This window comes from Leptolyngbya sp. FACHB-261, assembly GCF_014696065.1.
In the GTDB taxonomy this organism is placed as follows: Bacteria; Cyanobacteriota; Cyanobacteriia; order FACHB-261; family FACHB-261; genus FACHB-261.
Window position 1 is genome coordinate 288,358 of the sequence record NZ_JACJPL010000024.1, and the last position, 50,950, is coordinate 339,307.

At 48.4% G+C, this 50,950-nt stretch carries 57 protein-coding genes, 2 tRNA genes and 1 pseudogene (1 of these 60 cut by a window edge); 37 read left to right on the forward strand and 23 right to left on the reverse strand.

Annotated elements, in window-relative coordinates:
- Window positions 1-191, forward strand: the end of a protein-coding gene (locus H6F94_RS15785) for a S8 family peptidase (RefSeq protein WP_190803188.1). The gene continues 1,732 nt to the left of window position 1, outside the view; only the last 191 of its 1,923 coding nucleotides appear in the window; the start codon falls outside the window, past its left edge; its stop codon occupies window positions 189-191.
- A gap of 69 nt (window positions 192-260) precedes the next feature.
- On the opposite strand, the gene H6F94_RS15790 is transcribed toward H6F94_RS15785, so the two are convergent.
- The 3 genes from H6F94_RS15790 to H6F94_RS15800 form a co-directional block, all read right to left on the reverse strand.
- Window positions 261-575 (reverse strand): hypothetical protein, encoded by a 315-nt coding sequence (locus H6F94_RS15790; RefSeq protein ID WP_190803189.1) that lies wholly within the window; start codon window positions 573-575, stop codon window positions 261-263.
- A 563-nt stretch (window positions 576-1,138) separates the two neighbouring features.
- Window positions 1,139-1,510 (reverse strand): hypothetical protein, encoded by a 372-nt coding sequence (locus H6F94_RS15795; protein ID WP_190803190.1) that lies wholly within the window; start codon window positions 1,508-1,510, stop codon window positions 1,139-1,141.
- A gap of 1,077 nt (window positions 1,511-2,587) precedes the next feature.
- Window positions 2,588-2,896, reverse strand: a complete 309-nt coding sequence (locus H6F94_RS15800) for a TRADD-N-associated membrane domain-containing protein (protein ID WP_190803191.1) — start codon at window positions 2,894-2,896, stop codon at window positions 2,588-2,590.
- Window positions 2,897-3,058: 162 nt separating this feature from the next.
- Between H6F94_RS15800 and H6F94_RS15805 the strand changes: the two genes are divergently transcribed.
- The 3 genes from H6F94_RS15805 to H6F94_RS15815 all read left to right on the forward strand — a co-directional run bounded on the left by H6F94_RS15805 (window position 3,059) and on the right by H6F94_RS15815 (window position 6,066).
- A complete protein-coding gene (locus H6F94_RS15805) occupies window positions 3,059-3,649 on the forward strand; it encodes a restriction endonuclease subunit S (protein WP_190803192.1) in 591 nt (196 codons plus the stop codon).
- A gap of 1 nt (window position 3,650) precedes the next feature.
- Entirely contained in the window at window positions 3,651-5,096 is a 1,446-nt protein-coding gene (locus H6F94_RS15810) for an N-6 DNA methylase (RefSeq protein ID WP_190803193.1), read from the forward strand.
- Window positions 5,097-5,499: 403 nt separating this feature from the next.
- Window positions 5,500-6,066, forward strand: coding sequence for a hypothetical protein (locus tag H6F94_RS15815; RefSeq protein ID WP_190803194.1), 567 nt, complete (start codon window positions 5,500-5,502; stop codon window positions 6,064-6,066).
- A gap of 204 nt (window positions 6,067-6,270) precedes the next feature.
- On the opposite strand, the gene H6F94_RS15820 is transcribed toward H6F94_RS15815, so the two are convergent.
- Window positions 6,271-6,528, reverse strand: a complete 258-nt coding sequence (locus tag H6F94_RS15820; protein ID WP_190803195.1) for a hypothetical protein — start codon at window positions 6,526-6,528, stop codon at window positions 6,271-6,273.
- Window positions 6,529-7,077: 549 nt separating this feature from the next.
- On the opposite strand from H6F94_RS15820, the gene H6F94_RS15825 reads away from it, so the two are divergent.
- From H6F94_RS15825 to H6F94_RS15845, 5 genes are all read left to right on the forward strand, one after another.
- On the forward strand, window positions 7,078-8,049 hold the full coding sequence (locus tag H6F94_RS15825; RefSeq protein ID WP_190803196.1) for a pentapeptide repeat-containing protein: 972 nt from the start codon (window positions 7,078-7,080) through the stop codon (window positions 8,047-8,049).
- Between the two features lie 135 nt (window positions 8,050-8,184).
- A complete protein-coding gene (locus H6F94_RS15830) occupies window positions 8,185-8,760 on the forward strand; it encodes a hypothetical protein (RefSeq protein WP_190803197.1) in 576 nt (191 codons plus the stop codon).
- A gap of 44 nt (window positions 8,761-8,804) precedes the next feature.
- Window positions 8,805-9,134 carry a hypothetical protein gene (locus H6F94_RS15835; RefSeq protein ID WP_190803198.1) on the forward strand — a complete coding sequence of 110 codons (330 nt, stop codon included), beginning with the start codon at window positions 8,805-8,807 and terminating at the stop codon, window positions 9,132-9,134.
- Between the two features lie 143 nt (window positions 9,135-9,277).
- Entirely contained in the window at window positions 9,278-9,529 is a 252-nt protein-coding gene (locus tag H6F94_RS15840; RefSeq protein WP_190803199.1) for a hypothetical protein, read from the forward strand.
- A 517-nt stretch (window positions 9,530-10,046) separates the two neighbouring features.
- Window positions 10,047-10,922: a phosphotransferase gene (locus H6F94_RS15845; RefSeq protein WP_190803200.1), complete on the forward strand. Its 876-nt coding sequence runs from the start codon at window positions 10,047-10,049 to the stop codon at window positions 10,920-10,922.
- A gap of 202 nt (window positions 10,923-11,124) precedes the next feature.
- Here the strand turns inward: H6F94_RS15845 and H6F94_RS15850 are convergent, their stop codons facing one another.
- Window positions 11,125-11,886 carry a DUF8692 domain-containing protein gene (locus H6F94_RS15850; protein ID WP_190803201.1) on the reverse strand — a complete coding sequence of 254 codons (762 nt, stop codon included), beginning with the start codon at window positions 11,884-11,886 and terminating at the stop codon, window positions 11,125-11,127.
- 716 nt (window positions 11,887-12,602) lie between these two features.
- Between H6F94_RS15850 and bla the strand changes: the two genes are divergently transcribed.
- The gene (gene bla, locus H6F94_RS15855) at window positions 12,603-13,415 is read left to right on the forward strand and encodes a class A beta-lactamase, subclass A2 (RefSeq protein WP_199320450.1); all 813 of its coding nucleotides are present in this window, start codon (window positions 12,603-12,605) and stop codon (window positions 13,413-13,415) included.
- Between the two features lie 423 nt (window positions 13,416-13,838).
- Window positions 13,839-14,471 (forward strand): glutathione S-transferase family protein, encoded by a 633-nt coding sequence (locus H6F94_RS15860; RefSeq protein ID WP_190803202.1) that lies wholly within the window; start codon window positions 13,839-13,841, stop codon window positions 14,469-14,471.
- Window positions 14,472-14,579: 108 nt separating this feature from the next.
- On the opposite strand, the gene H6F94_RS15865 is transcribed toward H6F94_RS15860, so the two are convergent.
- Window positions 14,580-15,395 (reverse strand): alpha/beta fold hydrolase, encoded by an 816-nt coding sequence (locus H6F94_RS15865; RefSeq protein ID WP_190803203.1) that lies wholly within the window; start codon window positions 15,393-15,395, stop codon window positions 14,580-14,582.
- A gap of 73 nt (window positions 15,396-15,468) precedes the next feature.
- Here H6F94_RS15865 and H6F94_RS15870 point away from each other — a divergent pair, with 73 nt between their 5' ends.
- The 4 genes from H6F94_RS15870 (at window position 15,469) to H6F94_RS15885 (ending at window position 18,222) form a co-directional block, all read left to right on the forward strand.
- Window positions 15,469-15,615 carry a hypothetical protein gene (locus H6F94_RS15870; protein WP_190803204.1) on the forward strand — a complete coding sequence of 49 codons (147 nt, stop codon included), beginning with the start codon at window positions 15,469-15,471 and terminating at the stop codon, window positions 15,613-15,615.
- 683 nt (window positions 15,616-16,298) lie between these two features.
- Window positions 16,299-17,273 carry an alpha/beta hydrolase gene (locus tag H6F94_RS15875; RefSeq protein WP_190803205.1) on the forward strand — a complete coding sequence of 325 codons (975 nt, stop codon included), beginning with the start codon at window positions 16,299-16,301 and terminating at the stop codon, window positions 17,271-17,273.
- 292 nt (window positions 17,274-17,565) lie between these two features.
- Window positions 17,566-17,766 carry a hypothetical protein gene (locus tag H6F94_RS15880; RefSeq protein ID WP_190803206.1) on the forward strand — a complete coding sequence of 67 codons (201 nt, stop codon included), beginning with the start codon at window positions 17,566-17,568 and terminating at the stop codon, window positions 17,764-17,766.
- Between the two features lie 18 nt (window positions 17,767-17,784).
- Complete coding sequence (locus H6F94_RS15885) at window positions 17,785-18,222, forward strand: GNAT family N-acetyltransferase (protein ID WP_190803207.1); 438 nt, start codon at window positions 17,785-17,787, stop codon at window positions 18,220-18,222.
- Between the two features lie 442 nt (window positions 18,223-18,664).
- Here the strand turns inward: H6F94_RS15885 and H6F94_RS15890 are convergent, their stop codons facing one another.
- Window positions 18,665-19,381: a hypothetical protein gene (locus tag H6F94_RS15890; RefSeq protein ID WP_190803208.1), complete on the reverse strand. Its 717-nt coding sequence runs from the start codon at window positions 19,379-19,381 to the stop codon at window positions 18,665-18,667.
- A 303-nt stretch (window positions 19,382-19,684) separates the two neighbouring features.
- Between H6F94_RS15890 and H6F94_RS15895 the strand changes: the two genes are divergently transcribed.
- From H6F94_RS15895 to H6F94_RS15920, 6 genes are all read left to right on the forward strand, one after another.
- Complete coding sequence (locus H6F94_RS15895; RefSeq protein WP_190803209.1) at window positions 19,685-20,008, forward strand: antibiotic biosynthesis monooxygenase; 324 nt, start codon at window positions 19,685-19,687, stop codon at window positions 20,006-20,008.
- A gap of 241 nt (window positions 20,009-20,249) precedes the next feature.
- Window positions 20,250-20,600, forward strand: coding sequence for an ArsR/SmtB family transcription factor (locus tag H6F94_RS15900; protein ID WP_190803210.1), 351 nt, complete (start codon window positions 20,250-20,252; stop codon window positions 20,598-20,600).
- On the forward strand, window positions 20,584-21,081 hold the full coding sequence (locus H6F94_RS15905; RefSeq protein ID WP_190803211.1) for an SRPBCC domain-containing protein: 498 nt from the start codon (window positions 20,584-20,586) through the stop codon (window positions 21,079-21,081). Before H6F94_RS15900 ends, H6F94_RS15905 begins: the two co-directional genes overlap by 17 nt.
- A gap of 116 nt (window positions 21,082-21,197) precedes the next feature.
- Window positions 21,198-21,605: a VOC family protein gene (locus tag H6F94_RS15910; RefSeq protein WP_190803212.1), complete on the forward strand. Its 408-nt coding sequence runs from the start codon at window positions 21,198-21,200 to the stop codon at window positions 21,603-21,605.
- Window positions 21,606-21,851: 246 nt separating this feature from the next.
- Window positions 21,852-22,811 (forward strand): bifunctional helix-turn-helix transcriptional regulator/GNAT family N-acetyltransferase, encoded by a 960-nt coding sequence (locus H6F94_RS15915; RefSeq protein WP_190803213.1) that lies wholly within the window; start codon window positions 21,852-21,854, stop codon window positions 22,809-22,811.
- Between the two features lie 42 nt (window positions 22,812-22,853).
- Window positions 22,854-23,351, forward strand: coding sequence for a DUF3465 domain-containing protein (locus H6F94_RS15920; protein WP_190803214.1), 498 nt, complete (start codon window positions 22,854-22,856; stop codon window positions 23,349-23,351).
- Window positions 23,352-23,518: 167 nt separating this feature from the next.
- On the opposite strand, the gene H6F94_RS15925 is transcribed toward H6F94_RS15920, so the two are convergent.
- Entirely contained in the window at window positions 23,519-23,920 is a 402-nt protein-coding gene (locus H6F94_RS15925) for a hypothetical protein (protein ID WP_190803215.1), read from the reverse strand.
- Between the two features lie 243 nt (window positions 23,921-24,163).
- Between H6F94_RS15925 and H6F94_RS15930 the strand changes: the two genes are divergently transcribed.
- The 4 genes from H6F94_RS15930 to H6F94_RS15945 all read left to right on the forward strand — a co-directional run bounded on the left by H6F94_RS15930 (window position 24,164) and on the right by H6F94_RS15945 (window position 26,630).
- Window positions 24,164-24,625: a GNAT family N-acetyltransferase gene (locus H6F94_RS15930; RefSeq protein ID WP_190803216.1), complete on the forward strand. Its 462-nt coding sequence runs from the start codon at window positions 24,164-24,166 to the stop codon at window positions 24,623-24,625.
- Between the two features lie 162 nt (window positions 24,626-24,787).
- The gene (locus tag H6F94_RS15935; protein WP_190803217.1) at window positions 24,788-25,294 is read left to right on the forward strand and encodes a GNAT family N-acetyltransferase; all 507 of its coding nucleotides are present in this window, start codon (window positions 24,788-24,790) and stop codon (window positions 25,292-25,294) included.
- Between the two features lie 40 nt (window positions 25,295-25,334).
- Window positions 25,335-26,159 (forward strand): class I SAM-dependent methyltransferase, encoded by an 825-nt coding sequence (locus H6F94_RS15940; RefSeq protein ID WP_190803218.1) that lies wholly within the window; start codon window positions 25,335-25,337, stop codon window positions 26,157-26,159.
- A 267-nt stretch (window positions 26,160-26,426) separates the two neighbouring features.
- The gene (locus H6F94_RS15945) at window positions 26,427-26,630 is read left to right on the forward strand and encodes a DUF4177 domain-containing protein (RefSeq protein ID WP_190803219.1); all 204 of its coding nucleotides are present in this window, start codon (window positions 26,427-26,429) and stop codon (window positions 26,628-26,630) included.
- A gap of 169 nt (window positions 26,631-26,799) precedes the next feature.
- Here H6F94_RS15945 and H6F94_RS15950 read toward each other — a convergent pair whose 3' ends face one another.
- The 3 genes from H6F94_RS15950 to H6F94_RS15960 all read right to left on the reverse strand — a co-directional run bounded on the left by H6F94_RS15950 (window position 26,800) and on the right by H6F94_RS15960 (window position 30,489).
- Window positions 26,800-28,083, reverse strand: a complete 1,284-nt coding sequence (locus H6F94_RS15950; protein WP_190803220.1) for an MSMEG_0569 family flavin-dependent oxidoreductase — start codon at window positions 28,081-28,083, stop codon at window positions 26,800-26,802.
- A gap of 397 nt (window positions 28,084-28,480) precedes the next feature.
- The gene (locus H6F94_RS33270; protein ID WP_190803221.1) at window positions 28,481-29,821 is read right to left on the reverse strand and encodes a beta-propeller fold lactonase family protein; all 1,341 of its coding nucleotides are present in this window, start codon (window positions 29,819-29,821) and stop codon (window positions 28,481-28,483) included.
- 53 nt (window positions 29,822-29,874) lie between these two features.
- The gene (locus H6F94_RS15960) at window positions 29,875-30,489 is read right to left on the reverse strand and encodes a cytochrome P460 family protein (protein WP_190803222.1); all 615 of its coding nucleotides are present in this window, start codon (window positions 30,487-30,489) and stop codon (window positions 29,875-29,877) included.
- A 112-nt stretch (window positions 30,490-30,601) separates the two neighbouring features.
- On the opposite strand from H6F94_RS15960, the gene H6F94_RS15965 reads away from it, so the two are divergent.
- Together H6F94_RS15965 and H6F94_RS15970 are read left to right on the forward strand one after the other, a co-directional pair.
- Window positions 30,602-31,504: a LysR family transcriptional regulator gene (locus H6F94_RS15965; protein WP_190803223.1), complete on the forward strand. Its 903-nt coding sequence runs from the start codon at window positions 30,602-30,604 to the stop codon at window positions 31,502-31,504.
- Between the two features lie 343 nt (window positions 31,505-31,847).
- Window positions 31,848-32,891 carry a trypsin-like serine protease gene (locus tag H6F94_RS15970; protein WP_190803224.1) on the forward strand — a complete coding sequence of 348 codons (1,044 nt, stop codon included), beginning with the start codon at window positions 31,848-31,850 and terminating at the stop codon, window positions 32,889-32,891.
- Window positions 32,892-32,944: 53 nt separating this feature from the next.
- Here H6F94_RS15970 and H6F94_RS15975 read toward each other — a convergent pair whose 3' ends face one another.
- The 4 genes from H6F94_RS15975 to trmB all read right to left on the reverse strand — a co-directional run bounded on the left by H6F94_RS15975 (window position 32,945) and on the right by trmB (window position 37,616).
- Window positions 32,945-34,360, reverse strand: coding sequence for a Sll1247 family protein (locus tag H6F94_RS15975; protein ID WP_190803225.1), 1,416 nt, complete (start codon window positions 34,358-34,360; stop codon window positions 32,945-32,947).
- 465 nt (window positions 34,361-34,825) lie between these two features.
- On the reverse strand, window positions 34,826-36,478 hold the full coding sequence (gene groL, locus H6F94_RS15980; protein WP_190803226.1) for a chaperonin GroEL: 1,653 nt from the start codon (window positions 36,476-36,478) through the stop codon (window positions 34,826-34,828).
- Window positions 36,479-36,539: 61 nt separating this feature from the next.
- Window positions 36,540-36,851, reverse strand: coding sequence for a co-chaperone GroES (groES, locus tag H6F94_RS15985; RefSeq protein ID WP_190803227.1), 312 nt, complete (start codon window positions 36,849-36,851; stop codon window positions 36,540-36,542).
- Window positions 36,852-36,986: 135 nt separating this feature from the next.
- The gene (gene trmB, locus H6F94_RS15990; protein ID WP_190803228.1) at window positions 36,987-37,616 is read right to left on the reverse strand and encodes a tRNA (guanosine(46)-N7)-methyltransferase TrmB; all 630 of its coding nucleotides are present in this window, start codon (window positions 37,614-37,616) and stop codon (window positions 36,987-36,989) included.
- 149 nt (window positions 37,617-37,765) lie between these two features.
- Between trmB and psb34 the strand changes: the two genes are divergently transcribed.
- On the forward strand, window positions 37,766-37,945 hold the full coding sequence (psb34, locus tag H6F94_RS15995; RefSeq protein ID WP_190803229.1) for a photosystem II assembly protein Psb34: 180 nt from the start codon (window positions 37,766-37,768) through the stop codon (window positions 37,943-37,945).
- 350 nt (window positions 37,946-38,295) lie between these two features.
- On the opposite strand, the gene H6F94_RS16000 is transcribed toward psb34, so the two are convergent.
- Both H6F94_RS16000 and H6F94_RS16005 read right to left on the reverse strand, forming a co-directional pair.
- Window positions 38,296-38,664: a DUF1830 domain-containing protein gene (locus tag H6F94_RS16000; RefSeq protein WP_190803230.1), complete on the reverse strand. Its 369-nt coding sequence runs from the start codon at window positions 38,662-38,664 to the stop codon at window positions 38,296-38,298.
- A 9-nt stretch (window positions 38,665-38,673) separates the two neighbouring features.
- Complete coding sequence (locus H6F94_RS16005; protein WP_190803231.1) at window positions 38,674-38,853, reverse strand: hypothetical protein; 180 nt, start codon at window positions 38,851-38,853, stop codon at window positions 38,674-38,676.
- Between the two features lie 69 nt (window positions 38,854-38,922).
- On the opposite strand from H6F94_RS16005, the gene H6F94_RS16010 reads away from it, so the two are divergent.
- Window positions 38,923-40,509, forward strand: coding sequence for a photosystem II high light acclimation radical SAM protein (locus H6F94_RS16010; RefSeq protein ID WP_190803232.1), 1,587 nt, complete (start codon window positions 38,923-38,925; stop codon window positions 40,507-40,509).
- A gap of 144 nt (window positions 40,510-40,653) precedes the next feature.
- Here H6F94_RS16010 and H6F94_RS16015 read toward each other — a convergent pair whose 3' ends face one another.
- Entirely contained in the window at window positions 40,654-40,830 is a 177-nt protein-coding gene (locus H6F94_RS16015; protein WP_190803233.1) for a hypothetical protein, read from the reverse strand.
- A gap of 776 nt (window positions 40,831-41,606) precedes the next feature.
- Here H6F94_RS16015 and H6F94_RS16020 point away from each other — a divergent pair.
- The 5 genes from H6F94_RS16020 (at window position 41,607) to H6F94_RS16040 (ending at window position 45,723) form a co-directional block, all read left to right on the forward strand.
- Entirely contained in the window at window positions 41,607-41,774 is a 168-nt protein-coding gene (locus H6F94_RS16020; protein WP_190803234.1) for a hypothetical protein, read from the forward strand.
- Window positions 41,759-41,968, forward strand: a complete 210-nt coding sequence (locus tag H6F94_RS16025) for a hypothetical protein (protein WP_190803235.1) — start codon at window positions 41,759-41,761, stop codon at window positions 41,966-41,968. Before H6F94_RS16020 ends, H6F94_RS16025 begins: the two co-directional genes overlap by 16 nt.
- A gap of 9 nt (window positions 41,969-41,977) precedes the next feature.
- Window positions 41,978-43,213 (forward strand): glycoside hydrolase family 10-like protein, encoded by a 1,236-nt coding sequence (locus H6F94_RS16030; RefSeq protein ID WP_190803236.1) that lies wholly within the window; start codon window positions 41,978-41,980, stop codon window positions 43,211-43,213.
- A 479-nt stretch (window positions 43,214-43,692) separates the two neighbouring features.
- The gene (locus H6F94_RS16035) at window positions 43,693-44,499 is read left to right on the forward strand and encodes a phytanoyl-CoA dioxygenase family protein (protein WP_190803237.1); all 807 of its coding nucleotides are present in this window, start codon (window positions 43,693-43,695) and stop codon (window positions 44,497-44,499) included.
- Window positions 44,500-44,694: 195 nt separating this feature from the next.
- Window positions 44,695-45,723, forward strand: a complete 1,029-nt coding sequence (locus H6F94_RS16040) for a glycoside hydrolase family 43 protein (RefSeq protein ID WP_190803238.1) — start codon at window positions 44,695-44,697, stop codon at window positions 45,721-45,723.
- A gap of 78 nt (window positions 45,724-45,801) precedes the next feature.
- Here the strand turns inward: H6F94_RS16040 and H6F94_RS16045 are convergent.
- A tRNA-Asp gene (locus tag H6F94_RS16045) sits at window positions 45,802-45,875 on the reverse strand.
- 121 nt (window positions 45,876-45,996) lie between these two features.
- On the opposite strand from H6F94_RS16045, the gene H6F94_RS16050 reads away from it, so the two are divergent.
- Window positions 45,997-46,081: transfer RNA gene (locus H6F94_RS16050), tRNA-Ser, on the forward strand.
- A gap of 67 nt (window positions 46,082-46,148) precedes the next feature.
- Here the strand turns inward: H6F94_RS16050 and H6F94_RS16055 are convergent.
- The gene (locus H6F94_RS16055; RefSeq protein WP_190803239.1) at window positions 46,149-47,147 is read right to left on the reverse strand and encodes an RNA polymerase sigma factor, RpoD/SigA family; all 999 of its coding nucleotides are present in this window, start codon (window positions 47,145-47,147) and stop codon (window positions 46,149-46,151) included.
- Between the two features lie 504 nt (window positions 47,148-47,651).
- Window positions 47,652-48,191: a gamma carbonic anhydrase family protein gene (locus tag H6F94_RS16060; RefSeq protein ID WP_190803240.1), complete on the reverse strand. Its 540-nt coding sequence runs from the start codon at window positions 48,189-48,191 to the stop codon at window positions 47,652-47,654.
- Window positions 48,192-48,308: 117 nt separating this feature from the next.
- Between H6F94_RS16060 and H6F94_RS16065 the strand changes: the two genes are divergently transcribed.
- Together H6F94_RS16065 and H6F94_RS16070 are read left to right on the forward strand one after the other, a co-directional pair.
- Window positions 48,309-48,827, forward strand: a complete 519-nt coding sequence (locus H6F94_RS16065) for a TIGR02652 family protein (protein ID WP_190803241.1) — start codon at window positions 48,309-48,311, stop codon at window positions 48,825-48,827.
- On the forward strand, window positions 48,824-49,234 hold the full coding sequence (locus tag H6F94_RS16070; protein WP_396426440.1) for a VOC family protein: 411 nt from the start codon (window positions 48,824-48,826) through the stop codon (window positions 49,232-49,234). The genes H6F94_RS16065 and H6F94_RS16070 overlap by 4 nt, the downstream gene beginning before the upstream one ends.
- Before the next feature lie 82 nt (window positions 49,235-49,316).
- Here H6F94_RS16070 and psbC read toward each other — a convergent pair whose 3' ends face one another.
- Both psbC and H6F94_RS16080 read right to left on the reverse strand, forming a co-directional pair.
- Window positions 49,317-50,699 carry a photosystem II reaction center protein CP43 gene (gene psbC, locus H6F94_RS16075; protein WP_190803242.1) on the reverse strand — a complete coding sequence of 461 codons (1,383 nt, stop codon included), beginning with the start codon at window positions 50,697-50,699 and terminating at the stop codon, window positions 49,317-49,319.
- Window positions 50,700-50,815: 116 nt separating this feature from the next.
- Window positions 50,816-50,950: pseudogene (locus H6F94_RS16080) on the reverse strand (photosystem II D2 protein (photosystem q(a) protein)); the annotation flags it as partial.

A 50,950-nucleotide genomic window follows, 5' to 3' on the forward strand; every position in this document is an offset into this window, starting at 1 on the left:
ATGACCCCAGCACGCCAGGTTTCGACCGAGGCTTTGACTTTGCCAGTGGCTTTGGTTTGATTCAAGCGGATCGGGCGGTTGCGGCGGCAACTTCTGTGCCGGAACCCACGACAAGCTTTGGTCTGCTGGCATTGGCCTTGGGGGCGGGTTCAGCGCTGAAGCGTAAGGGCAAGGTCGCACCTAGCCGATAGGTTAGCCCAGTAGTCCAGTGATCAGCAGTCAAGTGATATGTGATAGCGGTGGCTCCTCTTTTCGGGTCTCTATTTCTGGGGGTTCTGGATTGCCCGCAATAGGCTAGGGGAAAGGCTATAGAGCGGAATGATGGAGCCACGGCCTTCGGGGTAAACCATCACTTTGCTCACCAGGTTGCGGGCTTCGAGGCTTAGGAGCAAGGGGCTCAGGGCATGGGGTTCTAGGTCGCTGTCGCGGCTGAGCAGGCCGAGGGTGACTCGCGATTGGGCACCGCTGGGTTCGATGTAGTTGGCGATCACCAGCAAAATCAGTTTGAGCTGAGCGGGCAGCTTGAGACGACGGACTATGTAATCCCACAGAGCAAGGCGGAGGCTAGGGCTCATGATTGGTAGGAAGGGTGAGAAAAATTACGTAGAGAAGTGAGATTAGATCTCGTTGAGAACGATCTAAAAGACTGGGGGATAGAAAAGATGATCTCGAAGACTATCTTTTCTATGTTTGAGAAGCAAAAATGCCTAGAGAAGTGAGATTAGATCTCGTTGAGAACGATCTAAAAGACTGGGGGATAGAAAAGATGGTCTCGAGGACTATCTTTTCTTGTTTGAGAAGCAAAAATGCCTAGAGAAGTGAGATTAGATCGTTTTTCGGAAGAAAAATTACGTAGAAAAGTGAGATTCAATCTCGTTGAGAACGATCTAATCTCACTTCGCACCGAAAATTTTCGTAGACGACTCCATCTTTTCTATGATCGAAACGATCTTTTCTATCCTGGGAAGAAAAATTACGTAGAGCGATTCATCTTTTGTAAGTCTGGAACGATCTAATCTCGGTTGGCCTCGAAAATTTTCGTAGACGGCTCTATCTTTTTCATGATTGGCAGCAGATTTTCCATCATTGGCACGAAAAATTACTGAGCCGAGTGAGAAAAATTTTAGGGTCAGCAAGATCATTGCGCTAACACTCCCTGCGTTGCTTCTTGCTGAGTGAGTTGGCGGTGTCGCTGTCGCCAGAGTTGTCGCCAGTAGTCGAGCACGTCTTCGCCGTACTGGAAGCGTTGCACTTCGGCTTTGATTACCCAACCGATCCATTCGAGCAGGCGCAGGTCGTTGCAACTCTGGATGGTGCGGGCGCAGGCTTCAACCCAAGCGGCGAATTTGCGATAGCTGATGAACTGGCCGCCCTGGTCGGCACGATGGACGAACAACACATGGGTCCAGTGTTCGATGCGGCAGATGCGGGATTTGGGGATGCCGAGAAAGCGGGCGACCTGGAGCAAAGAGATACAAAGCTGCGGCTGCAACACCTGGGTAAGGTGCATGGCAAGAACTCCAAAATTTGAGGGCATGGGAGCCTTTGACCCTATTCAGGGTCGAGAAAGGCAGGTGCTAAACTGCCCCCTAGCCGCCGGGTTGTAGATATCAACCCGACGGTTAGTTCCCCAGAGTTTGCATAAGACCCTGGGGGACGCCTAGGGAACCAGTTGCCTGTGAGGAAAGTAACAGGGACTGGATTCCGGAGTCAAGGGGTCAACCCAAAAAAGATTTGTTGTATCGTAACTAACCAGGCGGAGTAAGCACCGAAACCCAGGTTCAGCCTAGTTTCACTCAACTGAATTTTTTCCTACCCAGTCAGAAAAACGACAGCTATGCTGGATGGAAATCTCAGCTCAGGGTGAAACCTGGAGCGAGATTCAGTTTATCAAGTGATTAAGAGCAACGTTCCCCGGAGCCTTTCACTTGAGAGAACAGCAGGGAATTTCTGTGCCTATTGATGTCTACGCTGTTCATGTTTTTGGAGGATGGATAATCAGAGACGAGATGTAGTGGCAGAGCTGCTGAACACCAATATCCTTGGTACGGTATGAGTAGGAAGCGAATCGCATTTTAGGCTTGATCGAGCAGCTTTCCTGATCGTGGCACATCTTCAGAAAACATCAGTTTCTCGACATAGCAGAGATTTTGGTAATTAGCCCGTGAAGAGAGGTGCTTTCCCTAAAGAAAAGGCTGAACTTCCTAGTCACTACGGGCAAATGTTAAGATACAGATAGTTTGGTAAACCTAATCGCCAAAATCAGAGATTAGCTTAGAAAAGTCATACAAAATCGGGGAAAGGGTATTAGTTAGGCCGAAGATCACCCTAATAATGGGGTTGGGCAAATTCCCATCTCAGCATGGAGAGTTCCTTAAACTTATTTATTTAAGACTTTAGTGACAGTTGCGCAACGGGTAAAGTCATCAATAAATATTATCTTGCAGTTATTTATCCCCATCAATTATTTATTAATTTGGCCTTCTAGAAAGCAATTCAAGATAGCTCCTCAAGGAGATGATGGGTAACCGAACGATTTCTGGAATGTCTGCGTGCCAATCGCGTTACTCAATCTTGTCTTCATCGTCTAACTCCTGGGTAGGCGATCGAGGCGATCATTTGCCTCGCGATACAGCTGCGCACACCGACCTCCTGCTGCCGTCGAGGCCAATCCTCCAACAGCTGCATAAGCCCCTTGAGAGATGCGACCCGTAAGTAGGAAAGCAACACAAAGGAGTGCAAGAACAGAACTTGCTCCTGCAAAAGCGATAAACAAGTTGAACGCCAGCTTGGCTTGTCGGATACGTTCTTGGCAGATTCGATCTTCTTGAGGCCCCTGTTGGTGATTATTCGACAACTGCGAAAGCTCCAGATTTGTAAAGAATGTTACAGACATCAGACATACCCTTAATCAAGCAAGAGCTTCTGCCCTCAATCCTCCTTTTGGGTTTCGAGTTTTTTGCCGTATGCCACCCTACGGCATTTCAAGCATGGTATGGTTGTAGCATTCTGATTTGCAGTAGTCAAGATTACGGCATTTTTCCGGGGCGCACAATTTATGGTTCAAGCAGGATATCTTTTCAAAGATTTAGGGGAAAGTCTTACTCAAGGCTTATCAGTGAGCCGTTATCGAGATAATGGAGGAGAATCGGAGTTCATCGTCAATGTAAAAGATTTAGAGAAGCTGCACATTGAGCATGACCTAGAGCAAATCAAGCTAAACAACACCGCAAGTATTCAACGATATCGGCTGCGTAAGAACGACGTTGTCATTGCAATTAGAGGGTCATTGCTTAAATCTTCAGTCGTGACAGAAGCTTCAGAAGGAAGTATCGCAGGTCAAAATGTTGCGATTTTTCGACCAAAAGATTTGAAGCAGGTTAACCCGGGATATATTGCAGTGTTAATGCGTTCGAAGTGGATGGAGAAGTTATTATATACACCGCAAAAACGCTCTAGCACAACTTTGCCCTCGATTAGAGTCTCTGAATTGCGTGAGCTTAAGATTCCATTGCCTGAAATAAACACTCAGAATCAAATCGTTCAACTATTTTTACTATTTGAATCTTATAGGGAATTAACTCTAGACGCATTAGCAGCTCGCCAGGAGTTAACTGAGATGTCTCTTTTTCAATTATTGGATAAGTAGAATGCTAAACCGAGAAAAAATTGAGTCTGCACTTAAAAACGTCATTAATTTATTGCGTGAGGATACGTACTTGTCAGGCAACTATAGTAGTTATATTCTGCCGCTTTTATTTTTTAAGTGGTTGTCGACTTTGCACACCAAAGACAGTTTAAAGAATCAGAAGCTTAGTGAAAACCTTACTCTTCCCAGAGAAGCTAATTGGATATACATAAGGGATTCAGTTCAGAAGGTTGGCAAAGAACTGACCAGCATTTTTTCTTCCATTGAAAAATCGAACCCAACGCTTCAGGGAATTTTCATCAATCCTATTATTAATCAATGGGAACGAGCCAGTGACCATACGCTAAAAAGCGTGATCAGAGAACTTTCTATGTTTGATTTTGATCAGAATAGCCTGAACCAACCAGAGTTGCTAGGACAAATATACGAGGATTTGATTGTAAACTCCGGATTGTATGAGATGAAGTCGAATGTAAATTTCTTTACTCCATATGGCTTAAGAAAGCTAATAATTGACTTAATTGAACCTCAAGCGGAGATGCACATTTATGATCCAGCCTGTGGCTCTGGAGGGATGTTAATTGAAGCGGCCCGTTACTTTAAAAAGAAAGGCGAAGATCCTCAAGAAATTTCTCTTTGGGGACAGGAGGAAGATTATGAATTACGATCAATAGCATCTATGAACTTATTTATACACGGTTTTATTCATTCTAAAATTTTATCAGGAAGTCTTACCAGAAACTTTCCAATAAAGGAGAAAGGAGAACCACAAAAATTTGATGTAGTTATCACCAATCCTCCTTTTGGAGTTAAAAATTGGGATAACTATGAATCCAAGCATAATTCTTCCCCTCGTTTTCAATATGGTGATCCACCAAAAAGTTCAGCAGACTATGTGTTTATTCAGCATGCACTAGCTCTGCTTACTGACAGGGGGAGAGCCGCAATGATAGTGCCACATGGAGTACTATTCCGTGGAGGAATTGAAGGAGAAATTCGTGAAAGTATAATCAATGATGACTTGGTTGAAGCCGTTATTGGTCTTCCTCAGAAATTATTTTATACTACAAAAATCGCTACAGCCATTATTATTTTTAATAGACAAAAATCAGAGGACAGAAAAGGAAGGATTTTGTTTCTTGATGCCAGCCATGAGTACGAGTCAAATCGCAAGCAGAATTTTTTAACTGATGAAATTATTTCTAGGATCGTCTCTACCTATTCTGATTTCCGAGAAGAGGCTGGTTATTCCCGGATTGCATCACATGAGGGGATTTCTAAGTATGGCTATACCCTAGCCATTAACCGTTATGTAGAGCCCAAAGAAGTGAAAAGCGAATTAGATATTGATTCGCAGGTTAAAAAAATGCAGGAATTAGAAGCTGAGAGATGTGAGATCGAAGCCCAGATGAATACTTATTTAAAAGCACTTGGGATAAAAATCTGAGGAAAATCAAAGTTCAGTTTTTGCTACTTTTGAATTAGGAAATTTAATATCAGCTTTTGTCTAAACTACTATCGTTGAATAGTATTGTTTAACCAGCATACTACACAGGAATGCTCTACCTAATAGAGCCGCTTCAAAATAGAGGCAGGTCAGCAAAGTAGAGGCGCTGCAAATTAACCAGGGTATACCATAGGCAGTGTAGAAGCGAATGGGGTTTCGTTGCCTTTGGTCCTACGTCCTAAGTAGCCAGTTTATTTCGAAACAGCCCTAATATGTAGTAAGTTCTAAGAAGGGTACACTTCGGTAACGGATGTGTAGTTACCCTGACTTAAGCTTTGGTAGATGTGCCTCTACAAAAAGGCTAAAATGATGGTGATTCTGCAAAGCCTAGACTAAGTTGAGCATGGAAAACATTTTTCAATATCTAGCAGAAATTCTTGAAGCAGTAGGTGATAATCCAACAGCATTAGCAGCCCTGATGTTTGTTTTGCTCGCTGTTTTAGCATCTCTTCTATTTAAAGGTTCGCAAGGTTTAAGTGGGCTTTTGGCATTCATCGCACTCCTAGCTTTTGCATTTTTTTTAGTGATCACATTTAACAAAGCTTCAGCTCCAACTTCTCAAAATCAAATCGCGACTAATCCTTTACGAGTAGGATTATATAGAGCTAACAATAATTACCTGGAGATATTGCAGAGAGGGGAAAGAATCTGTATGAGAGTTACTTCTCGAAATGGTTCAACTGTTGCTTCTGTTCATGTAGATCCTCAAGATCCTGATTCATATGGAGCTACAAATTACGAAGACTCTACTTTAAAGCAAAAGAGCCCTACCACGATATCGTTTGTTGGTTTTATTTTTACTGAAGATAATGAACTGGGATTTTCTCAAGAGGTTGACGATGTCGAGCAAGAATGCCTTGATTCTACCAGACGGTTTTTTCTTTATACACCACCGGATGAAGGCAGGTAGAAGCAAAAATTTTTAGTTGGCACAGACTAACAACTCAAAGGCAACGAACTGCCGGAAGCCACTGGTGTGGTGGCAGTCAACCTCTGCCACCGTTGCCTTTTTTCATTAGATAGCATGGTTACCCGTAAGACAATAGCCTTAATACTATTTGCAGAGAATCGTCTACAGTAGAGTTATCAATCAAACAATCAAAGTACACGCGTCTCAACCAGGAAATCTCCTTGTTTTCTTAGGTCGTTCACGAGGTATCTCTTCAAAGGCTGAGAACCTAACATCAGGATCTGAGAACTCAACTACGTATACACCGATATCGTTTCTGAGGGCTACTTCAAGCCTCTCCACTTGCTCCTGAAGCCCCTTGAGCAGATCTGGATTCTTCAGCTCTTCGTCTGTCAGTTGTTTTAATTCAGCGACTAATCTTCTACGAAGACTGTATAGCTTACGACTTGCATAACTGCTCAAAAATATAGCGTTTCTAGAATCCCACTCTATCAACTGAGTACGTAATTCCTCCAAGTTTGAGTTATCAATAGAACCATATTGTATTTCTTTGAGAAAATACTCGTCAAATAGTATAAACTTGGATAAGTTTCTAGTCGTTTAGAAAGCAACTGATCAGCGTATGTCTTCTTAATTTCTGAACGCAGTTTTTCTAATTCAGTTCTTGTAAGCCTTAAGCTAGTTAGGAAGGAGATGATTACTGATAGTGCTACTCCACCAAGAGAAATCAGAGCAATAACAATTTCTTTAGACATAAATTTCTCAGCAAAGATATAAGTTAGTTTATTTCAGCATCTAGAACTCATCAAGTCTGAGATTCTGAAAAGACATAAGTGGAGCGGCATAAAACCGTATTGCAGCGAACAGTATCAAGTCTTTTAAGTTCAATTTTTAAGTTCAAGGTAACTTGCTGTTCTATGAACACAAATTTAGCTCCGGTCTTTCAGCAAGACACAGTGATGAAGTTACTGGTAGGCTATGATTGCAAGTAAATAATCAGACAATTAAGCGATGCAAGAGTGGACAAAAGTACAATTCGCTGTTTTTTTCTCTGCATTGATCACTTTGGTGGTCATTCTAGTTTTTGCAGAACCGATCGCAACTTGGCTGACAAATTGGGCATTCATCAAAATTCTTGATGCCGTCAGTAAGTTAGGTGTTCTCATTGCAGTCATTGCTTTTCTATTGGAAATTCCTAATCGCCAAGAGAGAATTCAATCGGAGCGCAAACGGACACAGTTTGAATACTGGCAGGTCATTGATGCCGCTGCCACTGCTGGAACCTCCACGAGCAATGCCCGCAAGATTGCACTAGAGAATCTGGCAAATGAAAAAGTTTCATTGCGGAATATTGATGCTCCAAAGGCAGAGCTGCGACGAATCAATTTGGTAGGAGCAGATTTGGTAGGAGCCAATCTGAGGGCAGCAGATTTAACAGGTGCTATCTTAGACCGAGCTGATTTATCAAAGGCTTCTCTTTATCGAGCGCGATTATACGGTGCTAGCTTGCTGAATGCGAAATTAGAGGGCACAGATTTTCGAGAAGTCCTATATGACGACAAGACTCAGTTCCCAGAAGGTTTTAGAGCAGAGAAATCAGGTGCTTATCTAATCGCCCCTCATACATCTCTTATAGGAATTCAGTTACCTAAAGCTATCCTATGGGACGTTAATCTTGAGAGCGCAAATCTACAAGGGGCGAACTTCTCCGGCTCAGGATTTCAGGGTGCTCTGTTGCAGAACGCTAATTTTCAAGCAGCGAACTTACAAGGAGCAAGATTTAGGAATGCAAACTTGGAAGGAACAAATTTAAAAGATGCAAATATCCAGAAGGCAAATTTTGGGGAAGCAAAGGGGCTGACGGTTGAACAAATTAAAGCAGCCCAAAATTGGAAGGAAGCAACTTATAGCCCAGAGTTGTATGTTGAGTTAGGACTCAGCAGTAATGAAGGTTCAACAATTAAATGTACTGGACAAAGTTAAGCTGTCGTTGAGTTGCAAAGTTATCTGCACTCAACAAGCTGTGCCGTTAGATCTACAACCCGTCATATCCTTCCTCAGCTATCTTTTTACTGAAGAGCCAGCAGCGTATACTCTCCCCACAGCCCCGAAGTACGTATGCCCGAAAACGCAAAGAACCAACTTCTACAGCTGCTCAAGAATCTTGGCTGCGTTGAGGATTGCGCTGATTTTCAACTGATATCCAAATCTCCTGGTCCCCACCGTTCTACAGTAACAGTGAAATTCCCCGATGGTCGTACAGTTCAGGGAACCGGTGAAGCGCCGCGTAGAACTGATGCCGATATCGCAGCAACACAAGTTGCCCTTAATAAATTGCGCGACGACTATAAAGATCTCGTAATAGATTGGGGCGAGATATACGTTCAGGCACAGGCAGGAGATGCACTAATTAAGCTAGGGGTATATCTTTCAGCAGAGATAAAAAGTGTCGGTGATAAATCGAAACGATTACAGACCCTAGAGTCTGATCTTCATCTTGCAAAAGTATTTGACCAGTGGAAAGCCCAGGGTGATAAAGACCTAGCTGTCTGGGGAACTAACTTAGGCGAAAAGCGAAAAGCTACGCTAGTTGAAGCTTTGCTCTGGAAACGTTTCGGGAAGCAAGTTATTACTACCGATGCACCTGTGCAACTGCAATCTCTATTGAGAACCTTGCTACAGAATGAAGGGTGAAGCGGAATCTAGACAGCTTTCGTGCCAAGTGAGTTGAGCTTGAGATGAGTGAGAAACAAGTTGTAGAAGCAGATTTAAACTTCGATCCGTTCAACTGTTGCGGCAATGAAGCTCTGTATCCCTTCAAATGCTCACAGTGCGGTTGGCCTATGGTCTTTTGTTATGAATGCGATACCCTGTACAACAACCTGCACGATTTATCCCAGAATGATCAGGAGATAAATCACTTCAAGCCCGATCACCCCGGCTTCTCCTGCCCAAAATGCAACTATAAATTCGAATACTATTTCATGCAGAACCCGCTTTATTGGGTATCAATTAAAGATTGGGTTGATGCTGGATTTGAGCATCTATTGCGCAAAAATAGCACTTAGAATAGGGCACAGCAGCATGAAGGAAGCCTCTGATGTGGAGTTTAGGATCACACTTAATGAATGGTGAAGGCCAGCAACAACCAGAACCTTGTGGTTGCTACACCACGCCAAGCAATCATTTGACCAGTAACAGAGAATTGGGAATGGATAGCAGGTTTGCTGAAGTCTCCATCCTCACCTGCCAAAACTGTGGACAGCACTGGCTCAGGTATTTCTATGAAATCGAGGCCTTCACTGCTTCGGGGCAGTGGTATCTCGGTACTATCACGCCTGAGCAGTCCTCTAGGCTAACTGCCAACCAGGCAAAAGACACCCTGGAAAGACTCGACTGGTATTACTACGGCGGCAGTTATTACCACGGGCAAAGCGGCAGGACATCGGGGGCAATCTTTTGAACGTCTGAGCCAAGACTGATGTCGAACTCTCACAAATAGATCTCGAACTTGCTTCACGCTCAATGCAACTTAAGCATTACCGAAATTCAGATAATTCATGGGAGGATCCGTAGGCTATTCGCTATCAGCAGCAATGCCAGACTCAAACTGGAATCCAATAAGACAGCTCATCAGGCAGAGGGACAAAAAAGTCTTTGCTCCTCTGCTTATTGCTGCTGAGCAAGTGCTCTCAACCGCATTAGGTCGCCAAATTCGAATCAACGAAGTTGAACGCTTGACCCAAAGGGGAAGACGGAATTTGTTACTGCGCTGCCTCACCGATCCAGCACCTAATCTACCCTCAAGTTTCATTCTCAAAAAGATCGAGACCAAGGTCTATAACCCTGAAGACACTGCCTCTTGGGAGACCATGCGTTTCTTTAAAGATTGGGTTGGGGCTCAATTCTTAAGCACTATTTCAAGAAGATCTAACCACAGCCCTCATTGCTACGGAGGCGATCGGAAACTAGGTTTCTCTATGCTTGAAGACTTGGGAACACATTCCAGCCTAGTCGAGCCACTACTAGCCAAGGACAGCAATCAGGCTGAAAAAACATTACTCAAATATGCTACCCGTCTAGGCCAAATGCACAGCGATACCATTGGCAGAGCAGCAGAATTCGAGGCGCTTTTTCACTCGATTAGCCCAACTGCGCAGATGTCTAGCCTGCATATGACCAGCCAAGCGGCAAGACTACCCATTCAAGCAGCAAATGGGCTCAATCAATGTCTTCAAAACCTTCAAGCTAGGCTCGAAAGCCTGGGGATTCAAGCTGAGAGCGGTTTAGCCCAAGAGCTAGCATCTATTGTGGATGCCATTACTAACCCCGGTCCATTTCTGGCTTACGTCCATGCCGATCCTTGCCCAGACAATGAGTTCGACACAGGTGAAGAATTACGATTGATAGACTTTGAGTTTGGTCATTTTGGCCATGCCTTGATTGATGCAGCTTACCCAAGAATGATCTTTCCCACCTGCTGGTGTGCTGGTCGTCTGCCCCACAGCATCATCTCCCAAATGGAAACCCTGTATCGGACCGAACTGAGTCGAGGATGTCCAGAAGCCCAAGACGACAGCCTTTTTGAAACGGCACTGGTCAAAATTTGTGGTTTCTGTCTCTTAAGTACCTTGATTCGACATCTGGAAGATGCCCTGAAGAGAGATCGAAATTGGGGTATTGCAACTGTGCGCCAGCGTGTCATAGCTAGGCTAGAAGCATTTATAGACACCTCAGAACAATTTGCCCAACTGCCTAGACTAAGAGGTATGTCTAGTAACCTATTGGAGTTATTGCGTCAAAGATGGCCTAACACCCCCCAGCTGCCTCTCTATCCGGCATTCAGAGACAGATAATTCAATCAGTGAGATAGCTCAACTAGTAATACGTCGGCAATTTCGGGCTGTTGAGTTGGAGAGGTAAACTCTGCCCGGGTGATAGGCTGTTAAGAGACTTACAACCCCTGTATCAATGACACCTATTATGCTTCACCTCACCTTAACTATGTATGACATACTACTAAATTTGACACAAAGCATACTCCACAAGATCCTGATATTAATCAATATGTTCAGCGGTAGAAGATTCTCCGCCACACTTCCCTGCCAGCTCTTTTGCGACTGGTGAGGGTGAATTGCCAATACCAATATTAATTCTGTCTAAAAAAGAACTCATGTACGAGAGTATTGCGTAGACAAAGATGGTAGCACCTATCATTTCTAAAAGCTCCTCAATGGTTGCAATAATCTCTGCAATGAAGATTGGTTGATTATAGATATTTGAGAAGTAGCGTCCCCCCACTAGTTCAATACCAATCGCACCTAAAGTAAAGAGACTACCAGACAAAAAGAACAACCGTTGAGTTTTTAGAGGGAGACGCCGAAAAAATTTTATGTAAGCTAGAACAAAAATTGGTAGGATCACTGAATTCAAAATATCCCAGGGACCACTTTCCCAAAGCTGTAATCCTTTGTCTAAATTCCTATTAACAGATTCATGGATCTCGATTAGCTCATCGAAGGACAGATAAAGAAAAATTACTGATAAAGCCCGCCAATGATTGGTGAACGAATCCCTGCTTTTCTGCTTGGCTAGAGCAACTAGAAAGAGCAAGATTGAACACAGAAAAAGAATGAAAGCTGAGTATAGGGTAGGTATATTACTCTCATAATTCACATTGAATAGCCCCACCAAACCGAAGAAATTTTCTTTGCCGAGGAAATATCTAACTGCTTGGCCGACAATACTGAGCAAGGCAAGACTAAATGCTCCCAGGGCAAGAATTTGAGCAATTCGTTTTGGTTGAATTACAACATTCATAGTGTAAAAAGCGGACAACTGATTGGACTCCAGCAGATTGAGAAGCAGAAGATTCAGCTAGCCCTCTCAGGAGCCAACTGAAAAGTTAGATGCTTTCTCTTCAAACAGCCCGCCAGTTCATATCCCGGTAATCTTTCATTAATTTTTTGTTAATTTTCTTAATTCAAATTTAATCTTAAATTAACCACGTCTGCCTATGACATCCCAAGGGTGCCAGGCTGTTTACAGGATGAGCACCATCCCAGAGCCTTCTAGGAAGTAAGCATTGGTCAAACAAGTTCGCTGCACCAGAACGTATTGTTGATAATTCGCAGCATACAGAGCGTAACCTGGTGTACCCGCTGAGGTTTTAATGCCCAATAGAAAGTCGCACAGAATAGCTATTGATGTGGATGTAAAAGAACTCGTGTTGAATACTGGCTAGGAGGGCTAAGCTACTCAAGTTATTAGAGAGACAGTAAGTTGTATCCAAGCCATTTGCTAACATTATTTTAGGGTAGTGCCTTTAGAATAAATTTAGAAGGCTATCACTGTAAATAACAGCTCAACTTGTGATAAAAGAAGCATGGCTCTGTGTTTTTTTCATATCCTTTCTAGCCGTCGGTTGCACAAGCTCCAAATTCAGCAGCATTGCGGCCAGCACCAGCCCAACAGATGTACCAGAAGAGGTCACAACGCCTACTAATCATGCCCCGAATCATGCATCGAGCAGTGAATTGTACGGGCGGATTGAACAAATTTCTCAGGCGGCTCAAGGGCAGGTTGGAGTTGCAGCCACAGTCCTGGAAACCGGAGAATCAATTACTCTCAATGCAACGCAGCGCTTTCCCATGCAAAGCGTTTATAAGTTTCCCATTGGCATGGCTGTGCTGGCTCAAGTCGACCAAGGCAGGCTACAGCTAGAGCAAAGGGTCCGAGTTGAGAAAAGTGATTTCGTCTCAGAGCGTCAGCACAGCCCGATTCGGGACGAGAATCCCCAAGGCGTGGAACTCAGTCTGGCTGAACTGCTGAGGTACATGGTGTCTGAAAGCGACGGCACAGCTTGCGACGTGCTGCTGCGACTGGTTGGCGGACCAACAGTTGTCACCGAATATTTACGGGATTTGGGTGTCAATGGCATCGTTGTGGCTGACACCGAAAAGGAGATAGGGCAAGACCAAGCAGTGCAATATCGCAACTGGGCAACGCCCGAAGCAATGGTTGTTTTGTTGCGTGCCTTGCAGGAGGGTCAAGGGCTTTCAGACTCTAGCCAAGCGTTGTTGCTGCGATTGATGACTGAGACCCCTACAGGACTCCGACGCATCAAAGGACTGCTGCCTGCTGGAACAGTTGTCGCTCATAAGACAGGCAGTTCCCGCACTGTGAACGGGGTGACAGCAGCAACCAATGATGCGGGACTGGTCACGCTACCAAATGGACAGCATTTAGCTATAGCGGTTTTTGTTTCAGATTCTAGAGCTGACTATGCCGTACGCGAAGAAGTCATAGCAAGGGTAGCGCGGGCAGCATGGGACGAATGGGGCCAATAGGATTATCTTCGATGGGCCAGAGGTGGAGTTTCATCCTTTCACTTTTTTAAAGCTCCAGTGCTGTAACTACCAGCAAATTTTGTTTGTAGTTCCATAGAAAATCAGACTGTTTTTCAAGGCTTTGCCACGAAAAATCTCCTCAGCTATTTGCTTTGGCCTTTCACTTTGGTCATTGACGTTGGAGTGATACCGCTACTGGCGGCACAGCCTTGGGAAACAACGCTCAACTTTGAAGGTCATAGGGCGAAGCATTGAGGCAAGAGTTCTTGAGACACTGCCAAGACCACTTTCAAGAACAGCTGTTTGAGTGTTTGGCCCTTAGTTTCCAATTGGCCAGTTCTATCCCCACGCCGCTGAAGTGACTGCAGTTTTCGATGGGTTACTCTTGTTACTGTTGATTTTTCGATTGAGAATCTACCAAGAATGGCAAAGCTCACTGTTCATGGCACTCCCATCAGTACTTATGTCCGTACTGTGCGGTTGCTGCTTGAGGAAGCAGGCGCAGATTACGACATTAAAGACGTTGGTATCTTCAATGGCGATAACGAGTCAGCGGAGTATCTAGCCAAGAATCCCTTTGGTAAGGTACCGACACTCGAAGTTGATGGGCAACTGATCTATGAGACAGCTGCCATTACCGATTATCTGGATACTGTCCTAGTCGGAAACAAGTTCAGCCCGTCCGACCCGCTGACGCGAGCGCGGATGCGCCAGATCATGGCTATTGTCGACAGCTATCTCTATTCCCAGGCAATCACAACCATTGTGGTTCAGCGTCTCATTGTGCCCAGTCAGGGCGGCAAAACCGATGGGGAACGGGTGAACAATGCCGTTTCACCTGCCAAAAAAGCAGTAGAAGCGATTGAGGCGCTAACGGTTGGCAGTCCCTATCTGCTTGGCGGCGAAGTGAGCATCGCTGACTTCTACCTCATCCCCATCTTCATCTACCTGTCAAAGACTCCAGAGTTCGATGCAATTACAGCTCAGACTCCTAAACTCCGGGCTTGGTGGGATCAAGCGGCTCAGCATCCCAATGTGAAAAAAGTGTCCGCTTAACTCCATAGCTCGCCTCAAAACTGTTTGCCGCTGAAGCTCAGCGTTACGCTTGCTGCCATTGAGGTTTAGGTGGCCAAAAGCTGAGCGGTGGCGGCAACTAATCTTGAGTTACTTGGAGGAAAGACGCCTCTGCTTCTCCAGATAACTGAGCATCGCTTGCGCCACAGCCTCCGCTGATTCAACCACAAAGGCGTGGCCACCCTGAAGCATGACTAGCTCTGCACCTGGAATGCCTTGGCTAAGTTGCTGCGAGAATTTGATTGGAGTCACCAGATCTTCCTGACCAACCAGAACCAGGGTAGGGCAGCGAATATCCATGAGGCGATTGCTGGTATCACTGGTCAGGATGGCTCGGCTTTGGTGATAGAGCCCATGAGACGTGGGTGGAAAGGGTTGCTTCTCAATCAAGTCAATCAGTTGATCGATTGCGCCGGGTGTTGAGTAGAATTTCTCGGTAAATAGCCAAGGCAATAGAACCTTCTGATAAAGTGTTCCTTCTAATTTCTGGGTCAAGTCTCCAAACAATTCGATTAGGGCATTGAATTTGCCATCTCCCCAAGCCCAGGCTGAGAGCAGGAGCAAACTTTGGATTTTTTCTGGCTGAGACAAAGCCAATTCTTGAGCAATTTGTCCACCCATCGAGTGCCCTGCAACATGCACTCTAGCAACACCTAAGTGAGCCAACAGGGCAGCAGCATCAGCCGCCATTTGCTGAATGCTATAGGGACCGTCAGGGGCAGAACTCTGTCCTACACCTCGGTTATCAAAGCGCAGGACCTGATACTCCTCAAGCAGTGAGGGCATCATCGCCGCCCAAGTCGAACTGTCACTGGCAAAGCCTGCAATCAGCAATAACAGCTCGTTTTGGCTGGAGCCCTGAAGCTTGTAGTACACATCAATGCCATTAACTCGGATGATTGGCACCTTCAGATCTCCTCAAAGCCTTACTCTCACTCTCCTATAGATCACCCTGAAGGGCACGGGCAATACTGCAAGTATGGGAAAGGATCCGGCTCATGGCATTGAACATCTCCAGGTGAATGGCACTGGCATCCAAGCTGGTTGGGGTAGCAGAGGTCCAGTGACGAAGATGACGAACCTGCATCTCGCGCTTGAGCTGATTGAGCCATTGCCGATGCGATAAAACCTCGTTGGCAATGGTAAGGGGAACCTTAGACTGCTAGGTTATTTGTAGGGGCATAGTGAGAGATTATTGGTGAGTTGCGGTGGTCAGGTAAGCGTTAGTTCTCAGTTAGAGCGCGGCTGGGGGTATTTGACACGGGTGTAACTACAAAACGATCTACACTTAGCCTTTTCTCTAAAAGAACAACAGAGATCCTGTGTTTGTAGCGATCATCACAGCTAGCCTATTACGTTCAGCTTGACTGCACATAAGCTAATAAAAGTGTCGCTGGTCAAGATATTGGAGAACGACTCCTCTAAATACCAATCCCCTAAACGAGAGTGACAAATCAGAACCCCACCACCTACGACACCCTCCCTGCCAAGGAGCTTGGGAGGGAGGGTGTCGCGATTAAAAGTGAGTTGATATAGTATCTTGATCGAAGACAAGCTGCTATGAACTTAATGGTGCAGTCAAGGGGATATCCGTTGGACAGGATTGCTAAATAACCCACCTTCAGACTAAATTGTGCTAACGTTTGTTTGAATTATTGAAGCAGAAGCAGGAAGCGGGTATGAAAATTTTGGTTAGTCTGCAACCATGAATTTATTGCACTCAATTCCTTTACTCAACTTGAGTATGCATTTGCAAACTAAGTATTCGCCGAAGCAACCATAAGCGATTGAACATAGCGAGCAAATCGCATGAAAGAAGACATCCTTGCCAAAATGACCGAGGACACCCGCGTCCTTGTCCAACAGATGCAAGCTCATGCAGCACCACCGCCACCGGATGCTGATCCCATTCAGCTAGCACGCAACGGTTATCGACAGGTCATTCCGCTTGCTGGGCCTATCGAAGACGTAGCAGCTGTTGAGGACTACCAAGTTGATTCAGTTATACCGACTGTTCCCCTGCGATTGTATAGGCCGCAATCTCAAGGGGGCAACACCTCACCACTGCCAGCGCTCGTCTATCTTCACGGGGGTGGCTTCGTCAGTGGTGGCTTTGATACCCACGACCGCCCACTTCGGGCACTTGCTAATGCCAGTGGTTATGTAATTGCGGCAGTGGAGTACCGACTCGCACCAGAGTCCCCCTTTCCAGCTGCGCCAGAAGACTGTTTTGCAGCACTTCAATGGGTAATTCAAAAGGCTGAAAAACTTAGTATTGATGCCTCCAAAATTGCAATCGGTGGTGACAGCGCTGGAGGGCTACTGGCTACCGTTGTCTGTCTGATGAGTCGAGACCGGAAAGTGAGCCGACCAATTGCTCAAGTTCTTATCTACCCTAATACCGACTTGGCAAGTGATACTCCTTCATGGCATGAATTAGATTTTCTGCACCCCAATCGCTCACGCGAAAATTTTGTAGGCCAGATGGCAATGTACGTCACCGACCCTGAAGAGCGTGAACAACCCTATGCATCTCCTTTGCGTGCCCCCGATGTTTCAGGGCTTCCACCTGCCTTAATGATTACAGCAGAACTTGATCCTCAGCGTGACGAGGGCGAAGCTTATGCTCAACGGTTGCGAGATGCTGGCTGTCTGGTTACACACACTCGTTATCCTGGTGTTTTGCATGGCTTCTTTCAAATGGGTGGAGCCATTGCGTCTGGAAGAGTTGCGATTGCTGAGGTTGCAGCTTATCTACGCCTTCGCTTTAATCTAGCCAGTTGAAGTGGTACTGAGATTACTTGTAGAAAGTCTGGAATTGAGTGGCGTCTATCTGTAGACGATCGCAGAGTAACGCAGTCTGATCAACTTGCCAAACTGCTTGCGTTAGTGGAAGTTGGAGTTGAGATGCTATGCCAAATTTGACTGAGGAACATCAGAAATTATAAACTTTGGCAGGTACATGAATTGGTCAAGATACAGTATCCTACACCTTTGTACACCCAATGGTGGAACTGCAGCTACAACCTACACAGATGAACTCGTAATGGGCAGTTTATTCGTGGCTGGCAATGACATGCAAGAGCAAGATGGAAAAGTAAATTATCGCGCTTATCAAGTCTTTGGTCGCAGTGAAGACAGACAAGCCTATACATTTCATCTTTTCGATTCATTTGGTGCAAATCCTGCCTCGCCAGCGCACGGTTCATGGAAAGACAATGTGTTGAATCTAGAGCAAGATAGCTACACGGCCAGTTATCTGCTGCCACTTAGCTAAACCGCTAGGCCCTAGGTCATGAGAATTAAAGAGGTTGAGTACGATAGCGACGAATGGGCGGCTGCCCGCCGTATTCGATACTCGCTCTTCTATGAGCCCGTAGGTCTACCAGAATCAGTGCTCGACGATTCAATTGAAAGGGTTGCTTTTCGAATAGTTCTAGTTGACGGCTCAGTGGTGGGCGGGTGCGGTCGATTGTCGATTAATGATGAGTCTGAAGGGATTATCAGCCAGATGGCAGTGCTTCCCAAGTATCAGGGAACTGGCGCTGGACGTACGATAATGCTCGCGCTTCTCGATAAAGCAAAGTCCTTGGGAATTAGCTCCTTGCGTCTGAGCGGACGACTGACTGCGAGAGGGTTTTACGAGAAGTTTGGGTTCGTGGCGATAGGAGCCTCTTTTCCCTCGAAGACTACTGGAGTGGAGCACATTGAAATGATTTTGCGAAGGGCATAGCCAGCCCTCACAACGGACATCGCGCGGCAAGGGCCAATTATGCCGCAGGTTTCTAGTGGGGGCAGCCTTCAGAAGCTATGTGTTTATGATGGCTTTCGGTTTAGAACAACTGAAGAATTAATGAGTTCAATGACCTGGTCAAGAGAAGATGCTGAACATAATTACAATCTCTGTCGCTCTCGCTTAACTGTACCGATAGATTTATTACAAGAAGAAATTTCAACTTTATTGTCAGCGAATTGATTTCCTCAACCAAGCAGTAATCAATCTAATCTTGTCTGAGCTGAGAGCAGGCTAAAAGATAGCCTAACAAACGCCTGCACACAGACGGGTTAGCCAGCGTTGGCTTAGTCTTTGTGTTATCTACCCCCGCTGAGCGGGAAGGAAAATGCGACATTAGCAAGAATTTGAAAGCCCGAGGCTCGCAACTGCTCATCATTAATTAATCAGCCACTCTAGTGGTCTTGAGTTCGCGGTCAACAAAGTAGAATATCTCAGAGCCATACCCCACCGTCTGATTGAACCGCTCCTCTTCAGATTGCGAGGGTGAAGTTCCAGAACGATAAACGGCAGGAGATAACCATAATTCAATGGCAGGACTGGCAATAAAGGTTTCACGTTCAGCGGTGCCGCCTTCAAGGGGAAAATATTCTCGGTTGGCAGTTCCCAGTTCTCCTGAGCGTTTGAGAAACATAGCAACATAAAGCGGTTCTGCAATCGGCTGTGGCGGCTTGGGATAATCTCTGATCACCGCGTTTTCAAATGTGCCTTGATCTTGATTTATGGCTAGTCGGAACTGGGCGGTTTGTGTTTTAGGGTTCACCAACAGTGCAGCATAATCTTGTTGTCCGTCCTGATTGAAGTCAGCAACAAAAATACTGCATGTATAGGTGATTTTAGGTTTGCCTGGAGGTCCAGGATTTTGATCAAATTCTCGAATTTTGGCAATAAAATCATCAGGCTGAGCAAGGCGAAACTCCCCAAACGTCGCTTGCAGTGTTTCAGGAATCTCACCTCGACACTGCACATTCGGCAAACTCGAAGCTTGTTCAACTGAGGAGGTTGCAGCAGGGCGAGCACTCTCTGCTGGAGCCTGAGGAGATGCTGTACAGGATGCTAGCCCTACCAGCAGGGTTGGCATCAAGAAACGGCGAATCATTAGGAACTACTGCCCTTAAAGCAACGGTCATTGCCTATTAGACGAGATAAATTTACAGCATGTTCCCTTTCTAAACAGTTGATATACTATCGGCTGCTAATGGAGCGTATGGGACGTGCTTGTTGTGGGGATACGCCCTTGTACTCATTACTGAATTCATCACGGCTCAGGACTTTGTAAAATTCTGTTGGCGCAGCTCACTGCATAAGATGTCAGTGTAAGGTAAGGTGAAAATTTTTAATAGGGCGTTCTAGGCTCTCTGATCACTGATTTGAGCCGTTTTGCATAATTCTCTGAGGTACTATGGCAACCATCACAGCCAACGATTCAGTCGTTACCCTTATTTCTGTGCACTCCTGTGCCCCAGAAAATCAAGTTGCGCTTGTATCACTACTAACGAGCGCGGCTCAGGACATCTATCGGAATATTCCAGGCTTCATATCAGCCAGCATCCATAAGAGTGTCGATGGTCTGGCAGTGACCAACTACGCGCAGTGGGAAAGTCTCGAGCACTTTGAGGCTGCCGGAACAAATCCTTTAGTTTCACCTTTCGTCGCCCAGGTTAAGCCACTACTCACTGGCTTTGAAGCTCACTTGTATGGCATCTCAGCAGTTGTACATGCCTAACAGGACACTGCAACCTACTCACTTATCTGGCTACTCACTTACCTGGGCAGTCCGCCGAGTTTTCACGCTAGGCATTTTGTCTCACCCTGGTTCTACCTAGGCTGTAGAACCAGGGTGAGACAGTGGCTGTGAGGGCATAACCCATCTCAGCGCAAGAGTTCAGGCGACAGAAAGCCAGCGCTTGACATTTTTTGAATGCTTATTTAACTTAATAGTTAATTAACCATATGGTTAAACACAGATGTCCTCAGATCAACTGAGCGTCACCTTTGCCGCCCTTGCCGATCCCACCCGGCGCGCTATCCTGGCCCACCTTGCCAAGGGTGAGGCCTCAGTGACCGAGTTGGCCAAGCCCTTCGAGATGAGTCTGCCTGCCATCTCCAAACATCTCAAGGTACTGGAGCGTGCTGGACTGATCACACGGGGTCGGGAGGCGCAATGGCGGCCCTGTCAGATCCAAGCCGAGCCACTCAAGGATGCGGCGGCTTGGATCGAGCAATATCGCCAATTCTGGGAGGAGAGCTTTGATCGGCTAGAGGATTACCTGCACGAATTACAAACTCAAGAGAAACAAGATGAGCAACAACAATGATTCCACTGATGCTCAATCCGAACGCGAGATCGTCATCACTCGCGTCTTCAACGCACCCCGCGAGCTGGTATTCAAGGCGTGGACCGATCCAAAACACGTGGCGCAGTGGTGGGGTCCAAAAGGCTTCACGACCCGAGTGACTGAGATGGACTTGCGCCCAGGTGGTAAATCGCGCTACGTCATGATTGGTCCAGATGGGACGGAGTACCCGGTCAAAGGTGTCTTCCGCGAAATCGTGCCCCTTGAACGAATTGTTACCACTGACGAGTTTGACGAAGGCTCTGAAAAGGTCATGAACGTAGATCTGCCAAAAGGCATGGTAATGACGGTGCTTTTCGAGGATGTAGGCAGCATGACCAAACTCACCCTCCGGATTACGCATGAGTCTGCTGAGGAACGCCGGAAGCACGAAGAGATGGGAGTCGTTGCAGGTTGGAACTCCAGTTTTGACAGCCTTGATGAGTTTTTGGCGAAAGCTTGAGCCTCGTCCACGAATAAGACGGTCAAGGAACGGGCTGCATCGAACTACTCAGCCGGAAAACTAGCGTCAGCCTACCGAATATTTAGACCTGGAATTCGCTCTCAAAAGGAGAAAATATGGCTACTAAAATTTTCGTAAATCTGCCGGTTAAAGATCTCAATCAGTCCGTCGATTTTTTTACGAAGCTTGGCTTCAGTTTTAATGCCCAATTCACTGATGAGACGGCCACTAGCATGATTGTCAGCGATGACATATTCATCATGCTGTTGACTCATGACAAGTTTAAGAGCTTTACTCCGAAAGAAATTTGTGATGCAACCAAGAGCACTGAAGTACTTGTTTGCTTATCTTCCGAAAGTCGAGAAAAAGTGGATGAAATGGTTCGCAACGCAGTTGCCGCAGGTGGATCGACCTACAACGAACCACAAGACTACGGTTTTATATACGCACACGGATTTCAAGATTTAGATGGGCACATCTGGGAAGTCATGTTCATGGAACCTAGCGCAATAAACCAAAGCTAAATGGCAATGTTCCATTGCAATAACAAAATGCGCTAACAGCTTATTCTAAAAGCCTGTGCAGCGAGGCTTTCGAAAGTGATTCACTCCTAGGGGGCTGGTCTGGATGCCTAGAGCGCTTCAGTGACTGCCTGACAAGGGTTGGATTGAGTGCCGGCTCCTACGAGGCCGCTCAGGCGGGGCGTTGGGTATCCAACGCTCCTAAACTCGTGATATTGTGTAGCCACTTACGTAACCACCTACGCTTCCATGGATTTCTACTTTCAAGCTGGTAAAGTGGCGTTGGGTAGCCGCCTACGCCGACTGAGCGAAAAACTAACGGAAGATGCCGCAAAGATCTACGCTCTTTATGATGTGGCGTTAGATCCTAAATGGTTCCCTGTCTTTTATGTCCTATCGCATAGAGATGGAGTGTCAGTGACTGAAATTGCGCAAATCATTGGTCATTCACATCCATCTGTTAGTCAAATTGTCAAAGAGATGAACAAAAAAGGGTTGACGGTTGTTGATAAAGATATTGAGGATGCAAGAGTCAGTGTTGTGAGGCTTTCTGATGTAGGAAAGCAACTCGTGCCTAAGATCGAAAAGCAATACATTGATGTTACACAAGCTGTTGATGGACTTCTATCAGAAGCGCAGCAGGATTTATGGCAAGCCATTGAAGAAGTCGAGTTTCTACTTGCAGACAAAAGCTTTTTTGACCGTGTCAAAGATATGCGAAAAGCGCGTGAGCGTCAGCATATTGAAATTATTGCCTACTCTCCTGAGTTTCAGGATGACTTCAAACGCTTGAACTGCGAATGGATCGAGACCTACTTCAAGCTAGAGGAATCTGATTACCAAGCTCTTAATCATCCAGACGAAAAAATCTTGCAGCCTGGTGGGCATATCTACATGGCACGTCATAATGGTGAAATCATTGGTACTTGTGCCCTAATCAAAGTGGATAGCAATACTTATGAGTTAGCGAAAATGGCAGTCACCGAGAGAGCTAGAAGCAAAGGTGTCGGTTGGCTGCTAGGGCAAGCTGCTATCAACAAGGCTAGTGAGTTGGAAGCCAGAACAATTTATTTGGAAAGTAATACTGTTTTGGAACCTGCTATTCGTCTTTACCAGAAGTTAGGGTTCCAGAGAGTCATCGGACAAACTTCGCCCTACCAACGCTGCAACATTCGAATGGAACTCAAACTTGTTCAGCAGCATCGCTAACAACGGCGGGCAAAGAAAATTCTTGACACCTAGTTCCTCAATATGCTTGAAATACTCAACCAGGCTTTTCTGATCATTCTCCTAAAGACAACTGGCTACGAGCAAAAAACAGCGACGCCGCCTGGACTGGAAAGCAGGTATCAACCATCAGCGTCCCTTGATAGTCTCAATCAGTTAAAAGGTCGCACATTAAAGTACCGGCTGACTAGTCTGGCAACATTGCAGAATGCCTTCAATAACCGAGTCAGCAATATTCAGGTTTTAGTATTGGGTAGAGTAGTCTCCCTTTTACCAGATGACCTCAATGGGAATCGGCATCAGAGGTTTATTGTAGAATTAGCAAATTCGCAAACATTATTAATTGCACACAATATTGATATTGCCCCACGAATCAGTAGATTGCGAGTAGGTGATGAACTCTATATCTATGGTGAGTACGAGTGGAATAGAGAGGGCGGCGTTATCCACTGGACACACCGCGATCCAGATAGACGCCATGTGGATGGCTGGATTGAAAGAAATGGGCTCATATTTCGGTAGCAGATAGCAGCGAGAAGGTAATGGCTTGCAGCTAAGGAGCAGGTCAATATATGGCGCTACAACAAGCATAAAGCTATTAGGGGAAGTGCAAGGGTTGCTAGCAATTGCTCAGCCACACTGTTAAAACATACGGCCAGGATAGTAAGAGGGGCGCCAATACTCTCTTATCAATATGTACCACCCGACAGCATAATCAAAATCATAGAAGTTAGCCAAAGCGCCAGAATTAGATAGATTGCCAAAGCAAAAAAGTTTAGCAATAATCTAAGTACGTTTAAGGTCCGCCTCTGTTTATTTCTAAACGCCCTGATTAACTTCACAACCGCTGTGATGTTCAGTGGCAAAGTAGCAATCACAGCCAACCACCAACCGAAGAAAAACGGTAGAGGTGACTGATAATCCAGCCCCATGGTTTTGAGGATAAGCACACAAGCAAAAATCAACAGACAGGCACATATCAGCTCTACAATCAAAAGCCCTTTACCGTGTTTCGTCCGCTTGTAGTGATTAATAGCGATTGCAGCGGTTAGCAACCCGTGCAATCCAAGTAAGCCGCCTATGGTGTTCATTTCAGTTCAGTGCTAACCAGTAGAGATAGCTCTCATTGCTCAAAATAACATAATGCTCCTAGCGTGTAATTGTCCGGGATAGCCCCAGCTTTGATATTTCCAGAACCAAGAATATAAATGAGCAGATGTTGCCTCGATTCGAAAGCTGTTTCTGACAAAGATTTGTCAACTTGACGATAGCATATTAGTCTTCCCAAGCGATCGCAGCCAGGATAAAAAGACCATTCAGTCAGGTTAACTATCATGGAAATACGGCTATTCCGTCCGCAAGACACTGAGCAAGTAGCAAACTTATTTCACGAGACCGTGCGTGAGGTTAATAGCCGCGATTACTCCAGCAGCCAGGTTAGAGCGTGGGCACCCGAGGATCTCTATTTCAGAAATTGGGCTGCAATCTGCTCCAGCCGCTTCACATACATTGCAGATGAAGAAGGGACAGTTATAGGTTTTGGTGAGCTAGAACCAGATGGCCATATTGATTGTTTCTACTGCCATAAGCACTATCAACAGCGTGGTGTAGGACGCAAAATCTATCAGGCAATTGAGACAAAAGCCATAGAATTAAATTTAAAGCGCTTGTTCGTTGAGGCTAGTATTACGGCGAAGCCATTTTTTCAACGCATAGGATTTTGGGTTATCAAGGAGCAACAAGTGAGCTGTCGAGGAGAGACGTTTATCAATTATGCAATGGAGAAGTTATTATAAGGCATTCACTCTAAAATATAGGTAGCCTTCTTGATTATCAAGAAAGCCATGAGACAAAACTGATCTACGCCAGGATAAAGAGACATTTGAGCTTATTTTCGGAACTCAAAAAATGAGCCGAAAACTAGACTATATATAGTGAAGCTAACATACAATTAAGCCATGAATATTCGGACTGAGAGTTCAGAAGATTTTGATGCAATTCGTCAAGTCAACATAGCTGCCTTTGGTAGAACCAATGAGGCAGATTTGGTTGATGAGTTGAGAAAAACAGCACCAGTTCTCTCATTTGTAGCTGTTGAGGACGAGCAAGTGGTGGGACATATTCTCTTCAGTCCGGTCTCGGTCGAGGGGGACTGTACACCGAGTTGCAAGCTTCTTGGACTGGCACCGATTGGTGTTATTCCCGAGTTTCAAAACCAGGGCGTTGGCACTCAACTTGTGCAACATAGTTTACCCGAATGTTCTCGTTTGGGTTTTAGTGCAGTAGTTGTGCTTGGACATCCTGAGTATTATCCCCGCTTCGGCTTCGTTCCCGCTAGCCGCAAAGGGCTGACCTGTGAATATGAGGTACCAGACGAGGCATTTATGGTGGTAGAGCTGCAACCTGAAGCGCTGCAAGCTTGTAGTGGCAGGGTCAAATATCGCCCAGAGTTTGCCAAGGTATAAGCACGTTGTGTGAATACAATCTCCAAAAGGTTACTGAAAGATGGAAGACCTAAAACAAGCAATTGCGGGCTACTCTGGCCGAGATCTAGAACAGCGAAAAACTTGGTATTCTCCAGCAGCAGAAGCCTACAATCAGGTGCGGCCTCGTTACCCTCAGGCACTGATTCATCAAGTTGTAGAGATGGCTCAGCTCTCCAGCCAATCGCAAATCCTTGAAGTGGGATGTGGTCCTGCAACTGCTACCGTAGCATTCGCCCAATTGGGATGCTCTATGGTCTGCTTGGAGCCCAATCCAGACTTTCACCAGTTAGCCCAGCAGAATTGCCGAGCATATCCCCATGTAGAGATTTTGAACACATCCTTTGAGGAGTGGCCCCTAGAGGTTGAGAGATTCGATGCCGTTCTAGCAGCTAGTTCTTTTCACTGGATATCTCCAGAAGTAGGATATCCCAAAGCAGCCAAAGCCCTCCGTAAGGACGGCCACTTTATTTTGTTATGGAACAAAGAGCTTCAGCCTTCCTATGAGGTGTATCTAAGCTTGTCTGAGGTTTATCAAGCTCATGCGCCCTCTCTTAAGCGCTACGAAGATAGAGACACTCAAGAAGAAATCTTGAGAGGGTTGGGACAGATAGCAACTGAGTCAGGGCAATTTAAAAACTTGGTATCTGGGCAAGTTATGTCTGAGGTAACTTACAGCATTGACGAATATTTGATGCTTTTGACCACCTACTCGCCCTACCTAAAGCTAGAGCCACAAAGCGGGGAAGCTCTATTTGCAGGATTGAGGCATAAGGTAGAGCATGAGTTTGGGGGCAGTCTTCAGCTTTCCTATCTCTCTGCTTTTCACATTGCCTCAAGGCGCTGAACGACTATTTGCCAATAACAAACACTTGCTTGTCCCCAGGCGAGACAGTGTTTTGAGAGAGACTGTAGACAAGCCCTATTTGTTTGAGTGGAAGACGTGAAAATCAACTCCAGATCTTGTTGAGATTCAGCTCAAACCCAGGCAGTACATCTTCACCTGAAAGTACGCTTGGTGATTGCAAAACCTAACAGAGCTGCTTTGGAAATTTCTTTGTCTTCGCTATAAATGTACGGCAATGATAGGAAGTTAAGTCAGGAATTCAACTCTATGTACCAGTGGGAATACAAAACTATCAAGTTCTTTGCTCAAGGAGCATTAGACGCAGGACGAATCGACGAACGAGAAATTGAGGATATATTGAACGAACTCGGAGCTAGAGGCTGGGAACTGGTCACCATTCTTCCAGGCACAAGAGCTAACGGTGAGCTGTGGGATTTTGTGGCGGTACTCAAGCGTGAGGTCAGTTCGTAGCACAATTGGGCAGACGGTGAGCCGTTTCAGCACGAATTTCCAAGGTACGAGCGCTTATTTAATCAAATGTATGAGGGTTAGGATGGATTGAGGTTTTGACTGCAATCCATCCAGTCTCCAGGGAACAGTGCATTTTCTAGTTTTACAGGCCGTTCAACAAACAGTGAGACTAAGAGCCCAGTAAAAACTCATTAACAACACTCCAAGCATTGGAATGGGATGCTTTCTTTCTAGCCGCAATGTAATCAGCCAGGTAACTAGCGTCCCGTGCTACTCCCGAAAAGCGTCCTGAGCCCCAGGTATACAACCAGGGAAGCCCCAAGAAATATAGGCCTCGCACACCTGTTACACCTCGTTCATGGCCGGGATAACCCTTACCATCAAACACGGGAATTTCTACCCAACTAAAATCAGACCGATAACCGGTACACCACACCACAGCGCCGATATCTGCCTCATCATAATCAATCGCTGAAATCTCCTCTTGGGGTTCCCAGGTAGGCTTGTAGGGCGGTTCCGTTGGTGCTTGAATTTGGTTCTTTTCTAGAAAGGTATCAATGCTTTTCTTGATGCTTTCAGCCACTGCATCAGCCTGGTCCAAATTTCGCTTCAGGTCGTCCCAAAATTCAAGCTTGCCACCGCTAATACTCTTGAGCCTTCCATGCAATTGCATACCCTCTAGAGCAAACTGTCGCAGGTCAATTTCCCGTCCCCCACCACGACCTGTCACATAGTGATTAGCCTTGCTTCTGACCTTCTCTTTCTGCGGATGGTCATCGATTGACAGGTCATAGTAGCCCATTTGATCGAGCCAATCGACAACATCTTTGCCTCGATACTGGCGCGGCGAACGGGGAGCACCCCCTACACACAAATGGACCTTCTTACCAGCAAGGTGCAAATCCTCAGCGATCTGGCAACCAGATTGTCCTGTTCCTACAACTAAAACAGCCTTGTCAGGTAAAGACTCTGGATTCTTGTACTCAGATGAGTGCAGTTGCACAATGTGCTCAGGAAACCGCTCAGCAATCTTCGGCATTTTGGGGATGTGGTAGCTACCTGAGGCAATCACGACCTGATCTGCCGTATAGTCCCCAATCGAAGTTGTTAATTCAAAGACACCTTCAGAATCATTCTGCCTGACCCTTGAGACTTCAACGCCTTCCTTTACAGGCGGAGCAAACGAGGCAGCGTAGTCCTCAATGTATTGAACGATTTGGTCCTTTTGCATGAACCCGTTAGGGTCATCACCTTGATAGTGGTACCCAGGCAATTGACACTGCCAATTGGGCGTGACTAGACAAAAGGAATCCCAGCGTTTTGAGCGCCATGAATGCCCAATCTTATTTTTCTCAAAAACGATGTGGTCAAAGCCTCGCTCATTTAAGCAGTAGCTGATAGACAGACCGGCTTGCCCCCCTCCTACAATTGCAACAGAATAATGGTTTTTCATTGGCTACTTCTCGTTTAGTTGTTTAGGAGGCTTATTCCACAAGGTCGCTGCTGCAAACTACAGAATTTAGGATTGCATTAGTCCAGCGAGTAGAGCCGAGCTCAGTCAGCGACGCTCTCTACAGCGCGAAGCGTCATTACCTGAACCATAGGATTTGAAAATGGGTGAGAACGTATCTCCAGCTACAAAACACTGAAGTCTAATCCTAAAGACAGGAGGCTACCGGGATGAGCGTTTAGAGAGTTAGCTCACCCGTCTATACCTGTCTATTTAGATAGGTCAGCTTTTAGGCGCTGAGCTGTAGTTCTTTGACAGTTGCATAAGTATAAGACAGTTGCACGCAACCATCCTGATATGTATCACACAGCTATTTGTTAGCAATATAAGCTAATTCAGATTACTGCACGAGTTTCACGATATGGGCACCCCGCATGACTGGAATAACGTAATCCATCTTTAACAGGCTCGGTACCTCCCCTTGCAGAACTCTCCAGAAATCGACGGTTCCACCAGAGCGAGCTGGGTTGTGATGATCAAAGGTTGCGACTGCTAGATAACGACCTGATGCATCAAACGTGATGCCCTCCGGCAGAATTCCTTCAAAGGGAACTGTGGTGCGGGGGGTTAGGCGGCCAGTATCAGAGTTGAGGCTTAGCAGCGTTAAAGAACTGTGCCAAGTCATCCGCTGATCACTTTGAGGTAAGTAGCTGGCTTCCATGTTGAGAGAGACAACAAATCGCCCATCTGGGCTAATGGCAAATTCCTCAGCGCTGCCACCTACTGCAGCAGTCGAAACGATTCGATGGGCAACTTCATTGCGGCTGTTAGCAGATTCAGCAAAGTTGATAACCGTAAGGTCGCTGTGCTGAGAGCCGACAAACTGGTCAGCAACATCGTCCCCCCACAGCAAATTTGTCACGATAAAGTGCCTGCCATCTGGAGTGAAATGTCCAACCCCCGGCAGCTTCCCAGTCATAATCGGCTGGCCCCAAGCTCGAAGGTTTGGACGACTAGAATTAGTGCGATCAACAGCATAGAACACAGCTTCATTGCGATCAGCTAAAGTAACACCCAGAAACTGACCTGATGGATGCCACTCCAAATGCGAGGCGTTGGCTTCTGGATCATTGATACCCGGAAGGTTCTGAAAGATAGGCGTTCCCAACTCCCCATTTGAGAACGGAATCAAAGCAATTTGCCGTCGAGGATCCCGCAAACTAACTGCCAGTAGGTTGCCCGCTGGATGAACTGCAACGGGTCGCGGCTGATTGCCCAAATCGAGTTGGTCGATAATTTTTGGGTGTTGAGGATTGCGTAAATCAATCACCGTGAGCAGTCGCCCTGAAGGGATGTCCGAGCGCAGGGTTGCTCCTTTGGGGGCAGGCGCAAATGTTTCGGTCACAAAGGCATATTTCTCGTCTGGAGTGAATGCCAAATTGTTGGGCCATGCCATCACTGAATTACTGACTGGCAAGGTAATTGGTCGGGTAATCGGTTCGCGGGCTAACCCACGCGTCAAGGGAATGAGCGTGAGGGTATCAGTCAGCCCAGGTGAACGCTCACCCAACTGATTGTCAATATAGGCGGACGCCTCCATATCTGCATCTGACAACACTGCCAGAAACCGCCCTCGAAAGTCTAAATAGTCAGACTGGGCTTTAGCAGAAGCGGATTGAGTGATGGCCAAAATAACAGCCGCAAAAAAACTCATACGCGCAGCAAAACGGGCGATTTTCACGATTTCGCAATCTCCTAATTTTCACTCTGCCTGATTTCGATTCGGCTTAATTTTTACTGGGCCTGATTTTCACTGGGAATGTACGCTTCAGGAGCGCAAGGGGTGCGGCCAGGACGACTGCAATAGGCAGTTTGAACTTGGCGGCTGCGCAAAGCTGCCTCTAGCAATGGCTTGGTGAGCGTAAAATCGGTTTCTCTAAAGGGCGCATGACAACTATGACAGCTGCCACTAAAGCGCATTTGGTAATGGGGCTGGTTAGGGCTGAATGACCCGTACTGCCATTCCCCATTCTGTTTCTGCTTGACGAAAACTGTGCCTGGAGCCTCCGACGAATACCAGGTTTCCATCACAAATAGGGTGCCATCTGGTAGTGGCTTTCCAGGCTGAATGGCGTCAATGGAACCTGCATCAATAAATATTTGACGGAATGAACCATCCCCACGAGACACCGTGGCGTAGTGAGCCAGGCTGCGGTCATATCTAACTTGAGGTTCAAATAAGGGAGCTGTGGCAGGGGTTGCAGAGCGAGTTTCAATTGGGGTCTGAGCAACAGTCGGGTTTGGTTGGAGTTGCTGAGGGGGTGTCAGCTGTTGAGACAGGACGATCGCCAACACCATGGTGCTGATAAACAACCCTCCCCAGTTGAGCAAACGCTGCTTGAACGTCATGCAGGTTCTTAGGAAGATCTAGACAATCGTTTACACCTCTCAACATAAGCGCAGATAATAATGCTGTCCAATGCCTATTGAGCAACCATTAATAACCTGAAAGCATTAATCAATGGAGCTACACTACCTTCGCTATTTCCTGGCGGTTGCAGAAGAACTGCACTTCAGCCGAGCAGCTGAGCGGCTGCACATTACCCAACCGGCTCTTAGCCGACAAATCCACAGTTTGGAAAATGAATTGGGGGTTGAACTCTTTCGGCGAACCAAGCGAATGGTGGTGTTAACCGATGCTGGGGTTGCTTTTCTGCCTGAGGTTCGCAAAGCCCTACAACAAGTGGAGCAAGCCATTCAGGTAGCACAACAAGCAGCCCGTGGCGAAATTGGCTTGCTGCGAATTGCCTTTACGCCATCTGCTATGCACACCATGTTGCCAGAAATTTTGAGGCGGTTTCGCAATTATCATGCCAACGTGAAACTCGACATGACTGAGCTTTGCACCTTGGATCAGGTCAACGCACTCCGTACCGAAGCCGTTGATATTGGGCTATTGCACCCTCCCATTGAGGCACCATTTTTAAAGTTATATCCCCTGCCAGGAGAGAAATTAGTCGTTGCCATACCTCAGGCCCATTCGTTAGCAAAGTATGAGCAATTGCCGCTGAAAGCTCTCGCGAATGAGCCATTTATTCTGCATCCTCGCTATGAAGGTCCAGTGCTGTATGACCAAATCGTGGCTCTCTGTCGTCAAGCTGGATTTGATCCTCACATTGTTCACGAAGAAGTCAAACATCAAACCCGAGTTGGGCTGGTTGCCGCTGGTATGGGAGTTACATTCATTCCTGAGAGTTTGCAGCAATCTGTGCCGATTGGCGTTGTCTACCGCACCCTTACAGGTTCAGCTCCAGAGTTGCAACTTGCTGCGGCCTGGCGGAATAATAGGGTATCTCCTGTACTTCAGGAGTTCCTAAACGTTATTCAAGAGACTAGTACGATCCTAGGCGGACAACCTGTCTGAGAAAATCCCACCAAGCCTGGATCTATCGCAGGGCAGATCCTTTAATCAAGAACATAAAAACCCTATAGAAACACGGTCATCAACTACAGAGAACAATGCATCAAAAGTTGTAAGCGCACGTAGATTAAGTATTCATGTTAGTTTAGGGAATCTTGCCACAACTGGTGTTTAAGCAGAATCTGTATATATTCATATTGCAATCTGAAAACTGCCATCAGTAATTCAATAGCTCTATTAACACTGAGCACCTAGTTGCTCTAATTCTTCCTCCACAGCCGCGTGAGTTCGCGTGATCGTATTGCGGAGTCTACATCCGCCCTTAACTTTAAGCTGAGGCATGAGGATGCTAAAACTCTTTCCGCCAATTGGTCTATCGGCAGCTATTACCACAATTGCCCTATTCAGTGGCCCGTCTACCAGTGTAGAGGCGGCAACGCTGTCCTCCAAGCTTGAACCTAATCTGCGTCAGCCTCGTTATGTTACTGCCGGTCAGCCAGCCAATTACATCGTTAACTCCGGTACTGGCTTCGATGGCGTTGTTGAGTTGTTCATCGGCAGCAGCCAAGGAGATTTCAATTGCTCAGGCTCTTTGCTCACTTCGGGGCTGCACATTCTCACAGCAGCCCACTGTTTGACAGATAACTTTGGCACGCTCATTGTCAACGATGCCAGTGTTTTTTTTGATTTGCCCACAGGTCCAGCTGCAATCGAGGCAACCAACTTTTTCGTCCATCCAGATTGGGACGGCTTTGCCGACGTTGAAACCTTCGGGGGGGACATTGCAATTGTGCAACTGGCCTCAGCAGCTCCTTCCAATGCAGAGCGCTACAACATTTATCGGCAAACTGACGAGATTGGCAAAGTTGGCACCAAAGTTGGCTATGGTCTTACCGGCACTGGTTTTGAAGGAGATACCATTTCTGATGGTGCCAAACGGTCTGGTCAAAATATCTACGATGCCTCTGGCGAAGTCTTTGGTGGTATCTTACCGAATGCCGTTTTAGCTTACGACTTCGACAATGGTTCAGCCACCAATGATGCCTTTGGCGTGTCTTTTGGTATCGCTGATTTGGGGTTAGGGCTCAATGAAATTAATTCAGCTTCAGGTGATTCCGGTGGGCCAACCTTGATCAAGGGGTTGATTGCCGGAGTCACCTCGTTCGGGTTTGGTGCCATCGAGTCGGACGTAGATAGCTTTACTAATTCTAGTTTTGGCGAGTTCAGCGGTGACACCCGAGTCTCAACCTACGCCAGTTGGATTGATAGCATCCTCACCCCTGACAACCATGTCAAAGTTCCTGAATCCAGCAACGTCAGGGCTCTTTTGTTGACCTGTTTGCTAACTGCTTTCGCTAGCATGAGTCGTCGCCCCAAAACCGGTCACTGACTTTAGCTTTTCTCAGAAGTTGGCATGAGGCTTAGCACCTTATAAGCAGGCAGTTAGAATTCAGGTTCTAGCCCTATTGGTGTTGGAGCCTGATGAAAACGGGGCGTAGCCAGCTTGCAAACCTCTTCTTCGCTGCCTTCCCAGCGGGACTGGGAGAAAATACGTTGGCCAGTTAGAGTCAGCGGATCTAGATCAGGCGAAGTTGCCCCTTGCATACTTAGCAGGTTATAGCGAATGTTTTCGGCGTAGACCGCAAAGGTAATCTGAAACATCTCCAAGAAACCGACCAGCCAACGGCAGTCTTCTTCTCGATGGTCGCGATGCACACTGATGATGCCAGCGATGCGAGCTTCTAAGTGAGCCCGGCTATTAGGACAGATCAAAATGAGCTTGACTAGCAAGATCACTAGCGTCAGGGGATAGCTGCTCACTAAGGAGTTGAACAAGCAACTAGCCCTCCCATTTCGCTCCAGCGTTAGACAATCTACTAACTGATTGCACACCCGAATCAGCAGAGCTCGCGTCATCGGTTTGTTGTCGTACTCAGGGTAGAGGCTATCCAACCGAGCCTGCAACTGGTTACGCAACATCTGCACCACCAAGCCATCGCGCACTGCAAATATCAAATACTCACACAAGCTTTGCTTGAAGGCAGCAAAGCTGAGATGTTGGGTTTGCTGCAGAAAGGAATGAGCCAGGTTTTGATAATCACAGCTGTAGTGCCGAGCCAGGATACCTTTGATCAAGCGGACCGCATCTGAGCCCAGAGCCGTTGGGTTCTTCAGTTCGTCCACGGGCACCCCATTGGCCTCAGCTCGCACACTGAATAGGGCCAAATCGCGGCGGAAATGCTCCTTCCAGCGACGGGCTAAGCCTCGAGCAGCTTGGCGCTGCTCAATCGGGGTTTTCTGGTCTACCTCCTGCAGCATTAACAGGTAGGGCGTATAGCGGTAGGTCCAGTGAACACGGGCGTCGTCGTAGCGTTGCGCTGAAAGCTTGAGTTGATCGTAGTCGGGGCTAACTGTGAAGTTGCGCAGCCACTCTCGTAAGCGCCGCAGGGATCCCGAAATCGCCGGTTGCTCAACCGAGGGATCGTCGAAGATGCGCACTAGCTTGCCGATCGGCTCGTGCTGGGTAGTCAACCGCCAGTTATTGACCAGGATGTAACAGCAACGCCGCAAGGTGTAGCGAAACTCCTGCTCATCATTAGCGCTCAGAATCTGCTTGAGACAGCCCAGAACGCTTTGGGGCACAGAACCAGGCCGGATCTGCACGAATACCTTGCGAAACTGGTCAAGAGCGTCTTCCGGCGGTAACTGCTTGACGATTGTGAGGAAATAGGAGTAGAGAGCCTGCTGGGCACCGGCTAGATGGTAGGTTCCAGCCAAATGTTCAGTTTCCTCCGGACGCCCCCCATCCGCTCCGGATTCTAGTGAGAGAAAGCGTTTTGAATTGGTAGAAGCGATCACAGGAATTGCCTAATGTCTTCTGGTGGTAAGCCTGAATGCACCCTACCTATCTCAACCTGACCCAACCGCTGTTAACTGGCGGTGTGTCAAACTACCCTGGTTAACCCTGACCAGAACACACAACAGCATTATCACCTGAATTTGCGATACGTAAAGCCCCTGACCGTTTTACCTTAACGGTTGATTACCCGCATATTTGCGGTTGACAGGAACCGTTTTCAATACAGGTTCCCCAGTTCAGGGCTAGCTCAGAGCTGAGCCCAAATCTCGACTCGGCGTCAGCCTAACTCATTCAAAACCCCCTCTAGCATTAGCAGTGAGGGGGTTTTGAGTTCATTCGTGGCCTTGAGATACAGAGTTGAGGTTAATTTGGTTCAATTTGAGTCAATTTGAGTTCGATTGAACCAAACGAGACCTAGGCAAAACCCTGGGCTTAGAGCTTGTTAGACCTCAACTAAGCCTGGCTTACATCATGCCGCCCATGCCACCCATGCCACCCATGCCACCCATGCCGCCCATATCTGGCGCAGCAGCAGCCTTCTTCTCTGGCTTATCAACCACCAGGGCCTCGGTGGTCAGCACCATGCCCGCAACAGAGGCAGCATTTTGAATCGCAGAGCGAGCAACTTTAGCCGGGTCGACAATGCCACTGGCAATCATGTCGACAAACTCGCCCTTGAGCGCGTCAAAGCCCTGGCTGAACGGAAGGTCACGCACCTTTTCGACGATGACCGGACCTTCGAGACCAGCATTGTTAGCAATCTCACGCAGCGGTGCTTCTAGAGCCTTGGCGACGATATCAGCGCCAATTTGCTCTTCCTTGTCGAGGCTAGGACGAATATCAGCGACCTTCTTAGCCAGGTGGATCAAGGTTGCGCCACCGCCAGGGACGATGCCTTCTTCAACTGCAGCTTTGGTTGCGTTGAGCGCATCTTCGATGCGCAGTTTGCGGTCTTTAAGTTCGGTTTCGGTCGCAGCGCCGACCTTGATCACGGCGACACCACCCGATAGCTTCGCCAAACGCTCTTGGAGCTTTTCTTTGTCGTAGTCAGAATCGGTGGCATCTAGTTCCTTGCGGATCTGAGCGATGCGCTTCTCAACGTCGGCTTTGTTATCGGTGCCAGCCACAATCGTGGTCTTGTCGCGAGCAACTGTGACCTTCCGCGCCACGCCCAGCATTTCCAGCTCAGCGCGCTCTAGGGTCAAGCCCATTTCTTCAGAGATCAGTTGGCCGCCTGTGAGCACGGCAATGTCCTGCAGCATGGCCTTACGACGGTCGCCAAAGCCAGGAGCTTTTATAGCTACCACGTTGAGCACACCGCGCAGCTTGTTGACCACCAGGGTGGCCAGAGCTTCGCCTTCAACATCCTCTGAGATGATCATCAGAGGCTGACCGGCGCGAGCCACGCGCTCCAGCACAGGCACGAGGTCCTGAATCACATTGACCTTTTTGTCAGTGATCAAGATGCGCACATTTTCGTACTCAGTAACCATGCGCTCAGAATCGGTCACGAAGTAGGGCGAGATGTAACCCCGGTCGAACTGCATCCCTTCGACTACTTCCAGCTCAGTCGCTAAGGACTTGGACTCTTCAACGGTAATCACACCGTCTTTGCCCACTTTGTCCATAGCTTCCGAGATCATCTTGCCGACTTCTTCGTCGTTGCCTGCAGAGATCGTGGCAACTTGAGCAATGGCAGCGCCCTCAACCGGCTTCGCTTGGTTGCCAATTTCAATTACTAGGGCAGCAACTGTCTTCTCAATGCCCCGGCGAATGCTGATTGGGTTGGCCCCAGCAGCAACGTTCTTGAGACCTTCATTGATCATTGCCTGAGCCAACACCGTTGCAGTGGTGGTGCCGTCGCCCGCCACATCGTTGGTCTTGGAGGCAACTTCACGGATCAACTGAGCACCCGTGTTCTCGAGGGGATCTTCTAGCTCAATTTCCTTCGCAATGGTGACACCATCATTGATGATTTGAGGAGCACCATACTTCTTCTCCAGCACCACGTTGCGGCCCTTGGGACCGAGGGTGACACGGACAGCGTTTGCCAAGGCGTTGACCCCGCGTTCTAGGGCGCGCCGAGATTCTTCGTCAAATACAATCTTCTTGGCCATGATGTCCAGTTGCTCTCAAATAGATGTGAATGGGCGGTTTACCGGGACGGGGTCAAGACCCTTACTCGACAATCGCCAGAATGTCCTTTTCGGCTAACAGCAGGTATTCGGTGCCATCTGCCTTGATCTCGGTACCTGCATACTTGGAGTACAGGACCCGATCCCCAACCGCGACTTCGGGCACTACGCGCTCACCCTTATCGGTTTTCACACCAGGACCAACTGCGCTCACCTGGCCTACTTGCGGTTTTTCCTTCACGGTGTCTGGCAGCAGAATGCCACCCGCTGTCGTTTGCTCCTGATTCTCAATCTTGATCAGGATGCGGTCGCCCAGGGGCTTGAGGGTCCCCCCCTGTAAAGTCACAGAAGCCACGTCCGTTCAATGCCTCCAACAAACTTGGTTGCGCACGTTCCACAATCGGAATTAGTCAAGCGTTAGCACTCTCCAATCCCGAGTGCCAATATAGCGCGTTCCACTCCTGCGCCGACCGTCCTAACAGGTACGGTTTCACGAACGTTCAAACCAAGCCCGATAGACAGGCTGCCCGCGCTCGAGGGTAGAGCACTCCCGTTCGGTAGCCACGCCTAGCGGGTTATCAGCGATCCAATTGCCAGTCCCCGCCAGATTGACGAAGGCAGGGTCAGCCTCAAAGCGCTCCCGCATTTGTAGTGCTACCGCTTCTATGTCTGACTGCACAAATACTCGACCACCGGGCACCAAGAGCAGCGCTAGTTCAGTGACTAGCTCAGGCTGCACCACCCGGCGTTTCTGATGGCGTTGCTTAAACCAGGGATCGGGAAACTGAATAGTCACAGCGCTTAAATCACCGGGTTGAAACAGCGAGCGCAGCGACAGATTGACGTTGCAAAACAGATAGTGCAGGTTAGTTAACCCCTGTTCGCGGCCCCAGCGGTTTGCCTGCTCTACCAGGGGCTCACGGATTTCCAACCCCAACAAGTTCCAGTCCGGCTGCTGCTGGGCCAGAGCCAGCAGAAAACGGCCTTTGCCACAGCCAATATCCAGGTGCAGAGGTTGAGCAGGATTCGCGTAGATCGCCTCCCAGTTCGGCGGCTCTACTGCCGTGCGGTACTTACGGCTGAGGGGGTTGACATGCTCACGAACGCGAACGGGGCTCACGATAATCGTTCAGAAAAGTTTGCGGGAAAGATGCCTTCTTAGGATAGCGATTTACCAGACGCTACATAAGTTTACAGATTGTTGAGCAGGTGTTCACCATCCAGCAGAACCTTGCTACTGTTGCCTAAACAAAACGTTAAGAAGAAGCAATGCCATACAGCAAAGACGAAAGCGGCCTGCTCAACAATTTTGCCAGTGAGCCCAAGATGTACGTTGCTGAGCCACCCACTAAGTCGCAGAAGCGCAGCTACTTGCTGACCATTGTTGCAGCGGTCATCTTGATAGGGGGGCTGATTACGGTTGCCTACCTGGCATCCCAAGCGGCCTAGCTCAACCTCCCAGATCAACATTCGCTTGGGCTTTAAAGGCTAGCTAATTTAGGAAGGGGGTAGAATTTCGACCCTCGCCAGACCGTCATTACTCAAGACACGAGTTGTGCCAAGACTGCGCAGCCTCCACGCCAAGTGGTTCTCTCCTGTGGCTTGATTGAAGTTCCCGGCAATTGAGTTCGGAGCGAAGTTCAGAATGAAGCTCAACTTTGCGACTTCAGCCTACGCTGACGACCTGCGCCGACTACCTTTGTTGACTCCCCCACTCGCTAGCCCCCACCGACTGCCCCCCAGCAGTGATTGAAGCGTTCAGATTGCTGCCAATTTAGTTACCAACGGGGTCCTGTTAGCTAATCTATAGCGCGTAGCAAGATGGTGTCGTCAGCAGGGAGGGTGACGGCCTCACTATATAGTGAGGCGGGGGAGCTATCAGGAGCCTCTTTTGTGGCTGCCGATGCCGGTGTTTCTTGCAGTCGCAGCCGCGAACAAGAGATCGTATCTGAGAGAATAGAGCTTGCCATCATGCCAGTGTGGATCTCTAGCTGGGCACTGCTCATTGCTTCAAACACCAGATGCTGACCGGGAAACACAACCCGTTCAAAGTACCAGTTTGGGATGTTAGTGATGCGAGCAATTTGCATCTTACTGGTGGCGTTGACATAGCAGCAGGTAATCTTGCCCTCACCATCACTGGGCACCGGATCAAAAACTTGAGCCATGAATCACGCTTAGCCTATAACCGAGTTGATAAAACGAGTGCCATGCCTTTGGAGGCTAACACCCCCTGATCCCCGAGGGCTGTAAACCCCATTACCGATCTCAGGGGTGAACGGGTGTACTGGCAGCGTACTGGCGATGTAGTAGGCACGCACTCCTCGATCTGGTGTATCGTAAAGTTGTGTGAACACTACACTCAGACAACTTTGTCTGGCTGGCCGTTCTCGCTTCAAGCTTCGGATGCTTTGGTTCTGAGTGCTATGTCCAGCTCCGTCCTTCCAGAGCGTATTCTTTACGTTCGGCTGCCCTGTAATCCAATTTTTCCGATTGGGGTTGTCTATTTAGCCGATCACGTACACAAGCTGTTTCCCCAGGTGCAACAGCGAATTTTCGACCTGGGAGCTGTGCCGCCGGTAGATTTTGGCGCAGCCCTAGACGCTTGTGTGGATAAGTTTCGCCCGGACCTGCTGGTTTTTTCCTGGCGAGACATTCAGATCTATGCGCCTGTGGGTGGACGGGCAGGCAATCCGCTCCAGAACTCTTTTGAGTTTTTCTATTCCCGTAACCTGTTTATCAAGTTACGGGGAGCCTTCAAGGGACTGCGTCTGTTCATCTCTTACTACACCGAGCTGTGGCGCAACCTGGGGTTGATTCGTCGAGCTACGCGCCGGGCTCGGCAGTATCGGCCTGCGGCTCGAACTGTGGTTGGCGGTGGCGCAGTTAGTGTTTTCTACGAGCAACTGGGCTCTAGCCTGCCCAAAGGCACGATTGTCTCAGTGGGCGAAGGCGAAGCCCTGCTAGAGAAACTGTTGCGTGGCCAGAGCCTCCAAGACGAGCGTTGCTACATTGTGGGCGAAACTGAGCCGCGCAAGCGCTTGGTCCATGAAGCACCAGCTCCCATCGAGAAGACCGCTTGCAACTACGCCTATATCGACGAGATTTGGCCAGAGTTTGACTATTATTTGCAAGATCAAGACTTTTACGTGGGCGTGCAGACCAAGCGTGGCTGTCCTCACAATTGCTGCTATTGCATTTACACAGTCATTGAAGGCAAGCAGGTACGCATCAACCCGGCTGATGAGGTCGTAGCCGAGATACGTCAGTTGTACGACCGGGGCATTCGCAATTTTTGGTTTACCGATGCGCAATTTATTCCAGCACGGCGCTTTATTGACGATGCCGTAGAGCTGCTCCAGAAGATTCTGGATGCAGGCATGAATGATATTCACTGGGCTGCCTACATTCGAGCGGACAACCTCACGCCCGAATTGTGCGACCTGATGGTGAAAACCGGCATGAATTATTTTGAAATCGGCATTACCAGTGGTTCGCAAGAACTGGTGCGTAAAATGCGCATGGGCTACAACCTGCGCGTGGTTTTACAAAATTGCCGTGATCTCGCTGCCGCAGGTTTCCAGGATCTGGTCTCAGTTAACTACTCGTTTAATGTCATTGACGAGACCCATGAGACTATTCGCCAAACCATTACTTACCACCGCGAATTAGAAAAGATCTTTGGTAAGGACAAAGTTGAGCCTGCTATCTTTTTTATTGGCCTGCAACCTCACACCCATTTAGAGGAGTACGCCTTTAAAAAGCAGATGATCAAGCCAGGCTATAACCCGATGAGTATGATGCCCTGGACCGCTAAAAAACTGCTTTGGAACCCAGAACCTCTTGGTTCGTTCTTTGGTGAAGTTTGCCTGGAAGCCTGGAGCCGGGATCCCGATGATTTTGGTCGCGAGGTGATGGACATTTTAGAGGAGCGTCTGGGCCGAGCCCCATTGGAAGAAGCGCTGAGCGCCCCAGTTGAGGCGAAACCATTGACTCTAACGGGCTCAGTTTGAGGCAATTTCTCCCTAGCCTGCTCCAATGGATTTGCCTAATTCGATCAGCCTAATTTAATAGAAAAAGGGCTCTTAACAAGAGCCCTTTCTAATCATTTAGCCCATAGATATAGACACTAGAAAGTCAACACTCAGAGCGTCTGCTTAGGGATGAGCAGGAGGGATTAGGCGATGGTGCTGGTGCATCATCGTGTCACAACTAACAGAAGGCAGAATAGAGGGCAGGAAGAAGGGTCGAGCCGCAGGATTATGTGGTTTGGACGTTACATAGTGCTCACGCCTAAGCTGAGCAGTCAAAGCCTCCTCAAGCTGGTCAAGCATAGTAGTCCACCTCTGGCAATGCAGGCGGCAGCACAACCTTGAGATTAGGTTGGTAACAGTTCATAGAAAAATAACCACGAGTCAAGATAAAGAACACAGACTGGTGGTAGATGCCCTAGCAATCGAGAAAGGCCAGGAGTCAAAAAGGTTTTCAGATAACCTAGCTGACCTCCCCCCGGGTCCCTTCAGCGTAGATATTCTGATTCCACTAGTGTGCTTTAGCACGTTATGCAACGACCAGATTAAAAACTGCTCATTTTCTGCTCATTAGACATTAGAACTCAGTCGATTTTTAGCTGTTTAGGCATTGAGTTATAGTCCGGAAACTTCAGGAATTCCACATGAGTAGTTATGAGAATTTTAATCTAAATGGCGAAGAATTCTATGTCTATTCCGTGATTCTACTGACTGCTGATAAGCTCTCTCTTCTGCACCACAAGAACTTACATATTGCCATAGAGAAAACACTGATTTAGCATGCTTCTCTCCTCGTCTGAATTGTTTAGCATTGGCGTCGAGGATCAACCACTACCCTGGGTAGAAATGTAGTCTTTTCTCGAAGAGATTGAGCATCCCACGACAAGCGGGCCTGGCTGCTGCAAGCTGTTTTAGCGCCTCGGTCTAAGCCCGAGCCCTGGCTCAATGACCTTAGTCTCCATTCAATAGACAGCTGTGGCCCCTGATTCACATCAGCCTTGCTCGACCCAGTCTTTAAGCTTGGCTTTAACCCTGTCTAGATAACCGATACCCAAGCCCGTACCAATCTCCGTCGGGAGTTGAGCTACTTGCGCTGTGCCTTGCTACCGCCTGACCACTTCCTGCTGGCCGATACCAAAACGCTGCAATGGCAGCCTAATGCTCACTGCACACTTGATGTTGCTGAATTCGACCAAGCGCTCAATAGGGCTGAGCAAGTATCGCTAGTGCAGTGCGGACAGCTTTAGAGGAAGCAGTCGCACTGTATGAGGGAGACTTGCCGCCCAGTCGCGAGGATGAGTGGTGTTGGCTTTCAACTCAGATATCAACGGGCGCAGAAATTTCCCAAGCTCATTTTCAGAATGGCCAGACTAGGTTGAAGAACTTGAGTGGCCGCTGTGTTTTGACGGGCATTCTAGCTGTACGCACTGTGGCAATTTAAGTTAGTTCAATGAAGCGATGGGTCAGCAAAACAGTTTGGTTACGGTTAACCTGTTTGTTCTGCTTAGGGTTAGTAATCTCACTGCTCTGGTGTGGACCTAGCCGAGTATTCAAACCTCAAGGTCCCATCTCAACGACTGAATTGAGAGGAGTTTGGATTACGACCTTGCCTAGCCCAGTATTGTACTTGCCCTGTAACGTACGCAAGACAACACAACAGCTAGCGCAACACCGCTTCAATACGATTTACCCCAATGTTTGGAGCCGAGGCTACACGCTCTACCCCAGCAAGGTTGCCAAAGCGGCAATGGGGCAAAAACAAGATCCGCTATTGAACCTGTTCAGGTTCCGCGGGGATGTGCTGGCAGAAACAGTTCGGCAGGGACATCGGCAGGGTTTGAGCGTCATTCCCTGGTTCGAGTATGGCCTAATGGTGCCTCAACGCTCGCCCTTAGCTCGTCGGCATCCAGAATGGCTCACTCGCAGTAGACTGCCAAAGCCAATTCAGCGTCCACAATCACTTCTGAACAAACTGCAGCTGTGGTTGTTGGGGGGCGAGTTAGTGTGGCTCAACCCGATGCAGCCGCAAGTGCAACAGTTCATTGTCGACCTCATTACAGAGGTGGTCAAAACCTATCCGGTGGATGGCATCCAACTCGATGACCACTTTGCACTGCCAGTCAATCTAGGCTACGACCCGTTCACCATTGAACGCTATCGTCAGGAGCACGGTGGCAAAGCTCCCCCAACCGACCCGCATGAGCCAGAATGGATGCGCTGGCGAGCTAAGCAACTCACAGGTCTGATGCGCAAGATTGTGCAGTCTGTACGAGCCGTTAAGCCTGACTGCCTAATCAGTTTGTCTCCGAATTCGCAGGCGTTTGCCTATCGATCTTCGTTGCAAGACTGGTCCACTTGGGTGAGCCGAGGGCTGATCGACGAGTTAATTTTGCAGGTTTATCGTCCTGACTTAGCAAGCTTTCAAGCTGAATTGCGGCAACCGGCGATCCAGAAAGCGAAGCAGCAAATTCCTGTAGGCGTTGGCATTTACACCGGCTCATGGCGACAGCGTCTACCCATGAAAATGCTGACCCAACAAGTGCAGCTAGCCCGGCGGATGGGCTTCGAGGGCGTTTCTTTTTTCTACTGGGAAAGCCTGTGGAGTTATGACTGGGCAGAAGGGCGTAGGCAGCGTCAAGCAGGATTCAAAACGTTATTTGCAGCTCCAGCCAAACGGCCTAAGTAACGAGTGAGCCAACAAAATGAAGAAGTCAGGCTAGCCGTTATAAGTATGAACGCTGACCCTTGGTACCTTTGCACGAATGTAAAGATTTTCTACTTTGCGCAGCGTCCCTTGCTAGGCTCTAATGCCACCAACAGGCTAGAGAGTAAGCCAGAAGAGATATTCAGGTAGTGCCAAGCTTTTTTGCTGAGAAACTGGGTATAAATAGGGCTATACATCCTCCTAAAGCGAGAATTAGAATTAGTGTAGGAGCCTACATTTCTGCTCAGAAAATGAGAAAAGCTGTTCTAGAGGTAATCACTGAAACCTGAACAGGGAAGAGGGGGTCAACGGGTCACTGCCCAGGACTCATTGGCTTGGCAAAAGCAGTCAAGGACTCCTTGGTGAAAATCTCAAAAACGATGTTTCCTAAACGCAAAATGTAGAGCCTGTTGACCCTAATTGGGCATCATCGCTAAAGAGCAGTTGCAGAACCTAGGAAGATGATTCAAAGCATAGCTAAAGCCACTTTTACGACGGCTAATCTCGACCAATTTGCGCAAGAACTGAACCAAGACGGCATCTGTGTTATTCGTGGCCTTTTCGAGCGCAAGCTAATAGAAGAGTGGGCTCAAGCCTTTGATTCCTTGTTCCAGGAGCGTCAAAACAGACCGGGTGGTTTAGCTCCACGAGAACAAGCCCGCTACTATCTCACCTTTCCCTGGATTGCGCCGTTCGCCAATACCGAGGTGTTTGCGAACTCTGTAATTTCAGGCATCCTTAATCGCGTATTCGCTCAAGAGTATGTGATGGTTCAAATGGGCGCAGACATTCCCCTTCAGGGTTCAGAGTATCAAGAAGTTCACCGGGACTTCCGCCCCTTGTTCACGGATCAAATCTTGACGCCACTTTATGCCGTGGCAGTCAATTTCCCACTGGTCGAAGTAACCGCAGAGAATGGTCCTTTTCAGATGGCTCGTGGGACACACCGAATGTCTCGAGATGAGGGACTGGCGAAAGTTGCTACTGGTGAAATTCCCCTAGAGTCTTTCTACATGCAGCTTGGAGACGTGATGATCCGTTCTCCTCTGGCATTACACCGAGGCTCTCCCAATCGAACCGATCAACCTAGGCCAATGGTGGTCATGGGCTATGCAATGCATTGGCTGCACACGCCAAAAGTAGATTTGGCTCTGCCCCGTAACTATTACGAAAGTTTGCCAGAACAAACGCAGCGGTTGTTGCGCTGCGAAGTAATCGATGACCCATCAGAGGTAAGAGCTGAGACTTACATCAATTTCAAGTATTGATCTTCTTCATTTGGAAGAGCCGAAGCGCTAATCAGCAAATCAAGAGCAATAGAGGATGGGGAAGAGTGGGTCGAAGAAACCTACAATCCTTCATCCTCTTTGGCTATTTTATTTACACTTCGAGTAGGTCACTTTCGAGTAAGTCACTTAGGTTGGCTCCTCAACTTGATGGATCAGAATTTAGCTAGAAGCACAATGTCTCAAACTGAACCGACATCTGACTCTGTTACTACAGCACGAACCTACACAAACCCGGTCTATCCAGGCTATTTTGCCGATCCCTTCGTTTGGCAGCATGAGGGTATTTATTACGCTATCGGCACAGGCCCAGCAGAAGCCGCAGGCGAAGTGGACAAGAGCACTCAACAGCTTGTTTTTCCCCTTTTGCGCTCAACTGATTTTATAAACTGGCACTCTGCGGGCAAGGCTTTGAGGCGTCCAGATCCTGCGCTTGGTGATAATTTTTGGGCCCCTGAAATTGCCTACTCAGCGGGTAAATTCTATCTTTATTACTCAGTAGGGCATGAGGACAAAAGACACCAGCTCCGCGTTGCGATCAGTGAGAATCCCCTAGGCCCCTATGAAGATTTAGGAGAACCTCTGCTAGACCCCGACTCCTGCCCATTCACCATCGATCCGCATGCCTTCCAGGATGACGACGGGCAGTGGTATCTGTTCTACGCCCGCGACTTCTTAGACACAGAGGCTGGGGTGCGAGCTGGTACTGCCTTGATGGTTGCTCCCCTGCAAGAGATGACGAGACTAGTTGGGGAGGGCAATGTGGTTCTACGAGCCCGCTCCGATTGGCAGCGTTTCCTAGCGGACCGTCCTATGTACGGTGGTATTTATGATTGGCACACCTTGGAAGGTCCTTGTGTTCGTAAGCATGGGGGGCGTTACTACTGTCTCTACAGCGGCGGGCGCTGGGAGACTGAAAGCTATGGGGTAGATTATGGCGTTGCCGAAAGCGTGATGGGTCCCTACTCAGACGTAGGGAATGAGACAGGCCCACGCGTGCTGCGCTCCGTCCCTGGTCAAGTTCTGGGCCCCGGTCATAACTCAGTAGCAGTTGGCCCAGATGGCCAGACGGAGTACATCGTTTACCACGCTTGGGACACAGACATGGAAGCGCGACGGATGTGCTTAGACCCATTAGTCTGGACACCCGATGGTCCGCGCTCTGGCGGTCCTACCTGGACGCCGCAATCTGCGATTACGCGGTGAGAGGGTGTTTATCCCCGGCAAATGGTAAAAACTCGTAGAGGCCAGGTCATCTGGCCTCTACAAAGTGACTTGTTTGAACGGGACTGACGGGGCTCGAACCCGCAACTTCCGCCGTGACAGGGCGGTGCTCTAACCAATTGAACTACAGTCCCCTGTAGTGCTCTTTTTCAGAGCGAACTTAATCTTCTAAGATTTAAAGCGTTTTGTCAAACATTTCGGCAGATTTTTTTTGATTTTGGGACGCGTGTCTCTACGGTAGAATAAGGGACGCCTGGAGAGGTGGCAGAGTGGTCGAATGCGGCTGACTTGAAATCAGTTGTGGCGAAAGCTACCGGGGGTTCGAATCCCTCCCTCTCCGTAGCCAGTTAAAGTCCTGAATAAAATCAATAGGAGCGAGGTAACCTCGCCCCCACCCTCAGGCCTGCTTAGCTAGCTAAGTACTCTCTCACTGCAGCTTTACGCCGCCGCAGCTTGTCCAGGGCTTGATTCTCAAGCTGGCGTACCCGCTCCCGGCTGATGCTGAGCTGCTTGCCCACTTTCGCTAAGGAAAGCTCTTGGCCATCGCGGAGGCCATAGCGCAAAGAGAGCACTTCACGCTGCTGAGGCGTCAGCTCATCCAGTAGGCTGTTGAGATCATCACGCAGAGATTCCCGCGTCGTATGGTCTTCTGGTGACGGACCATCGTGCTCTAGCAGATCGCCTAATTCGGTGTCCTGGTTGTCACCCACTCGCAGCTCCAAGGAGACTGGTTGACGAGCGATTTGCAGACATTCCCGAATTTGTTCTGCCTTTAGCCCCAAGCGGTCAGCAATCTCACCAGCGGTAGCTGTGCGTCCTAGCTCTTGAGACAACTGCCGCTGAGTGCCCTTGATCTTGTTAAGCTTTTCGGTGATGTGGACGGGCAGACGAATAGTACGGCTTTGCTGGGCAATGGCACGCGTGATTGCCTGACGGATCCACCAGTACGCATAGGTCGAGAACTTGAAGCCGCGCATAGGATCGAACTTGTCTACCCCCCGCTCTAAGCCCAGCGTTCCTTCCTGAATCAGGTCAAGCAGTTCCAGGTTGCGCTTTTGGTATTTCTTGGCAACCGAGACGACCAGACGCAAATTTGCTTCCATCATTCGTCTTTTAGCTCGCTGCCCCCGCTCCAAAACGGCATGCAGCTCCTCTATACTGAGATTGACCTGCTCAGACCATTCCTGGTCAGTTGGGTCATGCCCCAGATTACTGGCTAGAACCTCTTGGGCCTCGCGCAGCTTCATCATCTGCTGCACCTGCTTACCGAACAGGATTTCCTGCTCGTGGGTCAGTAGTGGTACGCGCCCGATCTCGTGCAGATAAGTTCGCACCATATCAGCCGTAAAATCGCGACCACTGGCGGTTTTGGTAACCCGCCCGTCAACTGTATTGCTTGCTTGCATGGATCGTTCTTGACCTCCCCTTGTCAGGAGACTAGGGAACACAACAGGTAAAACAAAAAATGAAGTGAGCATTGGCCAGGGTACTTGCCAGCCCCCAGCCTCAGAATCGAAGCAAATATAGAACCTCTGGATACAAAGCTCGTGGCACTACTCCCTGCCACAAACCTCTCCGCCACTTCAGCGTTACCTGAGAGCAGCGTTGCCTAAGAGCTAAGTCAAAGCCAAACTGAATTTATGTTCACTATTCCATACTATTACAAGTTTTAGATTCAGTAAAGTACTGATGAACTAGTTGCAAAATGTCGCGCTCCAAGGCATACTCCCAGCTAGCTTACCAGGGTATAGACTTTGGCCTCTGGCCTTAGTTCCGCTTGGCGCAGCCTGAGCAGGTACGGGTTTCCGACCCGTAACCGCACTTTTCTTAAAGGAGTTGAGGTTCTGACTCTTTTAAGGTTGCAGCTCACACGCAAAAGAATGTGCAAAACAAACTCACCGAGCTGGAACTCAGGGAGAAGTCGCTTGGGGCCAAGTAAAGCTAGGGTTTTTACCTGCATGGGCTAGCGCCAGCTGCTCGTAGTTGCGGGCGTGTTGAATTAGATCTGCAACCTCTTCTTCAGATAATTCTCGGACGGGTTTAGCCGGCACGCCTGCAACCAGGGTATGAGCAGGCACATCTCGGGTAACAATCGACCCTGCCGCTACAATACTGCCAGCTCCTACCCGAACACCATCTAGCACAACAGCACCAATACCAATCAAGCTTCCCTGCTCAACGTGGGCTGCATGAATCACAGCTCGATGTCCAACCGTGACATGGTCTTCTAAGCGCGTTATGCGCCCTGGGTCACCGTGCAGAACAGCACCGTCCTGAATGTTGGTAAAAGCGCCAATCTGAATCCGCTCAACATCGCCTCGGAGAACAGCGGTGTACCAAATACTCGATCCAGGATCGACTTCGACTTGACCAATGACGGTCGCATTCGCAGCGACGAAGGCAGCGGCAGAGAGATCAGGAACTTGAAGCCAGGCTGGTAAGGTTGACACAATGACAAACCTGAACGTACTGCTTACACCATAGGGGTGGAGCACTATCGTTATAATAAAGCGGACAAAGGACTAAGCCTTGTTTCTCCCGATTGCCCTAATGGGGATCTGCACTTCATGACGAACCCAGCCCTTCAATATCCCATTTTTGGGCCGGAGATCCAGTGTCCCCACTGTCGCCACGTAATTCCCGCCCTGACCCTGACTGATACTTACCTTTGCCAGCGTCACGGGGCGTTTGAGGCTGATCCCAAAACTAAAGAGCTGGTTCACTTGCAATCCAGCCGGCACTGGCGTCTATGGGGCGATGAATGGTATCGCCAGCACACCCACCCTGATGGGATCCGTTTTGAGATTCATGAGGCATTAGACCGGCTTTACACGCAGGGTTATCGAGCAACCCGCGTAATTATTGCTCATCGCTATCACGATTTGGTCAGTGCCTATTTGGAGCGTACAACGCCTTGGCGAGGCCAGCGAGACCAAGAGAGTGGAACTCGGCACCGCCTCTATGGGTTGCCCGTCGAATTCAGCCCCACTGCTGACGAAGATGCACGCTGGGGAGTGATCAATTTCGACTTGATCAAGGAGCCAGGAACACCCATCCGTTACCCTTACTTCCGGCTCTTCGAGTGAGTGGCTTGCAGCTCAGCCTGCATCACATGTCGGTGCGCACTGCGGATATCTTCCAAGCAATCCGATTTTATGAGTTGCTTGGCTTTGAGGTTCAGGAGCGTTTCACCACTGGCATGACCCTAGCCTGCTGGCTAGCTGGTCCCGGAGGTCGTCTAGAGCTCATTCAAATCCCTGAGCCCAAACCTGCACCTGATGCCTTTGGGGACGAGCACTACGTAGGCTACTATCACCTGTCTTTTCAGGTGGAAAATTTGAACCAGCTGCTCACGGGCTTGAAGGAACAGTGGCCACTTCAACTTCAGGTGTTACTAGAGCCCACAGAGCAGTTGATTGGTGAGCAACAGTACCGAGTGGCTTTCATTGCTGATCCAGATGGCTTACCCATCGAATTTCTGCAGCCTCTCTAGATCTCCTAGAAATCAAGTTGGAATAGTTAACCCCCTGCTGATGATTCAGCAGGGGGTTTGCAATTAAACCTAGAACTAGAAACTAGTCGAGGTCTGTCATAGCTAGTACAGGCTCGGTCTTGCGGTCGATACCCTTCTCAAAACCAGCAGCGGCAGCGCGAGCACGGCCAGCATGCCACAGGTGGCCTACCAGGAATAGGAAAGCCAGCACGAAGTGAGAAGTGGACAGCCAAGAACGGGGAGACACAAAGTTCACCGAGTTGATTTCAGTGGCCACACCACCCACAGAGTTCAGAGAGCCCAGAGGAGCGTGGGTCATGTACTCAGCTGCACGGCGAGCTTGCCAGGGCTGAATGTCATTCTTGATTTTGTCGATGTCCAAGCCGTTGGGACCGCGCAGAGGCTCCAGCCAAGGAGCACGCACATCCCAAAAGCGCATGGTTTCACCACCGAAGATAACCTCACCCGATGGGGAGCGCATCAGGTACTTACCTAGACCTGTCGGACCCTGAGCAGTAGCAACGTTAGCGCCCAGCTTTTGGTCACGAATCAAGAAGGTCAGAGCCTGAGCTTGGGAAGCCTCAGGACCAGTCGGACCGTAGAACTCGGAGGGGTAAACGGTGTTGTTGAACCAGACAAAGCAGGTAGCAATGAAGGCCATTAATGACAGAGCGCCCAGGCTGTAGGAGAGATAAGCCTCACCCGACCAGACGAAAGCGCGACGAGCCCAAGCGAAGGGCTTGGTCAAGATGTGCCAAATACCACCAGCAATGCAGATGAAACCAACCCAAATATGACCACCGATCACATCTTCAAGGTTGTCGACGCTGACGATCCAGCCTTCACCACCGAAGGGAGACTTCACCAAATAGCCAAAGATGACTGCCGGGTTCAGGGTTGGATTGGTGATTACGCGAACATCACCACCGCCTGGCGCCCAGGGGTCATAGACACCACCAAAGAACATGGCCTTTGCCACGAGCAAGAACGCACCTAGACCCAGCAGGATCAAGTGGAAGCCGATGATGTTGGTCATCTTGTTCTTGTCGCGCCAGTCATAGCCGAAGAAGGAGGAGTAGTTCTCCAGAACTTCAGGACCACGAATAGCGTGATAGATGCCACCGAAGCCCAGCACTGCCGAAGAGATCAAGTGCAGAACGCCGACTACGAAGTAAGGGAAGGTATCAATAACCTCACCGCCAGGGCCAACACCCCAGCCCTGAGCAGCTAGGTGAGGCAGCAGGATCAGGCCCTGCTCATACATGGGCTTTTCTGGGATGAAGTGGGCTACTTCAAATAGGGTCATAGCCCCAGCCCAGAACACAATCAGACCAGAGTGGGCAACGTGAGCACCCAACAGCTTACCGGACAGATTGATGAGACGAGCGTTCCCAGCCCACCAGGCAAAGCCAGTGGAATCCTGGGTTCTGCTCCCCACCAGACTTGAGTCATATGTCGCTGTCACAGGAGTAAAACCTTTTTCAGGAGAGCTAAACAGTCACAAAGAGAGGATTCTGAGAGCTAGGTTGGGGCAGTTGCCTACCCCTTCCTTAGAAAACTAGAGTATCGCGCTCAGGGACGTTACAGAGCGTTACCACGAGGTAGGACTTCTTCGGGGAAGATAAACTGCTCGTGCGGCTGGTCCTGCGGCGCCATCCACGCCCGGATCCCCTCGTTCAACAAGATGTTCTTCGTGTAGAACGTCTCGAACTCTGG

Bases quoted from the DNA above. Each gene is read 5' to 3' on its own strand.
- H6F94_RS15790 (WP_190803189.1), bottom strand. From the start codon at position 575: ATGAGCCCTAGCCTCCGCCTTGCTCTGTGGGATTACATAGTCCGTCGT.
- H6F94_RS15795 (WP_190803190.1), bottom strand. From the start codon at position 1,510: ATGCACCTTACCCAGGTGTTGCAGCCGCAGCTTTGTATCTCTTTGCTC.
- H6F94_RS15800 (WP_190803191.1), bottom strand. From the start codon at position 2,896: ATGTCTGTAACATTCTTTACAAATCTGGAGCTTTCGCAGTTGTCGAAT.
- H6F94_RS15805 (WP_190803192.1), top strand. From the start codon at position 3,059: ATGGTTCAAGCAGGATATCTTTTCAAAGATTTAGGGGAAAGTCTTACT.
- H6F94_RS15810 (WP_190803193.1), top strand. From the start codon at position 3,651: ATGCTAAACCGAGAAAAAATTGAGTCTGCACTTAAAAACGTCATTAAT.
- H6F94_RS15815 (WP_190803194.1), top strand. From the start codon at position 5,500: ATGGAAAACATTTTTCAATATCTAGCAGAAATTCTTGAAGCAGTAGGT.
- H6F94_RS15825 (WP_190803196.1), top strand. From the start codon at position 7,078: ATGCAAGAGTGGACAAAAGTACAATTCGCTGTTTTTTTCTCTGCATTG.
- H6F94_RS15830 (WP_190803197.1), top strand. From the start codon at position 8,185: ATGCCCGAAAACGCAAAGAACCAACTTCTACAGCTGCTCAAGAATCTT.
- H6F94_RS15835 (WP_190803198.1), top strand. From the start codon at position 8,805: ATGAGTGAGAAACAAGTTGTAGAAGCAGATTTAAACTTCGATCCGTTC.
- H6F94_RS15840 (WP_190803199.1), top strand. From the start codon at position 9,278: ATGGATAGCAGGTTTGCTGAAGTCTCCATCCTCACCTGCCAAAACTGT.
- H6F94_RS15845 (WP_190803200.1), top strand. From the start codon at position 10,047: ATGCTTGAAGACTTGGGAACACATTCCAGCCTAGTCGAGCCACTACTA.
- H6F94_RS15850 (WP_190803201.1), bottom strand. From the start codon at position 11,886: ATGAATGTTGTAATTCAACCAAAACGAATTGCTCAAATTCTTGCCCTG.
- H6F94_RS15860 (WP_190803202.1), top strand. From the start codon at position 13,839: ATGGCAAAGCTCACTGTTCATGGCACTCCCATCAGTACTTATGTCCGT.
- H6F94_RS15870 (WP_190803204.1), top strand. From the start codon at position 15,469: ATGGGAAAGGATCCGGCTCATGGCATTGAACATCTCCAGGTGAATGGC.
- H6F94_RS15875 (WP_190803205.1), top strand. From the start codon at position 16,299: ATGAAAGAAGACATCCTTGCCAAAATGACCGAGGACACCCGCGTCCTT.
- H6F94_RS15880 (WP_190803206.1), top strand. From the start codon at position 17,566: ATGCAAGAGCAAGATGGAAAAGTAAATTATCGCGCTTATCAAGTCTTT.
- H6F94_RS15885 (WP_190803207.1), top strand. From the start codon at position 17,785: ATGAGAATTAAAGAGGTTGAGTACGATAGCGACGAATGGGCGGCTGCC.
- H6F94_RS15890 (WP_190803208.1), bottom strand. From the start codon at position 19,381: ATGATTCGCCGTTTCTTGATGCCAACCCTGCTGGTAGGGCTAGCATCC.
- H6F94_RS15895 (WP_190803209.1), top strand. From the start codon at position 19,685: ATGGCAACCATCACAGCCAACGATTCAGTCGTTACCCTTATTTCTGTG.
- H6F94_RS15900 (WP_190803210.1), top strand. From the start codon at position 20,250: ATGTCCTCAGATCAACTGAGCGTCACCTTTGCCGCCCTTGCCGATCCC.
- H6F94_RS15905 (WP_190803211.1), top strand. From the start codon at position 20,584: ATGAGCAACAACAATGATTCCACTGATGCTCAATCCGAACGCGAGATC.
- H6F94_RS15910 (WP_190803212.1), top strand. From the start codon at position 21,198: ATGGCTACTAAAATTTTCGTAAATCTGCCGGTTAAAGATCTCAATCAG.
- H6F94_RS15915 (WP_190803213.1), top strand. From the start codon at position 21,852: ATGGATTTCTACTTTCAAGCTGGTAAAGTGGCGTTGGGTAGCCGCCTA.
- H6F94_RS15920 (WP_190803214.1), top strand. From the start codon at position 22,854: ATGCTTGAAATACTCAACCAGGCTTTTCTGATCATTCTCCTAAAGACA.
- H6F94_RS15925 (WP_190803215.1), bottom strand. From the start codon at position 23,920: ATGAACACCATAGGCGGCTTACTTGGATTGCACGGGTTGCTAACCGCT.
- H6F94_RS15930 (WP_190803216.1), top strand. From the start codon at position 24,164: ATGGAAATACGGCTATTCCGTCCGCAAGACACTGAGCAAGTAGCAAAC.
- H6F94_RS15935 (WP_190803217.1), top strand. From the start codon at position 24,788: ATGAATATTCGGACTGAGAGTTCAGAAGATTTTGATGCAATTCGTCAA.
- H6F94_RS15940 (WP_190803218.1), top strand. From the start codon at position 25,335: ATGGAAGACCTAAAACAAGCAATTGCGGGCTACTCTGGCCGAGATCTA.
- H6F94_RS15945 (WP_190803219.1), top strand. From the start codon at position 26,427: ATGTACCAGTGGGAATACAAAACTATCAAGTTCTTTGCTCAAGGAGCA.
- H6F94_RS15950 (WP_190803220.1), bottom strand. From the start codon at position 28,083: ATGAAAAACCATTATTCTGTTGCAATTGTAGGAGGGGGGCAAGCCGGT.
- H6F94_RS15960 (WP_190803222.1), bottom strand. From the start codon at position 30,489: ATGACGTTCAAGCAGCGTTTGCTCAACTGGGGAGGGTTGTTTATCAGC.
- H6F94_RS15965 (WP_190803223.1), top strand. From the start codon at position 30,602: ATGGAGCTACACTACCTTCGCTATTTCCTGGCGGTTGCAGAAGAACTG.
- H6F94_RS15970 (WP_190803224.1), top strand. From the start codon at position 31,848: ATGCTAAAACTCTTTCCGCCAATTGGTCTATCGGCAGCTATTACCACA.
- groL (WP_190803226.1), bottom strand. From the start codon at position 36,478: ATGGCCAAGAAGATTGTATTTGACGAAGAATCTCGGCGCGCCCTAGAA.
- psb34 (WP_190803229.1), top strand. From the start codon at position 37,766: ATGCCATACAGCAAAGACGAAAGCGGCCTGCTCAACAATTTTGCCAGT.
- H6F94_RS16000 (WP_190803230.1), bottom strand. From the start codon at position 38,664: ATGGCTCAAGTTTTTGATCCGGTGCCCAGTGATGGTGAGGGCAAGATT.
- H6F94_RS16010 (WP_190803232.1), top strand. From the start codon at position 38,923: ATGTCCAGCTCCGTCCTTCCAGAGCGTATTCTTTACGTTCGGCTGCCC.
- H6F94_RS16015 (WP_190803233.1), bottom strand. From the start codon at position 40,830: ATGCTTGACCAGCTTGAGGAGGCTTTGACTGCTCAGCTTAGGCGTGAG.
- H6F94_RS16030 (WP_190803236.1), top strand. From the start codon at position 41,978: ATGAAGCGATGGGTCAGCAAAACAGTTTGGTTACGGTTAACCTGTTTG.
- H6F94_RS16035 (WP_190803237.1), top strand. From the start codon at position 43,693: ATGATTCAAAGCATAGCTAAAGCCACTTTTACGACGGCTAATCTCGAC.
- H6F94_RS16040 (WP_190803238.1), top strand. From the start codon at position 44,695: ATGTCTCAAACTGAACCGACATCTGACTCTGTTACTACAGCACGAACC.
- H6F94_RS16055 (WP_190803239.1), bottom strand. From the start codon at position 47,147: ATGCAAGCAAGCAATACAGTTGACGGGCGGGTTACCAAAACCGCCAGT.
- H6F94_RS16065 (WP_190803241.1), top strand. From the start codon at position 48,309: ATGACGAACCCAGCCCTTCAATATCCCATTTTTGGGCCGGAGATCCAG.